This is a genomic window from Paracidovorax anthurii (assembly GCF_003269065.1).
GTDB classification, from domain to species: Bacteria; Pseudomonadota; Gammaproteobacteria; order Burkholderiales; family Burkholderiaceae_C; genus Paracidovorax; species Paracidovorax anthurii.
The window spans coordinates 18,527-69,652 of sequence record NZ_QLTA01000028.1 but is presented as its reverse complement, the minus strand read 5'-3'; the positions used below and the strand labels follow the sequence as shown (position 1 = coordinate 69,652).

36 protein-coding genes and 1 pseudogene are annotated in these 51,126 nt (G+C 72.0%); 18 read left to right on the top strand and 19 right to left on the bottom strand.

Annotated features, from left to right (window positions below; all coding sequences use genetic code 11):
- Positions 1 to 13 precede the first annotated feature (13 nt).
- Positions 14 to 806 (bottom strand): IS5 family transposase gene (locus tag AX018_RS14400; protein ID WP_170146265.1). Its coding sequence is split into 2 segments (ribosomal slippage): positions 14 to 548 and positions 547 to 806, totalling 795 coding nucleotides; the frame shifts between segments, so codons are not numbered across the junction.
- An 81-nt stretch (positions 807 to 887) separates the two neighbouring features.
- Between AX018_RS14400 and AX018_RS14395 the strand changes: the two genes are divergently transcribed.
- The 3 genes from AX018_RS14395 to AX018_RS14385 all read left to right on the top strand — a co-directional run bounded on the left by AX018_RS14395 (position 888) and on the right by AX018_RS14385 (position 4,891).
- Entirely contained in the window at positions 888 to 1,139 is a 252-nt protein-coding gene (locus AX018_RS14395) for a winged helix-turn-helix domain-containing protein (protein WP_245951559.1), read from the top strand.
- Entirely contained in the window at positions 1,136 to 2,485 is a 1,350-nt protein-coding gene (locus tag AX018_RS14390) for an ATP-binding protein (RefSeq protein ID WP_111878252.1), read from the top strand. The genes AX018_RS14395 and AX018_RS14390 overlap by 4 nt, the downstream gene beginning before the upstream one ends.
- A gap of 279 nt (positions 2,486 to 2,764) precedes the next feature.
- Positions 2,765 to 4,891 carry a TonB-dependent receptor domain-containing protein gene (locus AX018_RS14385; RefSeq protein WP_170146264.1) on the top strand — a complete coding sequence of 709 codons (2,127 nt, stop codon included), beginning with the start codon at positions 2,765 to 2,767 and terminating at the stop codon, positions 4,889 to 4,891.
- 104 nt (positions 4,892 to 4,995) lie between these two features.
- Here AX018_RS14385 and AX018_RS25450 read toward each other — a convergent pair.
- The 6 genes and pseudogenes from AX018_RS25450 to AX018_RS14355 all read right to left on the bottom strand — a co-directional run.
- Positions 4,996 to 5,170 (bottom strand): annotated as a pseudogene (locus AX018_RS25450) (IS5/IS1182 family transposase); the annotation flags it as partial.
- Positions 5,171 to 5,185: 15 nt separating this feature from the next.
- Positions 5,186 to 7,879, bottom strand: a complete 2,694-nt coding sequence (locus tag AX018_RS14375; RefSeq protein WP_111878246.1) for a bifunctional acetate--CoA ligase family protein/GNAT family N-acetyltransferase — start codon at positions 7,877 to 7,879, stop codon at positions 5,186 to 5,188.
- Between the two features lie 148 nt (positions 7,880 to 8,027).
- On the bottom strand, positions 8,028 to 9,617 hold the full coding sequence (locus tag AX018_RS14370) for a methyl-accepting chemotaxis protein (RefSeq protein ID WP_111878243.1): 1,590 nt from the start codon (positions 9,615 to 9,617) through the stop codon (positions 8,028 to 8,030).
- A 97-nt stretch (positions 9,618 to 9,714) separates the two neighbouring features.
- Positions 9,715 to 11,070, bottom strand: a complete 1,356-nt coding sequence (locus AX018_RS14365) for a 3-deoxy-D-manno-octulosonic acid transferase (RefSeq protein WP_111878241.1) — start codon at positions 11,068 to 11,070, stop codon at positions 9,715 to 9,717.
- Positions 11,067 to 11,819, bottom strand: a complete 753-nt coding sequence (locus AX018_RS14360; RefSeq protein ID WP_111878238.1) for a carbon-nitrogen hydrolase family protein — start codon at positions 11,817 to 11,819, stop codon at positions 11,067 to 11,069. Before AX018_RS14360 ends, AX018_RS14365 begins: the two co-directional genes overlap by 4 nt.
- 10 nt (positions 11,820 to 11,829) lie before the next feature.
- Positions 11,830 to 13,218 (bottom strand): phosphomannomutase/phosphoglucomutase, encoded by a 1,389-nt coding sequence (locus AX018_RS14355; RefSeq protein WP_111878235.1) that lies wholly within the window; start codon positions 13,216 to 13,218, stop codon positions 11,830 to 11,832.
- A gap of 284 nt (positions 13,219 to 13,502) precedes the next feature.
- Here AX018_RS14355 and AX018_RS14350 point away from each other — a divergent pair, with 284 nt between their 5' ends.
- The 4 genes from AX018_RS14350 to AX018_RS14335 all read left to right on the top strand — a co-directional run bounded on the left by AX018_RS14350 (position 13,503) and on the right by AX018_RS14335 (position 20,757).
- A complete protein-coding gene (locus AX018_RS14350) occupies positions 13,503 to 15,146 on the top strand; it encodes a DNA-3-methyladenine glycosylase 2 family protein (RefSeq protein WP_111878233.1) in 1,644 nt (547 codons plus the stop codon).
- A gap of 10 nt (positions 15,147 to 15,156) precedes the next feature.
- Positions 15,157 to 15,801, top strand: a complete 645-nt coding sequence (locus tag AX018_RS14345; RefSeq protein WP_245951558.1) for a methylated-DNA--[protein]-cysteine S-methyltransferase — start codon at positions 15,157 to 15,159, stop codon at positions 15,799 to 15,801.
- A gap of 5 nt (positions 15,802 to 15,806) precedes the next feature.
- Positions 15,807 to 16,715: a DMT family transporter gene (locus AX018_RS14340; protein WP_111878276.1), complete on the top strand. Its 909-nt coding sequence runs from the start codon at positions 15,807 to 15,809 to the stop codon at positions 16,713 to 16,715.
- A gap of 202 nt (positions 16,716 to 16,917) precedes the next feature.
- Entirely contained in the window at positions 16,918 to 20,757 is a 3,840-nt protein-coding gene (locus AX018_RS14335) for a sensor domain-containing protein (protein ID WP_111878230.1), read from the top strand.
- Positions 20,758 to 20,896: 139 nt separating this feature from the next.
- On the opposite strand, the gene AX018_RS14330 is transcribed toward AX018_RS14335, so the two are convergent.
- From AX018_RS14330 to AX018_RS14320, 3 genes are all read right to left on the bottom strand, one after another.
- Positions 20,897 to 22,840, bottom strand: coding sequence for a propionate--CoA ligase (locus AX018_RS14330; protein WP_281269556.1), 1,944 nt, complete (start codon positions 22,838 to 22,840; stop codon positions 20,897 to 20,899).
- 70 nt (positions 22,841 to 22,910) lie between these two features.
- A complete protein-coding gene (locus AX018_RS14325) occupies positions 22,911 to 23,519 on the bottom strand; it encodes an isochorismatase family protein (protein ID WP_111878225.1) in 609 nt (202 codons plus the stop codon).
- Between the two features lie 95 nt (positions 23,520 to 23,614).
- Entirely contained in the window at positions 23,615 to 24,739 is a 1,125-nt protein-coding gene (locus AX018_RS14320; RefSeq protein ID WP_111878274.1) for a PQQ-dependent sugar dehydrogenase, read from the bottom strand.
- A 283-nt stretch (positions 24,740 to 25,022) separates the two neighbouring features.
- Here AX018_RS14320 and AX018_RS14315 point away from each other — a divergent pair, with 283 nt between their 5' ends.
- Positions 25,023 to 25,604: a C40 family peptidase gene (locus AX018_RS14315; protein ID WP_111878222.1), complete on the top strand. Its 582-nt coding sequence runs from the start codon at positions 25,023 to 25,025 to the stop codon at positions 25,602 to 25,604.
- A gap of 39 nt (positions 25,605 to 25,643) precedes the next feature.
- Here AX018_RS14315 and AX018_RS14310 read toward each other — a convergent pair whose 3' ends face one another.
- A complete protein-coding gene (locus AX018_RS14310; protein WP_111878220.1) occupies positions 25,644 to 26,018 on the bottom strand; it encodes a hypothetical protein in 375 nt (124 codons plus the stop codon).
- A gap of 254 nt (positions 26,019 to 26,272) precedes the next feature.
- On the opposite strand from AX018_RS14310, the gene AX018_RS14305 reads away from it, so the two are divergent.
- The 8 genes from AX018_RS14305 to AX018_RS14270 all read left to right on the top strand — a co-directional run bounded on the left by AX018_RS14305 (position 26,273) and on the right by AX018_RS14270 (position 34,112).
- Positions 26,273 to 26,527 carry a GlsB/YeaQ/YmgE family stress response membrane protein gene (locus AX018_RS14305; protein ID WP_111878217.1) on the top strand — a complete coding sequence of 85 codons (255 nt, stop codon included), beginning with the start codon at positions 26,273 to 26,275 and terminating at the stop codon, positions 26,525 to 26,527.
- A 44-nt stretch (positions 26,528 to 26,571) separates the two neighbouring features.
- Positions 26,572 to 27,066 carry a hypothetical protein gene (locus tag AX018_RS14300; protein WP_111878214.1) on the top strand — a complete coding sequence of 165 codons (495 nt, stop codon included), beginning with the start codon at positions 26,572 to 26,574 and terminating at the stop codon, positions 27,064 to 27,066.
- Between the two features lie 99 nt (positions 27,067 to 27,165).
- Positions 27,166 to 30,033: a DEAD/DEAH box helicase gene (locus AX018_RS14295; RefSeq protein ID WP_111878212.1), complete on the top strand. Its 2,868-nt coding sequence runs from the start codon at positions 27,166 to 27,168 to the stop codon at positions 30,031 to 30,033.
- A gap of 7 nt (positions 30,034 to 30,040) precedes the next feature.
- Positions 30,041 to 30,541: an EVE domain-containing protein gene (locus AX018_RS14290; RefSeq protein ID WP_111878209.1), complete on the top strand. Its 501-nt coding sequence runs from the start codon at positions 30,041 to 30,043 to the stop codon at positions 30,539 to 30,541.
- 180 nt (positions 30,542 to 30,721) lie between these two features.
- Positions 30,722 to 31,504, top strand: coding sequence for a COG4705 family protein (locus tag AX018_RS14285; protein ID WP_111878206.1), 783 nt, complete (start codon positions 30,722 to 30,724; stop codon positions 31,502 to 31,504).
- 41 nt (positions 31,505 to 31,545) lie between these two features.
- Positions 31,546 to 31,998, top strand: a complete 453-nt coding sequence (locus AX018_RS14280) for a hypothetical protein (protein ID WP_111878203.1) — start codon at positions 31,546 to 31,548, stop codon at positions 31,996 to 31,998.
- Between the two features lie 87 nt (positions 31,999 to 32,085).
- On the top strand, positions 32,086 to 32,751 hold the full coding sequence (locus AX018_RS14275) for a response regulator transcription factor (RefSeq protein WP_111878201.1): 666 nt from the start codon (positions 32,086 to 32,088) through the stop codon (positions 32,749 to 32,751).
- Positions 32,727 to 34,112 carry an ATP-binding protein gene (locus AX018_RS14270; RefSeq protein ID WP_111878199.1) on the top strand — a complete coding sequence of 462 codons (1,386 nt, stop codon included), beginning with the start codon at positions 32,727 to 32,729 and terminating at the stop codon, positions 34,110 to 34,112. The genes AX018_RS14275 and AX018_RS14270 overlap by 25 nt, the downstream gene beginning before the upstream one ends.
- Before the next feature lie 129 nt (positions 34,113 to 34,241).
- Here AX018_RS14270 and ligA read toward each other — a convergent pair whose 3' ends face one another.
- The 3 genes from ligA to smc all read right to left on the bottom strand — a co-directional run bounded on the left by ligA (position 34,242) and on the right by smc (position 41,141).
- On the bottom strand, positions 34,242 to 36,401 hold the full coding sequence (gene ligA / locus AX018_RS14265; protein ID WP_111878196.1) for an NAD-dependent DNA ligase LigA: 2,160 nt from the start codon (positions 36,399 to 36,401) through the stop codon (positions 34,242 to 34,244).
- Between the two features lie 65 nt (positions 36,402 to 36,466).
- Positions 36,467 to 37,573 carry a cell division protein FtsZ gene (locus AX018_RS14260; RefSeq protein WP_111878194.1) on the bottom strand — a complete coding sequence of 369 codons (1,107 nt, stop codon included), beginning with the start codon at positions 37,571 to 37,573 and terminating at the stop codon, positions 36,467 to 36,469.
- A gap of 40 nt (positions 37,574 to 37,613) precedes the next feature.
- Positions 37,614 to 41,141, bottom strand: a complete 3,528-nt coding sequence (gene smc / locus AX018_RS14255; protein WP_111878191.1) for a chromosome segregation protein SMC — start codon at positions 41,139 to 41,141, stop codon at positions 37,614 to 37,616.
- Positions 41,142 to 41,467: 326 nt separating this feature from the next.
- Here smc and xopAP point away from each other — a divergent pair, with 326 nt between their 5' ends.
- The gene (gene xopAP / locus AX018_RS14250; RefSeq protein ID WP_111878189.1) at positions 41,468 to 42,772 is read left to right on the top strand and encodes a XopAP family type III secretion system effector; all 1,305 of its coding nucleotides are present in this window, start codon (positions 41,468 to 41,470) and stop codon (positions 42,770 to 42,772) included.
- A gap of 11 nt (positions 42,773 to 42,783) precedes the next feature.
- On the opposite strand, the gene AX018_RS14245 is transcribed toward xopAP, so the two are convergent.
- From AX018_RS14245 to AX018_RS14235, 3 genes are all read right to left on the bottom strand, one after another.
- A complete protein-coding gene (locus AX018_RS14245) occupies positions 42,784 to 43,119 on the bottom strand; it encodes a YnfA family protein (protein ID WP_111878186.1) in 336 nt (111 codons plus the stop codon).
- Positions 43,120 to 43,171: 52 nt separating this feature from the next.
- Positions 43,172 to 46,318, bottom strand: coding sequence for a bifunctional diguanylate cyclase/phosphodiesterase (locus tag AX018_RS14240; RefSeq protein WP_111878183.1), 3,147 nt, complete (start codon positions 46,316 to 46,318; stop codon positions 43,172 to 43,174).
- Positions 46,319 to 46,557: 239 nt separating this feature from the next.
- Positions 46,558 to 47,838 carry an arsenic transporter gene (locus tag AX018_RS14235; RefSeq protein ID WP_111878180.1) on the bottom strand — a complete coding sequence of 427 codons (1,281 nt, stop codon included), beginning with the start codon at positions 47,836 to 47,838 and terminating at the stop codon, positions 46,558 to 46,560.
- Positions 47,839 to 48,034: 196 nt separating this feature from the next.
- Between AX018_RS14235 and AX018_RS14230 the strand changes: the two genes are divergently transcribed.
- Positions 48,035 to 49,879: an ABC transporter ATP-binding protein gene (locus AX018_RS14230; RefSeq protein ID WP_111878271.1), complete on the top strand. Its 1,845-nt coding sequence runs from the start codon at positions 48,035 to 48,037 to the stop codon at positions 49,877 to 49,879.
- A gap of 84 nt (positions 49,880 to 49,963) precedes the next feature.
- Here AX018_RS14230 and AX018_RS14225 read toward each other — a convergent pair whose 3' ends face one another.
- Together AX018_RS14225 and AX018_RS14220 are read right to left on the bottom strand one after the other, a co-directional pair.
- Positions 49,964 to 50,530, bottom strand: a complete 567-nt coding sequence (locus tag AX018_RS14225; protein WP_111878177.1) for a sugar O-acetyltransferase — start codon at positions 50,528 to 50,530, stop codon at positions 49,964 to 49,966.
- Between the two features lie 215 nt (positions 50,531 to 50,745).
- Positions 50,746 to 51,126: hypothetical protein (locus AX018_RS14220; RefSeq protein WP_245951557.1), on the bottom strand; the 381-nt coding region annotated here is incomplete at its 5' end.

The following is a 51,126-nucleotide window of genomic DNA, read 5'->3' as shown; positions in this document are numbered from 1 at the left end:
TCTAAGAGCCTGTTCAAAGTCTTTTGAGTAGTAGCGCCAAGAACGCCAAGTGGATGAGCTGCAAACTGGTGTTCAGCAGCTTCTCGCAGTTCTTCCACAGCCGCCTGTTCTTCTCCAACCATGCAAAGCTGCGCTCCACCACCCAGCGCTGGGGCATCACCTTGAATGTGTGCAGTTCACTGCGCTTGGCGATCTGTACTGTGACGTGCCCTCCCAGGATGTCCTTGACCCCCATTGCGAACGGATTGCCTACGTATCCGCTGTCACATAGCAGCGCTTTCACCCTGCCCAGGGCAGGTTTGCAGCGCTGCAGTGCTTGCAGCGCTCCTTTGCGGTCCGTCACCTCTGCCGTAGTTACCGCGATCGCGTGCGGCAGTCCTTGGGTGTCCACCGCAATGTGGCGTTTGATGCCCGAGACCTTCTTGCCCGCGTCATAGCCCTTGAACCCTGCCGTGTCCGTGTTCTTCACGCTCTGCGCGTCCACGATCAAGAACGCGCTGCAGGCGTTGCGCCCCAGTCTCTCGCGGGCCGCGCCAACCTGATTTTTTTAAGGACTGCTCCAGCAGGCTGCCGCCTTCACGCGGCTCACTCCAGATCGCAAAGTACGCATGCACCGTTCGCCACTTGGGGAAATCCTCGGGCAGTATGCGCCACTGGCAGCCGCTTCTGAGCAGGTATAGCACTGCACAGAACACCTCGTACAGTTCCACTCGCCGTGGCGCTGTCCTCCTGCGCGCGCTCTCCAGGAGTGGCTTGATGGTCTCGAATTGTTTGCGACTGATGTCGCTCGGATAGCTTTTTCTCACGCCCTGAGCTTCTCACATCCTCGGGGAGACTTTGAACAGGCTCTGAGAAAGCGCGAACTCAGCGACCCCACGCGCAGCCCCGTGCCCCTGACCACAGCGGAGTTCCACCTGCTGCGGGCGCTGCTCGAGAACGCCAACCGGGTGCTGAGCCGCAACCAGCTCATGGACCTCACGCGGCGCGAGGGCGACTTCGTCTTCGACCGCAGCATCGACACGCAGATCAGCCGCCTGCGCAAGAAACTCGAATTTGATCCGCGCCGTCCGCAGATGCTCAAGACCGTGCGGGGCGATGGCTACCTTCTGACCGCGAGGACCGTGGCCGGCACGGCATGAAGTTTCTGCCGCGCACCCTCGCCGGACAGTTGCTGGCGCTGCTGCTGCTCGCGCTGGTGGTCGCCCACGTGGTGGCGGTGCTTTTGCTGGCCTGGCTTCGCAGTGATGGTGATGAGGTTCACCCGCTGTGGGCGCAGTCGAACAAGACCCGTGTGGTCTCGGTCTACCGTACCGTCGTGAGTCACCCGGCGGCGGCCGAAGGTCTGCTCGAGCACATCAACCAGCCCGAATCCCGGTTCCGTATCCGCGCCGCGTCGGCTGACGATGCCACCGCCCCTTCGCCGCAGGAGGATGCGTTGGCCCAGGGGCTGCGGCAACGGCTGGGCCTGCCGGCCGACGTGCCGATCAAGGTCGGCCTGCGCCCACGGGCGCCCGCCGACGCCGATCTGGCCCTGCCCGACGAGGACGAACACGACAGGGTGCTGCACATCGACGTGCGCCTTCCTGACGGCCGGTGGCTGACCAGCAGCCATGTGCCCACCCTGCTGCTGAGCCACTGGCGCCGCGTGCTGAGTTTCTCGGTGCCGGTGGGCGTGCTGCCCATCGTCGTCATCGCGATCTTCTTCGGCCGCCGGATCATGCGCCCGCTGCGCACGCTCACCGAGGCGGCCAAGCGCATCAGCCGTGGCGAGCGCTCCGCCCATCTGCCGCTGGCGGGGCCGGAAGGCGTGCGCGAGATCATCGAGGCCTTCAACGAGATGCAGGACCGCCTGCTCGGCGTGGTGAACGATCGCACGCGCATGGTCGCAGCCATCGGCCACGACCTGCGCACACCGCTCACGTCGCTGCGTATCCGCGCCGAACTGGTGGACGACGACGAACTGCGGCACGCCATGGTCGCCACGCTCAACGAGATGAACACCATGGTCGAGGAAATCCTCCACTTCGCGCAGGACGACGCCATGCGCGAAACCACGCAGCATGTCGAGATGGGTTTGCTGGTGAGCGAGGTGATCGAGCAGCAGCGGGTGCTTGGCCGCGACGTGGCCTGGTCGCCGCCGCAGGCCCTGCCGTACCGCTGCCGGCCAGCCCACCTGAAACGCGCGCTGGCCAACCTGATCGACAACTCCGCGCGTTACGGGCGCGTGCAGGTGCAGATGGCCTTGTCGGCCAACCGGGTGCTGCGCATCGAGGTGAACGACGAAGGCCCCGGCATTCCGCCCGACCAGATCGAGCAGGCCTTCCAGCCCTTCAGCCGGCTGGAAATGGCTCGCAGCGGGGAGACCGGCGGCTTCGGCCTCGGGCTGGCCATCGCACGGTCCTGCGTTCGTGCGCATGGCGGCGAGCTGCGGCTGCACAACCGCCCGGAAGGCGGCCTGCGGGCCGTGGTCGAGCTGCCGGCCTGATCCCGCAATGGCCAGCGCCGGCCAGTCGTTCTTAACGAAACATGGCAGCCCGGCCCGGTTTGCCATGAACGGTCATCGACGGACAAACGGTAGCCAAACGTATTGCGAATGATTCCGTTTGCCAGCCGGGCTCTCCGGCGAGCAAGCCCGCGTGTCCGCCCCTTGGTGCGGCGGCCACTGTGCGGGCCCACTGCGTTCCCGGACCCTGAAGCAGCCGAGCCGGCCGCCGCAGGTCGAAGCGTGGGCCCGCCGTCCGATTCGCTTTCTTTCTCCGTTTCCATGTCCCATTCCAGCGCTTCGTTCAAATTGCTCCCTCTGGCCGCCGCGGTCAGCCTGGCCCTGCCCCTCGGGGGCGCCTGGGCCCAGGGCACGGCACTCGGCACGGTGACCGTCACCGCATCCGCCACCGAAACGGCCGTCAAAGACGCGCCGGCCAGCCTCAGCATCCTGACGGAAGAAGACATCCAACGCGTGCCCGCCGCAGACCTGAACGAAGTGCTGCGCCGCGTGCCCGGGCTGACCCAGGCGACTACGCCGGATGGCGGCACAAGCATCCAGATCCGCGGACTGCCGCAGCAGTACACGCTGATCCTCGTGGACGGCGTGCGCGTCGGCAGCTCCAGCGAGACGTTCGATCGCTACACCCGCAACGAACTCAACTGGATCCCGCCCGAGTCCATCGAGCGGATCGAAGTCGTGCGCGGCCCCATGTCCTCGCTGTACGGCTCGGACGCGATGGGCGGCGTGATCAACATCATCACCAAGAAGACCGGCGCCCGATGGGGCGGCCAGGTCACCGCCGGTGCCGAGGTGAATCCGGAATCCATCCGCGGCAACGACTACACCGGTGGCTTTACCATCGGCGGCCCGCTGGCCGAAGGCCTGAAGCTGCGCATCAATGGCCAGCAGACCTATCGCCAGGCCGACAGCGGCCTGGCCGATGGCACCACAGCCTTCCGCTGGGGCGGCGGCCGCGAAGGGGCCAAACTGCAATCGCTGGGCGGCAGGCTCGACTGGGACCTGAACGCCAGCCACAAGCTTTCGCTGGACCTGCAGCAGTCCGAATGGCGGACGCTGAGCGGGCCCACCCCTTCCACCAGCAACCCCGGTGGCTTTGCCGCCGCTTCCTCCACCCGCGGCCCGGCGAAGATGGAGCGTGAAAGCTTCGCGCTCGCGCACGCCGGCAAGTACAGCTTCGGCACGTCCAGGCTGTCGGTTTCGCAGAGCCGCTACGCCAACCGCACGACTGCGCCCGTGACCCAGAACGGCCAGTTCGTGTACGTGCCGGGCACGACTACGGCGCGGACCTACACCACCGAGGCGGTGTCCAAGGACCTGGTGGTCGATGGCAGCGTGTCCATGCCGCTGAAATTCGGTTTCGACCAGTTGCTCACGGTCGGCGCCCAGTGGCAGCGTTCCGAATTGGACAACCCCAACTCCGTCGGCTCCGTGGCGAACGCGTCGGGCGTCGTGGGACTGACGTACAAGGAAGCCCGATCACAAGCGCTGTTCTTTGAAGACCAGATCTTCCTGCTCGACAACCTGAGCCTGACGCTGGGGCTGCGGGCGGACGATCATGAAGATTACGGCTCCCACCTCAGCCCGCGGGCCTACGTGGTTTACCACCCCACGTCCGCCTGGACGGTGCGCGGTGGCTATTCCGAAGGCTTCCGCGCACCGACGCTGCGCCAATCGAACCCGAACTTCGTGAGCCAGTCGCAAGGTGCGGGCTGCACGCTGGCCGGCTACCAGGGCGGAGGCTGCGCCACCCGGGGCAATGCAGACCTGAAGCCCGAGACCTCGGAGAACGTGGAACTGGGCGTCGCCTGGGAGCACAACGACTGGCAGGCCGGCCTGACCTTCTTCAACACCGACTTCACCAACAAGATCGACGCACGGGGCATCGGCTACCTGAACGGCGGCTCGACCTTCTGGGCACAGTACGTCAACGTCGATTCAGCGGTCACGCGCGGCTTCGAAGCCAACCTGCGCGTGCCGGTTTCCAGGACCATCACCTGGAACAACAGCCTCACGCACATGCTCAAGGCCGAGAACAAGACCACCGGCGCACCGCTGTCGGCTGTTTCGAAGTGGAGTGGCTCTTCGGTGGTGGACTGGCAGGTGAATCAGGCCCTGGGCGTCACCTTCGGCGCGGAACTCATCGGCAAGCAGATGGGCTTGGCCTGGCGCATTGCCAACAACGCCACGGGGTTCGGTGAGCAGCGCATCCAGAACAGCTATGTGCTTTATGAAATCGGTGCCAACTACCGCGTGAACCAGAACCTGCGGTTGAACGTCGGCGTCAAGAACCTGTTCGACCGCAACACCAATGGCGCGCGCGACGGCGGCAACAACTTCTACATGCCCGGCCGCCGCTTCTTCGCGACGCTGACGGCGGGCTTCTGAGTTGCAAGCCGAAGCGCGTCGCAACATGCTTTGCAGCCGGATATGACCTGACCCAACCGCTTCAGTTTGGCAGTGGTGGTCGCGTCAGAAAGGGTATGGGGCGAATGCGCTCGCCCCATGCTCCAGCTACGGTCTGGTTTGCCCAGCCGCTTGCTGCTTTCGATACCCCGCCTGGCAATCCTGCTTGAGATGCCGTGACTGCGCAGGTGCGCTCGTCTCGAACATCATGGAGTCGTGCCGGTTTGCGCCGCTGACCAGCACCCCCCGTGTTTCGACCAGTCGTGTCGGCCACTCTTAAAGCTGGTGCGCCACCAGCTTGAAGTCCGGATCGTCCGGATAGGCGCGCACGGTGAACCCCAGGCGCCGCATGAGCTTGAGCATGCTCGGGTTGTTGGTCAGCACCAGTCCCTGGATCTCGGTGAGGCCCTGGTCGCGCGCCGCTTCCATGATGCTGAGCATGAGGCGCGAGCCCAGGCCCCGGCCGTTGAAGTCGTCGGCCACCACGAGCGCGAATTCGCAACTCGTCTGGTCGGGGTTGGTGACGTAGCGCGACACGCCCACGATGCGCTCGGTGCCGTGGATCTCGCCGTCCTCGCCGGCGCTGCGCTCGCGGTGCACGGCCACCAGGGCCATCTCGCGGTCGTAGTCGATGAGGGTGAAGCGGGCGAGCATCGGCGCCGGCAGCTCCGCGATCTGCGAGATGTAGCGGAAGTACCGGCTCTCGGGCGACAGATCCTTGACCAGCCGCTGCAGCATCTGCGCGTCGTCGGGCCGCACGGGCCGCACCAGGAACTCGCCGCCGCCGCGCATGGGCCAGGTCTGCTCGTAGCGCGCCGGGTACGGCAGGATGGCCAGGTGCCCGTAGCCGTCGCTGCGCCCGCTGCCGCCCTGGGCGGTGTCGCGCACCACGATGCGCGCGTCCACGGCCACCACGCCGCCGGCATCCACGATGAGGGGGTTGATGTCCATCTCGCGCAGTTGCGGCAGCGCGCAGACCATCTCGGAGACGCGCAGCAGGGTCTGCTCCAGGGCCTCGCGGTCCACCGCGTGCGCGCCGCGCCATTCGCCCAGCGTCTCGGCCACGCGCGAGCGCTCGATGAGGCGGCGGGCCAGGAACTGGTTGAGCGGGGGCAGCTCCATGGCCCGGTCGTCGATGAGCTCGATCATCGTGCCGCCCGCGCCGAAGGTGATGACCGGGCCGAACGGATCGTCGGTCACCAGGCCGATGCAGATCTCGCGGCCGCGCCGCGCGCGCGCCATCTTCTGGACCGTGACGCCGTTGATGCGCGCGCCGGGCTGCAGGCGCGCCACGCGCTGCACCATGTCGGTGTAGGCGTCGCGCGCGGCGGTGCCGGTGTGGATGTCCAGCGCCACGCCGCCCACGTCGGACTTGTGCGAGACGTCGGGCGAGTCGATCTTGAGGGCCACCGGAAAGCCGAGCTGCGTGGCGATCATCATCGCCTCGTGCGCGCTGCGCGCGAGCAGGGTCTTGGTGACGGGCACCTGGAAGGCCGCGAGCAGCGTCTTCGACTCCATCTCGGTGAGCACGTGGCGGCGCTCGGCCAGCACGCTTTCGATGAGCAGGCGCGCGCCCTCGATGTCGGGCTTGGAGAGGGCCGAGAGCGGCGGCGGGGTCTGCTGCAGCAGTTGCTGGTTCTGGTAGAACGAGGCGATGTTGCCGAAGGCGCCCACGGCGGCCTCGGGGGTGCGGAAGCTCGGGATGCCCGCGGCGCGCAGCACCTCGCGCGCGGGCCCCACGGTGGTGTCCCCCATCCAGCAGGCCAGCAGCGGCTTGCCCATGAGGCGCCTCGATTCGGCCACCGCCGTGGCCACGGCCGTGCCGTCGGCGCCCGGCTTGGGGGAGTGGATGGCCAGCACGCCGTCGATCTGCCGGTCCTTCTCGGCCGCCTCGATGGCCGCGCGGTAGTGTTCGGGCCCGGCTTCCTCCGAGAGGTCGATGAGGTCGGCCAGCGAGGCGAGCGGCGGCAGCTGCGGCGCGAGCGCGCGCACCGATTCGGGCGAGAGGCGGCCCATTTCCAGCAGGATCTCGTTCACCCAGTCGGCCGCGAGCACGCCCGGGCCGCCGCCGTTGGTGATGAGCGCGAGGCGCCGGCCCACCGGCCGGTAGCGCGAGGCCAGGCATTTGGCGGCCGAGAACAGCTCGACGAAGGAGCGCACGCGGACCGCGCCGGCGCGGCGCAGGGCCGCGTCGAACACGTCGTCGCTGCCCACGATGGTGCCGCTGTGGGTCTGCGCCGCCTCGTTGCCGGCGGGCTTGCGGCCGGCCTTGAGCACCACCACCGGCTTGGCGTTGGCGGCCGAGCGCAGCGCGCTCATGAAGCGCCGCGCGCTGCCGATGCCTTCCATGTAGACCACGATGCTCTGCGTGCGCGAATCGTTGGCGAGGAAGTCGAGCACCTGGGCGATGTCCACGTCGGTGTTCGGCCCGAGCGAGACCACGGTGGAAAAGCCGACGGCGTTCTTGTGCGCCCAGTCGAGGATGGAAGCGGTGAGCGCCCCCGACTGGCACACGAGGGCCAGCGAGCCCTCGCGCGCCAGCGGCCCCGCCGCGCTGGCATTGAGCCCCAGGTGCGGGCGCTGCAGGCCCAGCGAGTTGGGCCCCAGCAGGTGCATGCCCTCGCGCCGCGCGATTTTCTTGAGCTGCGCGGCATCGTCGGCGCCCACCCCCTGGGAGAGCACCAGGGCGGCGCGGCAGCCGATGCGGCCCGCGACCTCCAGCGCCGCGCAGGTGTCCTGCGGCGGCAGCGCGATCACCGCGAGATCGGCGCGCGTCTGCGCCAGGTCGGCCAGCGTGCCGCTGGTGTGGATGTCCAGGAACTGCAGCGTGCCGGCGAAGCGCTGCGCCCGCAGCGCCTCGTGCAAGGCCCGGGCACTGGGCATGAGGGTGTCCGGCGCGTCCGCGCGGCCGGCCAGCACGGCGACGGAGCCAGGCGCGAACAACGGGGTGAGGTAGTGCTTTTCGATCATGTGTCGGACCGTGCGCGCTCGTGGCCCGCAGGTGCTGCCATTGTGCGGCATGGGTGCGGCATGGCCGGCGGCGCGCCCCGCCGCGTGCTTGAGGCAGGTCATCCCCGCCCCTGCCCCGCTGCCGGCGCCGGCAGCGGGGCGGGCCCGGTCAGGCCGGTGCGCCCAGGCGCAGGCCGAGCCCGCCGATCTCCCGCTCGCGCGGCAGCCGGAACACCGAGACGGCGTCCACCAATTGCTGCGCCTGCGCCTTGAGGCTCGATGCCGCCGCCGCGCTTTCCTCCACCAGCGCGGCGTTCTGCTGGGTGGTCTGGTCCATCTGCGCCACGGCCTCTCCGACCTGCGACACCCCGTCGCTCTGCTCCCGCGTGGCGATGCTGATTTCGGAGACGATGGAGGCCAGCTTCTGGATGCGCTCGATGGCCGACTGGACGGCGGCGCCGGCCTGCTCCGCCTGGGTCGATCCGTCCTGCACCCGCTGGGCGCTGGTGGCGATCAGCTCCTTGATGTCCTTGGCGGCCGAGGCAGAGCGCTGCGCGAGGCTGCGCACCTCGCTGGCGACCACCGCGAAGCCCCGGCCCTGCTCGCCGGCCCGGGCGGCTTCCACCGCCGCGTTCAGCGCCAGGATGTTGGTCTGGAAGGCGATTCCGTCGATCAGCCCGATGATGTCGGAGATCCGCCCGGAGGCCTCGTCGATGGAGCGCATGGTGCCGACCATCGTTCCGACCGCGTCGCCGCTGCGCGCCGCCGCCGAGGCCGCGTCCTGCGCGAGCGTGCTGGCCTGCTGGGCGTTGTCGGAGTTCTGGCGGACCGTGGAGCCGAGCTGCTCCATGGATGCGGCGGTCTGCTCCAGCGCGGATGCCTGCTCTTCCGTGCGCGAGGAGAGGTCGATGTTGCCCTGCTCGATCTCGGCGCTGGCCGTGGCGACGCTCTCGGCGTTGGCGCGGACGCCGCCGACGACCTGCGACAGGCTGTCGCGCATGCCCGAGAGCGCCTGCATGAGCTGCGCGGCCTCGTCGCGGCCCCGGGGGACGATCGGCATGGTCAGGTCGCCCGCGGCAACGCCCTGCGCCACGGTCACCGCCTCGCGGATCGGCTGTGTGATCAGCCGCGTGATCCACCATGCCGCCGCGATGGCGATGGCCGTGGTCGCCGCGAGGAGTCCGAACAGCGTCAGAATGGCCCGGTCGTAGGTGGCGCGCACGTTCCGCTGCGCTTCGTCCGCGGATTGGCGGTTGAAGTCGGCGCTCGCGCCAAGCGCCCCGACCAGGGCCTCGAAGCTTTGGTCGGAGTCAGCGAAGAACAGGCGCGTGAGTTCTGCCCGGGCATCCGCCGGCTGCGCCAGCATGCGGGCCTGGATCCGGGTGTAGTTCTCGCGAACGGAGCGGTATTGATCGAACAGGCGCTGCTCTTCGCCCGGCGTGATGAGCGGGACGTACGCCGCCTCGGATTGCTGGAGCAGTTCCATGCGTTGCGCCAGTTCCGCGCGGCGCTTCGGGCTCGCCTCGCTCGCCTCCGGCAGGAACAGCTCGCTCTCGCTGCGGCGCACGCGGTTGGCGGCCACGCGGATGTCGCCGATGGCCTGCACGCTGGGCAGCCAGTTGGTCGCCAGGTCTTCGGAGCCGGCCTGGATGGCGCGCATCTGGCTCCATGCGGCGAAACCCATGGCCAGGGTCAAGGCGGTCGTGATGGCAAAGGCCAGCGCCAGTTTGAGGCCGATGCGAAGGTGGGAGAGATTCATGGCTGCCTCCGGAAGGGAATGGATACATCCCATTACGCGACGGCGAACCTGAATGGAAACTGACTCGGCAATTGGGTTTTGCTATGCCCTCGGAAAGTCAGGCGGCGCGGGTATGCAGCAGTTGCGCCACGGCCTGCGCCGTCGCGTGCGCGGCCCCCCGGTGCGCCGCGGAGAAGGCCAGAGCGCGCTCCTGCAGCGCGGATTGCCGGGGCGCATCCAGCGCCAGCGCCTCGGCCGTGGCGATGGCCTGCGGCATGCCGTCCACGCGCAGGGCGGCGCCGGCCGCGGCCGCGTTGTCCGCCGCCTCGGCGAAATTGAAGGTGTGCGGCCCCATCACCACGGGGCAGCCGCAGGCCGCCGCCTCGATGAGGTTCTGCCCCCCCAGCGGCTCGAAGCTGCCGCCGAGCAGCGCCACGTGGGCCAGGCCGTAGTACAGCGGCATCTCGCCCATCGAATCGCCCAGCCACACGTCGGCGGGCTCGGGCGCCCCGCCCCACTGGCTGCGGCACGACACCGTGAGGCCCGCGGCCTCCAGCTGGGCGCGCACCTCGGCGAAGCGCTGCGGATGCCGGGGCACGATCAGCCACTGCACGGGCCGGGTCGGTGCGGCCGGACTATTCGCTATGTTTTTAATAGCAACATCCGAAGCCTTTGCAACGACATGGAGCGGATTCGATGCCAAGGAGGCCCACCACAGGGCTTCCTCGCCCTCGCGGCTGCTGGCCAGGAGCGCCACGGGGCGCGGGCTGGCGTCGCGCCATGCGCGGCCCTGGGCGTGCAGCGCCGCGTCGGGCACCACGTCGAACTTGAGGTTGCCGAACACGCCGTCCACGCGCGCGCCGGCCGCGCGCAGGCGCGCGGCGTCGTCCGCCGTCTGTGCCCAGACGGCGGCGAGCGCGCCATAGGCCGGGCGCGAGAGCCATGCCAGCCGGCGCGCGCCCGCCAGCGAGCGGGCGTTGAGCCGCGCGTTGGCCAGCGCCAGCGGCACGCCGTGCGCGCGGCAACCGGCGATCAGGTTGGGCCAGATCTCCGTTTCCATGAGGATGCCGACGGCCGGCCGGAAGTGCCGCAGGAAGCGGCGCACGGCCCCGGGCGTGTCCCAGGGCTGCCACGCCTGCAGGTCGCCGGGCCGCAGCAGCTTGCGGCCTTCGGCGCGGCCGGTGGCCGTTCCGTGGGTGAGCAGCAGGCGCATGCCGGGCAGCCGCGGGCGCAGCGCGTCCAGCAGGATGGCGGCGGCGCGGGTCTCGCCCAGCGACACGGCGTGCACCCAGACCAGGGGGCCGGCGCCCGGGGCCTGCGGCTCCGGCGTGCCCGGGGTGTCGTAATGGCCGAAGCGCTCCTCGACGGCCTGCGCATAGCCCGGCTCGGCCACGGCGCGGCGGCGCAGCTTGCGGCGCAGCAGCGGCCGGGCGCAGGCCATCAGCGCCGAGTAGAGGGCGCGGGCGGCGCTCATGGCGCGGCGACGGGCTCGGCCCGGGCGCTCCAGCCCGAGGCGTCGCGGTGCGCGATCACCAGCCAGTCGCCGGTGCCCGGCGCCTCGGCCAGCAGCGCGCCGCCCGGGGCCCGGAACGAGCTGCGGCCGGCGCTGCGGTAGCCGCCCGTGGGCGCGCCATGGTTGGCGAGCAGCACGGCCATGCGGCAGCGCTCGGCATGCCCCTGGGCGTGGGCCGAGTCCTGCGCGTAGCCGCCTTCGGAGATCACCACGCCGGCCGCATAGACGGCCGCGCCGGAGCGGGCCGCCGCATCGGCATGGGTGCCGTGCGAGATATCGGCGCACACGGCCAGCGCCGTGGGCACGCCCGCGAACTCCGCGAGGTGGACGTCTTCCGTGCCGGCCCCGGCATGCACCTCTTCGCCCGGGTGCAGGTGGCGCTTGCAGTAGAGGGCGGCGCGGCCGTCCGGGTGGAACGTGAACGCGCCGATGCCGGGGCGCGCCCCGCCCTCGCGCCGGGCCGGCGCGCCCACCACCAGGGCCATGCCGTGGCGGCGCGCGGCATCGCGCAGGGGGGCGAACACGGCGTCGCCGGCGCCCGCGGCCTGGCGGGCCAGGCCGGGCAGGTCGTAGCCGGTGAGCGAGAGCTCGGGAAAGACCAGCACCTGCACGCCGGCCGCGGCGGCGGCCTCGGCGAAGCGCAGGTGGGTCTGGAGATTGGCGGCCACGTCGCCGGGCAGCGAGGTGGTCTGGGCGGCGGCGATGCGCATGGCCGGGCGGTCAGTGCGGGGCGGCCCCGGGCGCGGCGCCGGGCTTGACGCGCTGCAGCAGCGCCAGCATGGCGGCCTCGATGCGCGCCAGCGCTTCGGGCGTGTGGCCCTCGAAGCGCAGCACCAGCACGGGCGTGGTGTTGCTCGCGCGGATCAGGCCGAAGCCGTCGGGCCAGTCCACGCGCAGCCCGTCGATGGTACTGATGCGCGCGGGCTCGGCGAAGGCGGCCGGCGCCAGCGCCTGCAGCTCGGCCGTGAGGCGGTGGGGCTCGCCCTCCTCGCAGGCCACGTTCAGCTCCGGCGTGGAGTGGCTGGCGGGCAGGCCGTTGAGCACCGCGCCGGGGTCGTCGTGGCGGCTCAGGATCTCCAGCAGGCGGCAGCCCGCGTAGGTGCCGTCGTCGAAGCCGAACCAGCGCTCCTTGAAGAAGATGTGGCCGCTCATCTCGCCGCCCAGGGGCGAGTCGAGCTCCTTCATGCGGGCCTTGATGAGCGAGTGGCCGGTCTTGTACATCACGGCCTGCCCGCCGGCGGCCTCGATGGCGGGCGCGAGGCGCTGGGTGCACTTCACGTCGAAGAGGATGGGCGCGCCGGGCACGCGCGAGAGCACGTCGCTCGCGAAAAGCATCATCTGCCGGTCGGGGAAGATGTTCTGGCCATCTTTGGTGACGATGCCCAGCCGGTCGCCGTCGCCATCGAAGGCCAGGCCCAGCTCCGCGTCGCTGCCCTCCAGCGCGCGGATCAGGTCGCGCAGGTTCTCGGGCTTGCTGGGGTCGGGGTGGTGGTTCGGGAAGTTGCCGTCCACCTCGGAGAAGAGTTCGATCACCTCGCAGCCCAGCGCGCGGAAGATGCCCGGGGCCGAGGCGCCCGCGATGCCGTTGCCGCAGTCCACCACCACCTTGATGGGGCGCGCGAGCTTCACGTCGGAGACGATGCGCTGCACGTAGGCGGGCAGCACGTCCACCGTCCGCACCGCGCCGCCGGCCTGCGCCTGCCAGCTCCCGTCCTCCATGGTGCGGCGCAGGGCCTGGATCTCGTCGCCGTGGATGGCGCGGCCGGCCAGCACCATCTTGAAGCCGTTGTAGTCCTTGGGGTTGTGGCTGCCGGTGACCTGGATGCCGCTGCGGCACAGGGTATGGGCCGCGAAATAGAGCATGGGCGTGGTGACGGCGCCCACGTCGATCACATCGATGCCCGCATCGACCAGCCCGTCGATCAGCGCGCTGGCGAGCGCCGGGCCCGAGAGGCGCCCGTCGCGGCCCACCGCCACCGTGGTCTCGCCCTCGCGGCGGGCGGCCGTGCCGAAGGCCCGGCCCAGGGCGCGGGCGACGTCTTCGGTCAGGGTGCTCGGCACGATGCCGCGGATGTCGTAGGCCTTGAAGATGGCGGAATGAAGCTGCACGGGGACAATTCCTTTGCTGGGGATGTGTTCGTCGTTGCGTCGGGGAGACGCGCGCCCTGGCGGGCTGCGGGCCGGCGGGGCGGGTTCCGGGGCCCGCGGTACGGGCGCTCCGGCCGGGCCGGCGGCGGATTCGCGGGGATTGTAGGCGGCGCCCGGGGGCCCGCAGGGCCGGCCGGGCGTAGGCGGATGCCGCGTTCTGGCCGGGGCCGCGAAGGCCCCTCCACGCTCCGGGCAGAGGTCCGAAAACGGCCAGCGCCCCGGGGTGTGAAGCCTATGATGCCCCCATGCACGCACACCGCACACCCCCAGTAGCGACGGCCCCGCAGGGCACCGGCGGCACGGCGCAGGACGAGGCGCGCTACCTCGCGCTGGCCGCGCGGGACGCCCGTTTCGACGGCCGCTTCTTCACCGGGGTGACCTCCACCGGCATCTACTGCCGGCCCGTGTGCGCCGTGCGCACGCCGCGCCGCGAGAACTGCCGCTTCTTCGCCCTGGCCGCGCAGGCCGAGAGCGCGGGTTTCCGCCCCTGCCTGCGCTGCCGGCCCGAGCTGGCGCCGCGCCTGCTGCCCGCCTGGTCGGTGCAGGACGCGCAGGGCATCCTGGTGCGCGAGGCGCTGCGGCTGCTGGATGCCGAGGGCGCGGGGGATGGCGGCGAGGCCATGGAGGGTCGGGAAGGCCCGGATCTGGCGCCCATGCAGCGCCTGGCCGCGCGGCTGGGCGTGAGCGACCGGCACCTGCGCCGGGTATTCGAGTCGGCGCTGGGCATCTCCCCGCTGCGATACCTGCAGACGCGGCGGCTGCTGTCCGCCAAGCAGTTGCTCACCGATACCGACCTGCCGGTCACCCAGGTGGCGCTGGCCAGCGGCTTCGGCAGCGTGCGGCGCTTCAACGCCGCATTCGCGCAGCACTACGGGCTCAACCCCACGGGCCTGCGCCGCTCGGGCGGGGGTGCCGAGGACGCGGGCGCGGTGCGGCTGGCCTTCCGGCCGCCGCTGGACGTGGCGGCGCTGCTGGGCTTCTTCGCGCAGCGGCAGATCCATGGCATGGAGGCGCTGGGGCCGGATGCGGAGCTGCGCCGCACCGTGCGGCTGCGCGCCCCCCAGGGCGGCGAGCATGCCGGCTGGATCGCCGCGCGCTTCGACACGGCGCCTTCGCCGGCCGGCCGGGAGCGGTCGCAGGTGCTGCTGCGCGTGTCCGGCAGCCTGCTGCCCGTGCTGCCCTGCGTGATCGCGCGGGTGCGCGGCCTGTTCGACCTGGACGCCGACCCGGCGGCCATCAACGCGGTGCTGCACGTCGACTTCCCCGAAGGCGACGGGCTGCGCGTGCCGGGCGCCTGGGACGGCTTCGAGCTGGCGGTGCGCGCCGTGCTGGGCCAGCAGGTCACGGTGGCGGCGGCGCGCACACTGGCCCAGCGGCTGGTGGAGCGCTTCGGCGAGCCCATCGACACCCCCTGGCCGGCGCTGCGGCGGCTCTTTCCCACCCCCGATGCGCTCGCAGGGGCCGAGGGCGATGCGCTGGGCCGGCTCGGCATCGTGCGCCAGCGGCAGGCCGCCATCGTGGCGCTGGCCCGGGCGGTGGCGGAGGGGCGCCTCGCGCTGCACGCCGCCGCCGACGTCGAGGCCACGGTGGCCGCCCTGCGGGCGCTGCCGGGCATCGGGGACTGGACCGCCCAGTACATCGCCATGCGCGCGCTGCGCTGGCCCGACGCCTTTCCGGCGGGCGACGTGGCGCTGCACAAGGCGCTGGGCGTGCAGGGCGCGCCCCGCCCGGCCCGCGCCGCCGAGGAGGCCTCGCAGGCCTGGCGGCCCTGGCGCGGCTACGCAGTGGTGCGCGCCTGGGCCCGCAGCGGCCAGGTGGCGCCCAGGACTCCTGAAACCATAGCAAACCAGGTAGAAAACACGCCGACATGCGGCGGAAAAGACTTCTGAAAGGCCCCCCATGCCCTCTTTCGACCCCTCCCGGCGCATCGTGCAGATGCGCATTGCCACGCGCCTGGGCGACGTGCGCCTGGCCGCCTCGCCCACCGGCCTGGCCGGCCTCTGGTTCGACGGCCAGCGCCACCAGCCCGCCGAATGGCTCGACGGCCCGCGCGCCTGGCCCCGGGACGCGGACCACCCCGTGCTGCACGCCGCCGCGCGGCAACTGGCCGAGTACCTGGACGGTGGCCGCGACCGCTTCGACCTGCCGCTCGACCTCGCCGGCGGCACGCCGTTCCAGCAAGCCGTTTGGCACGCCCTCGCCACCATCCCGCACGGCGCCACCACCAGCTATTCGGCGCTGGCGCGCGGGCTGGGGCGGCCCCTGGCGGTGCGCGCCGTGGGCGCGGCCGTGGGGCGCAATCCGGTGAGCGTGATCGTGCCCTGCCACCGCGTGCTGGGCGCGGGCGGGGCGCTGACGGGCTATGCGGGCGGGCTGCCGCGCAAGGCGGCGCTGCTGCGCCTCGAAGGCGCCCTGCCCCCGGGCCTGCGTGGCGTGCCGCAGTGGCCGGGCGACGTCGATGGCGATGGCGATGGCGATGGCGATGGCGATGGCGGCGGCATCAGCGCCGTGGAACCCGCGCGGGCCGCCGGGGTGGCCGCGTGAGCGCGGTGCCGGCCGGCGCCGGAGCCCCGCCCGGGCGCGCCTGGCTGGGCGAATTCGTCCTGCTGGCGGCCCTCTGGGGCTCGTCGTTCCTCTTCATGCGGCTGGGCGCGTCGGAGTTCGGCCCGCTGGCCACGGCGGGCCTGCGCGTCGGGCTGGCCACCCTCTTCCTGTGGCCCATCCTGCTGCGGCAGGGGCACTGGCCCGCGCTGCGCCAGCACTGGCGGCCGATCCTGCTGGCGGGGGTGATCAACTCGGCCATCCCCTTCGCGCTCTTCGCCTGGGCGGTGCTGCACATCACCACGGGCCTGTCGTCCATCCTGAATGCCACTTTGCCGTTGTTCGGCGCGCTGGTGGCGTGGCTCTGGCTGGGTGACCGCATCGGTCCCCTGCGCTGGGTGGGGCTGGCATTGGGATTCACGGGCGTGGCGCTGCTGGCGTGGCGGGTGCCCACCACCATCGGACTCCAGTCCAGCCATGCGGGCTGGGCGGTGGCGGCCTGCCTGCTGGCCTCCATCTGCTACGCCATAGGGGCAAGCTATGCGCGTCGCCATCTCGCGGGCCTGCCGCCACTGGCGACGGCTACGGGCAGCCAGCTCGGCGCCACGCTGGCACTGGCGCCGCTGGCGCTGTGGCAGTGGCCGGCCCACCCGCCCGGGCTGCGGGCCTGGTCGGCCGTGGTGGCCATCGCGGTGCTCTGCACGGGCATCGCCTACATCCTGTACTTCCGGCTCATCGCCCACGCCGGGCCCAGCCGGGCGCTGGCGGTCACCTTCCTCGCGCCGGTGTTCGCGGTGGTCTACGGCGTGGTGTTCCTGGGTGAATCCGTCACGGCCTGGATGGTGGGCTGCGGGCTCGTCATCGTCTGCGGGACCATGCTGTCCACGGGGTTGGTCGCCCCGCGGGGCCGGCGCTGACGCCCGGGGCGAGGAACCACCGCGGCCCGGGGGCCGGGCGCCGGCCGGCGCCGCCGCGCGGCAGGGTCGGGAACGTGCGCGCATCCTCCGCGGGGGCCTGAACCCGTTCTACACTCTGCCGCCATGCCCGCCCCCGCCGCTCCCGCCATCCGATGCGCCTTCGCCGGGAGCCGGGCCCCCCGGACCGCCCCTGCCCCCTTTCATGCCGACTGACCCCGGCTTTCCGTATCTCGTGCAACTCGCGCTGGTCGCGGTGCTGGCCGCGTTGCCGGCGCGCTGGCTCGCGCCTTCCGGGGCGCGGCCCCGGGGGTTCGCGCCCCTGAGCGGTCTCGCGGCGGGGCTGGCCTCGTGCGCGGCCCTCGTGGCCGACCCCCTGGCGGATTCCGCGCCCACCGCCGCCGTGGCCCTGTGTTTCGGCCCGCTGGCCGGCGCAGTGAGCGGGCTGGTCGCCGCCATCGGCAGCGCCGCGCGGTATCCAGCCTCCGGCTGGGACGCGGCGGGCATGCTGGCCTGCGCCTGGGCCCTGGGCATGTCCTGGGGCCGGTTGCGGCGCGGCCGCCGCCCGGCCGGCCCGTGGCTGGCCGTGGCGGGGCTGGCCCTGACACTGCCCCTGACCCTGGCCGCCTGGACGGGAGAGCTCCCCTGGCGCGATCTGGCGGGCGTGCTGGTGCTGTGCGGCGGCGCGCAGCTGGTGCTGGCCCGCGCGCGGGCGGCGCAGGCCCTGCGCCGGCGCGAAGCCGACCTGCAGGCCACGCTGGACGCGACGGGCGGCGGCCGCTGGGAATGGAACGTGCCCGAGCGCCGCCCGGCCTTCCGCGGCCGCTTCTACGAGACCTTCGGGCTGGCCGGCTGCGAGGGCGACGCGGCCGCGCCGGACGGCGCCCCGCCGGCCACCTCGGCCATGCAGCGCTGGGCCGAGTGCCGCCATCCCGAGGACGCCGAGCGCATCGCGGCGCACATGCAGCGCGCCATGGAAGGCCACGAGGACACCTTCGCCGCCGAATACCGCATGCGCGACATCCACGGCCGCTGGCGCTGGGTGATCTCGCGCGGGCAGGTGGCCGAGCGCGACGCGCAGGGCCGCGCCGTGCGGCTGGTGGGCGTGCACCTGGATGCCACCGCCCTGCACGAGGTGCGGGACGCCGTGCGCCTGGCCGAGGAACAGCGCTCCACCGTCTACCAGATGCTGCCCGACGCGGCGGCGATCACCCGCGCCGAGGACGGCCGCTACCTGGACGTGAACCCCGCCTTCACCGAACTCTTCGGCATCGCGCGGTGCGAGGCCATCGGCCGCACCTCGGTGGAGCTGGGCATCTGGCCCGATCCGCAGGAGCGCGAGCGCATGCTGGAGCGGCTGCGGCAGGAGGGGCAGATCGAGAAGCTGCCCATGCGGGCGGCGCGCGGCACGCAGCGCATTCCGGGACTGTTCTCGGCGCGCAGCGTGCGGATGGGGGGCGAGGACTGCCTGATCTCGGTGTTCCAGGACACCTCGGAGGCGCAGCGCACGCACGACCGCCTCATGGCGGCCCACGGCCTGCTGCTGCAGGCCGGGCGCATGGCGCGGCTCGGGGTCTGGGAGCACGTGCGCGGCGAGGGGCTGGTGTACTGGTCGGACGTGTGCTTCGACATCCACGGCGTGCCGCGCGGCGCGCCCCTGCCCCGGCCCGAGGAATACATGCGCAACCACGTGGCGGAGCCCTTCCGCGCGGCCCTGTGGGAGCATTTCCGCGCGGGGCAGGAGCTGGGCACCGACTGGAGCATGGAGGTGCAGATCCTGCGCGCCGACGATGGCCGCGCCGTGTGGGTGCGCGTGCATGCCGAGCCCGTGACGGAGGGCGGCGTGGTCACCGGCATGCGCGGCGTGATGCAGGACATCGACGAGTCGCGCCGCGCCGCCGAGCGGCTGAACCAGTCCGAGGACCGCTTCACGCGCATCTTCGAGCTGATGCCCTACCCCGTGGTGCTGTCGCGGCGCGACGATGGCGCCTACATCGCCGTCAACACCGCCTGGGAGGCGCTGCTGGGCATCCCGCGCGAGGAAGCGCTGGGCCGCACGGCCGTGGAGCTGGGCATCTTCACGCACGAGGCGCGCGCGCGGCTGATCGGCTCGGTGCAGGACGACGAAGCGGCCCGCCAGAACCAGGAACTGGCGCTGCAGACCCGCGGCAACGGGGTGCGCACGGTGCTGCAGTCCATGCACGCGGCCGACCTCGACGGCGTTCCGGTGTGGCTGCTCTCGGCGCACGACATCACCGAGCGCAAGCACGACGAGGACCGGATCCGCGAGCGCGAGGAACTGCTCTCGCTCACCCTCTCGGCCGCCTCGCTCGGGCTCTGGGACTGGGACCTGCAGACCGGGCAGCTCTCGGGCGATACGCGCTGGCGCGAGCTGCAGGGCCTGCCGCCGCCGGCCGGCGGGCCGTCCCCGCGCGTGCACTGGACGAGCGGCATGGCCCCGGCCGACATCGACAGCGTTTCCGCCGAGCTGGAGCGCCACCTGGCCCACCCGGGCACGCACTTCGACGCCACGTGGCACGTGGCGGCCTCCGCCTCGGCCACCCCGACCGCCTCGCCGCCCGCCGCGGGGAGCGCGCCCACCGGCCGCTGGGTGCGCAACCTCGGCAAGATCGTGGACCACGACGACCGGGGGCGGCCCGCGCGCATGCTGGGCGTGGCCATCGACGTGACCAGCCAGCGGGTGCAGGAAGACCTGCTGCACCAGCTCGCGCACTTCGACGCGCTCACGGGCCTGCCCAACCGCGTGCAGCTCGCGCGGCGGCTGGAGCAGGCCATGGCCCAGGCCGGCGCGCGCGAGCGGCTGCTGGGCGTGGCCTACCTCGACCTGGACGGCTTCAAGCCCGTCAACGACCGGCTGGGCCACAGCGCCGGCGACCGCCTGCTGGTGATCGTGGCCGGCCGCCTCACGCGCGCGCTGCGGCCCATCGACTGCGTGGCGCGGCTGGGCGGCGACGAGTTCGTGATCCTGCTGCCCGACCTGCGCACCCGCAGCGAGGTCGAGCTCCTGCTGGCGCGGCTCATGGAAAGCCTCTCGGCGCCCTACACGCTCGGCACCGAGCGCGTGGCGGTCACCGCCAGCGTGGGCTACACCCTCTACCCCGAGGACGGCGCCGATGCCGACACCCTGCTGCGCCACGCCGACCACGCCATGTACGGCGCCAAGCAGGGCGGGCGCAACCGCGTGCAGGCCTTCGACGCCGCGCAGGAGCGCGACCGCGAGGCGCGGCGCGAGCAGGCCGAGCGCATGCGGGAGGCGCTGGCGCAGGGCGAATTCATGCTGTACCTGCAGCCCAAGGTGGACATGCGCGCCGGCACCGTGGTGGGCGCGGAGGCCCTCGCGCGCTGGAACCACCCCGAGCGCGGCGTGCTGGCCCCGGGCGCGTTCCTGCCGCTCATCGAGAGCGCGGAGCTGGAGATCGCCTTCGGCGAATGGGTGGTGGACACCGCGCTCGAACTCATCGCCACGCTGCGCAAGGGCGGGCTGGAACTGCCCGTGAGCGTGAACATCTCCGCGCGCCACCTGCAGCAGGAGGGCTTCGCCGGCTGGCTGGCCGGGCGCATGGCCCAGCGCCCCGGCATTCCCGCGCGGCTGCTGGACATGGAGATCACCGAGAGCGCCGCGCTCTACGACATCGACCACGTGGCGCCGCAGCTCTGGCAGCTGCGCGAACTGGGCGTGACCGTCTCGCTCGACGACTTCGGCACGGGCTACTCCTCGCTCTCGTACCTGCGGCGCCTGCCCATGGACACCCTCAAGCTCGACCAGAGCTTCGTGCACGGCATGATGAACGACCGGGGCGACTTCGCCATCGTGCAGGGCGTGATCGGCCTCGCGCGCTCGTTCGGCTACTCGATCGTGGCCGAGGGCGTGGAGACCGAGGCGCAGGGCCTGACGCTGCTGCGCCTGGGCTGCGCGCTGGCGCAGGGCTACTGCGTCTCGCGCCCGATGCCGGCGCGGGACTTTCCCGGCTGGGCCGCGGGGTGGCGGGCCCCCGATGCCTGGCGCCGCGCCGCGGCCGCCTGACACACCCGCGCAGCCCCCGGGGGCACGAAAACGGGTCGGATCGCCACCATGTCGTTGTATCGACTGGATAGTCTGCTATCAAAAATGAAGCAACCACCCTCCCGGCACCCGGCGCACCCGGCGCACCGGGGGCGCCGGGTCAGCCCAGCAGATCCCGCACCTGCTGCAGCGCCGTGGGGTCTTCCATCGTGGTGAGGTCGCCCGGGTCGCGGCGCTCGGCCACGGCCTGCAGGGCGCGGCGCAGCAGCTTGCCGCTGCGCGTCTTGGGCAGCAGCGACACGAAATGCACCCGCGCCGGCCGCGCCACGGCGCCCAGCCGCTGATCGACGAGCTGCATCACCTCGCCTTCGAGCCGGCGGCGCGCCGCATCGTCCTCCACGGCGGCCGGATCGCGCGCCACCGCGAAGGCCAGCGCCACCTGCCCCTTGAGCGCGTCGGCCACGCCCACCACCGCCACCTCGGCCACCTGCGGGTGCGCGGCGATGCTCTCCTCGATCTCGCGCGTGCCCAGGCGGTGGCCGGCCACGTTGATCACGTCGTCGGTGCGGCCGAGGATGAAGTAGTAGCCGTCCTCGTCGCGGATGCCCCAGTCGAAGGTGCTGTAGACGAGGCGGCCGGGGATGCTCTTCCAGTAGGTCTGCACGAAGCGCTCGTCGTCCTGCCACACGGTCTGCATGCAGCCGGGCGGCAGCGGCCCCTCGATGGCCAGCACGCCCTTCTGGTTCGGGGCGGTGAGCTCCTCGCCGGTGGCCTGGTCCAGCAGCTTCACGTCGTAGCCGTACATCGCCTTGCCGGGGCTGCCCGGCCGCGCGGCCTGCGGCTCCACGCCGTTGGCCAGCGTCAGGATGGGCCAGCCCGTCTCGGTCTGCCAGTAGTTGTCCACGATGGGCACGCCCAGCGCCTCGCCGATCCACTGCGCCGTGGGCGCGTCGAGCGGCTCGCCCGCGAGCCACAGCGCCTTCAGGCTGGAGAGGTCGTGGCGCCGCAGCCAGGACGGGTCCTGCTTCCTGAGCACGCGCACCGCCGTGGGCGCGGAGAACATGTGCGTCACGCGGTGCCGCTCCACGATGCGCCACCACACGCCCGCGTCGGGGCGGATCGGCAGGCCCTCGTACATCACGGTCGCCATGCCGGCGATCAGCGGGCCATAGACGATGTAGCTGTGGCCCACCACCCAGCCGATGTCGCTGGTGGAGAAGAAGACCCCGCCCGCTTCGGCGCCGAAGATGTGCCGCATGCTGGCCGCCAGCGCCACGGCGTAGCCGCCCGTGTCGCGCTGCACGCCCTTGGGCTTGCCGGTGGTGCCGCTGGTGTAGAGCGTGTAGCTCGGGTGCGTGGCGTCCACCCATTCGCAGGGCACGCGGGCCTGCAGGTGGCGCTCGCGCAGTGCGGCCCAGTCGTGGTCGCGGCCCGGCTGCAGCGCCATGGGCGCGAGGCCCCTGTTCACCAGCAGCACCGCGCGCGGCGCATGGCGCGCCAGGCGCAGCGCCTCGTCCACCAGCGGCTTGTAGGGCACGACCTTGCCGCCGCGCGATCCGGCATCGGCGCTCACGATGGTCACGGGCTGGGCATCGTCGATGCGCGAGGCCAGCGCCCCCGCCGCGAAGCCGCCGAACACCACCGAATGCAGCGCGCCGATGCGCGCGCAGGCCAGCATCGCGAAGGCGGCCTCGGCCACCATGGGCATGTAGATCAACACGCGGTCGCCGCGCCGCACGCCCAGCGCCACCAGCACGGCGGCCATGCGCTGCACCTCGGCGTGCAGCTCGGCGAAGGTATAGACGCGCTCGGTGTCCGTCTCGGACGAGATGGCGATCAGCGCCGGTTGCCCGGCCCGCTGCGCGAGGTGCCGGTCCACCGCGTTGTGGCACAGGTTGGTCGTGCCGCCCGCGAACCAGCGCGCGAACGGCGGGTTGCTGAAATCGCAGACCTCGACGGGCGGCGCGTGCCAGTCGATGAGGCGGGCCTGCTCGGCCCAGAAGGCATCGCGATCATCGAGCGAGCGGCGGTGGAAGTCGGCGTAGCGGGGCATGGGGTGTCTCCGGTGCGGCCGCGCTTCCGGATGGGCGCGGCGCTTTTTTATGGTGCAGAACCCCCCATTCTTCAGCCCGCGCTTGCGGGAACCTGACGGATGCCCCCAGGTGGCGGTGTCGCTATTTGACCAGCGCCAGCAGCTCCTTGAACACCGGGTGCTCGGCCGTGCGCGTCCACTCGAACACCACCATCTCGGTCGTGACCAGCTCCGCGCCCGCGCCGGCCAGGCGGTCGAAGGCGGCATCGCGGTTGCGCTCGGTGCGCGAGCCGCAGGCGTCGGTCACCACCCACACCTCGAACTCGTCCTCGATCAGGTTCAGCGCGGTCTGCAGCAGGCACACGTGCGCCTCGCAGCCGGCCAGCACGATCGCCGGCCGCTCGGGCGCGGCCGGCTGGGCGGGCTTTTGCAGGTGGCGCGGCAGGCTGCGGGCGTTGCCGCCCTGCGCGGGCTTGGGGGCCGGGCGCAGCCACTCGCCCAGGCCCTCCTCGGCCCCGCTGAAATGCATCTTGGCGAGCGTGCGGCGGCAGGCCGCGCGCAGCGCCGCGTCGTTGGGCCCCAGGCGCGAGGGGTTCTGCTCGGTGCCCCACACGGGCACGTCCAGCAGGCGCGCGGCCTCGGCGAGGCGCCGCGCGTTGGCCAGCACGGCCGCGCCGTCGGCGATGGCCGGCATCAGCCGCTCCTGGTAGTCCACGAGAACGAGTTGGGATTCTTCGGCGTCGAGCAGCATGGGATGGGGCAAAAGGCAAAGGGAACGAAGGGGCCGGGGCGGCGGCGCGCAGCCTGCCTCGCCCCCGCGGGAAAGCGGCGATTGTCGCAGCGGTGTCAGGGCACCAGCCGCAGCAGCTGGCCCTGCGGGCTGTCGGTCAGCAGATAGAGCCAGCCGTCCGGCCCCTGGCGCACGTCGCGCACGCGCTGCTGGAGGCTGGAGAGCAGGGTTTCGTCGCGCACCACGCGGCCGTCCTTCAGCTCCAGCCGGTGCAGCCGCATGAACTTCAGCGATCCGACGAACAGGCTGCCCTTCCAGGCCGCGCCGTAGCGGTCGCTGGTGAGGAAGGCCATGCCCGAGGGCGCGATGGACGGCACCCAGTAATGCAGCGGCGGCTCCATGCCGGCCTTGTGCGTGAGGCCTTCGCCGATCTTGCCGCCGCCGTAGTTCTCGCCGTAGGTGACCACCGGCCAGCCGTAGTTGCGGCCGGGCTGGGGCAGGTTGATCTCGTCGCCGCCCTGCGGGCCATGCTCGTGGATCCAGAGCCGCCCGTCCGGGGCGATGGCCGCGCCCTGCGGGTTGCGGTGGCCCCAGCTCCAGATCTCGGGCAGCGCGCCCGCGCGGCCGATGAGCGGATTGCCCGGGGCGGGTGTGCCGTCGGCCAGCACGTGCACCACCTTGCCGTGGTGGTTGTCGAGCTTCTGGGCGTCGTCCTTGCGCTCATAGCGCTCGCCCAGCGTGAGGAACAGCGAGCCATCGCCCGCCTGGGCGATGCGGCAGCCGAAGTGCAGGCTGCTGGCCACCTTGGGTCGCTGGCGGAAAATCACCCGCACGTCGGACAGGGCCGCCTCGCCCGGCGCCAGCACCGCGCTGGCCAGGGCCGTGCTGTTGGCGCCCGATTCGGCCCCCGTTCCGGGCTCGGAGAAGCAGAAGAAGATGCGCCGGTTCTGCTCGAAGCGCGCATCGGTCACCACGTCGAGCAGCCCCCCCTGCCCGCCCGCCGCGATGGGTGGCAGCCCCGGCAGCGGCGCGCCCAGCCGGCCATTGGCCTCGATCACGCGCATGCGGCCGGGGCGCTCGGTCACCAGGAAGCGCCCGCCCGGCAGGAACGCCACCGCCCAGGGGTTGGACAGGCCCTGGGCCACCGTCGCGGCCGAGAGCGGCTGGCGCGACTCCACCGGCGCCACGGGCTTGCCGGCGGCGCCGGCGTCCTGCGCCTGGGCCCCTGCCACGGCGAACAGGCCCGGCGCCAGGGCCGCCAGGGCGGCGATCGCTTTCTGGCATCCGGAAAATCGGTTTTTTCTCTGCATCGTCATGGGACTCCTGGAGGAATGGTCGAGAAGAGGATGGACGTGGCCGTACCCTGGCGTGCGCCCCTCGTGGCACCGGGGCCGCTGGCGATTTCCAGGGCGCGCCAGCGCAGCATGCCACGGCATCCGGTCATAGCCAAAAACCATTGGACATGACCATTTGCAATATTTCTTGCAATTGAAGGGTCAGGATCGCGTGTTACCCTCGCGCCCCATGCCACGTTGGATCTGCCTCTTGTTACTGGCCTGCGCCACCGCCCACGCCGCCCCGAACAACAATGCGTCCACTGCGTCTTCCGACGACCTCGATCGTTTCCTCATCGACCGCAGCGTTCTCACCCAGCTCCAGGAAGTCCGCCACAGCGTGCAGGACCGCACGGGTGAGTTGATCTCCACCGCCATGGGTTTTCTCGGCGTGCCGTACCGCCGGGGCGGCAGCAATGCCGATACGGGCTTCGACTGCAGCGGCTTCATCCGCGCGATCTACGGCCAGACCATCGGCCTCGTGCTCCCCCGCCGCGCCAACGAACAGGCCGCCGCCACGGAAAAGATCGACAAGAAGGACCTGCAGCCCGGCGATCTGGTGTTCTTCAACACCATGCGCCGCGCCTACAGCCACGTGGGCCTTTACCTTGGCGAAGGCAAGTTCATCCATGCCCCGCGCAGCGGCGCCGAAGTGCGCGTGGAAGACATGAGCGCCTCGTACTGGCAGCGCCGCTTCAATGGCGCGCGCCGCGTGCTTCCCGAGGAAGACGAAGGCGGCATCGGCCTCAAGCCTCCAGCCCCCTCGCCCTGAACCCCGCCTTCTGCGCCCGGGCCAGCCGGCGCCATGGCCTCATGGCCGGATGACGGTGGTCGTTTCCTTGGTCCGGATGGGGTCCCCGGTCACGTTCACCGGCCTCGCACCGGGGTTGCGCCGCATGGCCTGCGCCTCGGCCATGTCCTCCTTGTAGCGCTTGCGCGCCTCGGCATCGCAAGCCTTGCGGGCCAAGGCCTCGCCGGCGCGGCATTCCTGCAGGGCCACCTTCAGCCCGCCTCCCGCTTCGCGGATGGCGCTCTGGTAGCGCTGCTCGGGGGTGCTGTCGGGCCGGGCGCCGCGCGCCAGCGATGCTTCGTCGCCCTGGGCCATCGCCACGGGGGCCGCCACGGCGGACAGCACGGCCAGGGCGGCAGACAGCAGGGGGGCGCGCAAGGGCGATCGGTCGGTCATCGGCGGATCCTTTCTGTGGAAGCGAATGGAGGCAACGATAGGCCCGCCCCGCCGTCCGCGGCGCCGGAATCCGGCCCATGGGCATGTCGGAGCCTTCCCACAGGCAGCAGAGGCTCCCGGGGCGCCTTCCCGCGCAGGGCGCCTTGTCCGACACGGGCGCGGCGCTGGCGGCGGTTAGATTGGGGCCAGCGCACGGCGGCCCCGCAAACCACGGCCGCCGCCCTTCTCTTGCCCTCGGAAGAAAGTCCTTCGCCATGTTCTCCCTCCTCGGAACCCTGCTCGTCGGCCTGGTCGTGGGCTTGATCGCCCGTGCCCTCAAGCCCGGAGACGACAAGCTCGGCTGGATCATGACCTCGCTGCTCGGCGTGGCCGGTGCCTTCGTCGCCACGTACGTCGGCGTGGCGATGGGCTGGTACCAGCAGGGCGAGGCGGCGGGGTGGATCGCCTCGGTGGTCGGCTCCATCGTGCTGCTCATGGTCTACGGCCTGGTCAAGGGCAAGTCCGCATGAGGCCAGGGGCACGGGGCGCGGCCCCGGCTCCCGATGCGCGCGCCATGGCACGGGGCGATCCCGCGCTGGAGGCCGCCGTGGAGCGCAGCCGCAAGCTGCTGCACCGGCGTGCGCTCATGGCCGCCGCTGCGGGCGTGGTGCCCGTGCCAGGGCTCGACTGGGCCGTGGACGCGGCGCTGCTCACGCGGCTGATCCCGCAGATCAATGCCGAATTCGGCCTCACGCCCCAGCAGCTCGACCGGCTCGTGCCGCACCAGCGCGAGCAGGTGCAGCGGGCCGTGACCATGGTCGGCTCCGCGCTCATCGGCCGCTTCATCACGCGCGAGCTGGTCATGCGCGCGCTGCGCGCCATCGGCGTGCGCCTCACCGCGCAGCAGGCCGCCAAGTTCGTGCCGCTGGCGGGCCAGGCGGTCTCCGCCGCCCTGGGCTATGCCACGCTGCGCTACCTGGGCGAGTTGCACCTGCGCGACTGCGTGCAGGTGGCCAAGGCCTCGGGCCTGCTGCTGCCCGCGCCCCCACCGAATACCGAGTCGCCTTGATGCTATAGAAAATATAGCTACTCACCTAGCAGATACGGCGACATGGTGGCCCCTCGGCTCTGGAACGGAGCCCGACCGCCCTGGCGGCACAATGCGGGCATGCCCCGCCCGAGCCGCACCCCCGCCAGCCCGCCGGCCACCACGCCGCGTGAAGGCGCCGTGGCCGCCTGGGTGGAGGCGCTGCGCCGCCATGCCGATCCTGCCGCGCTCGCCCACCTGCCCCCGCTCACCGGCCCCGAGGCCGCCCAGGCCATGGCCCGGCTGCGCGGCCCGGAGCCGCAGGCACCCGGGCCAACCCCTGCCGCTGCCAGCGCCAGCACCACCGCCGATGCGGCGGCGGACGAGGCCGCCGCCTTCCAGCCCCGCCTGACGCTGCGCAGCCTCGGCCGGGGCGACGGCCTGCTGGGCATGCGCCCGCACGGGCCCATCGGGCCGCGCGGGGGCACCGTCACGCTGGCGCAGGTGGACTGGGTGTACCGGCTGGGCGACGGCACCGTGTGGGAGACCCCGGCCCCCACCAGCATCCTCAACACCCGGGCGCCCGAGCGGCAGGCCCTGGACGGCCCGGCGGGGCGTTGGCTGCGCCGCGACCCGCGCGCCGAGGCCGATGCCATCGACGCGATCCGCGACGCGGGCCTGGTGCCCGTGCCCGCCGAGCGCCTGCAGTGGCGCGCGCCCGGCGATGGCGTGGGCCTGATCGGCAGCGCGCTCGGCGCCAGCGCCGCGCCGCCCGCAGCCGGCGCCCCCCTCGCCGGGCCGCTCTGGACGCTGCCCCAGGAAGCCGCGTTCGGCGACTTCCGGGCCGATACCGTGCCCCGCCTGCAGGCGCTCGGCTGGAGCGTGGTGGTGGTGCCCGGCTTCGCCCACGACAGCGCGCCGGTCCAGGGCTGGCACTTCACCCTGGCCCCGGATGGGGCGCTCCCGGGGCGCCGGCGCCCCGTGCAGAAGCTGCGCCTGCCCGAGCGCGAGGGCGCGTGGCTGCTGAGCCTGGGCGTGGAGATCGGCGGCGAGACGCTGGACCTGGCCCCGCTGCTGGCCGACCTGCTGCGGCGCGATCCGCGCTGGCTGGACGCGCAGGCGCTCGCCGCCATCGACGACCACGCCACCATCGGCCTGCGCGCGCCGGGCGGCCGCCGCATCGACGCGCCCGCAGCGCCGCTCAAGGCCATCGTGGGCGCCATGGTGGACCTGCTCACCGACCCCGCCCTGCACCAGCGCCAGCCCGGCGACCCGCTGCGGCTGGGGGCCTGGGAGGCCCGCCGCCTGGAGGCCCTGCGCGCGGCGCTGGACCAGGGCGACCGCGTGGCGCGCCAGCGGGCGCATACCGGGCATGACAACGCTTGGCAGCTGCAGGGCGACGCCGGCCTGGAGCGGCTGGCCGCGCGCCTGCGCGCGCTGGGCACGCCCCGGTCGGTAGTGCAGCCCGGGGGCCTCGCGATCACCCTGCGCCCCTACCAGCTCGACGGGCTGGCGTGGCTGCAGTACCTGCGCGCGCAGGGCCTGGGCGGCATCCTGGCCGACGACATGGGCCTGGGCAAGACCGCGCAGGCCCTGGCCCACGTGCTCGCCGAGAAGGAGGCCGGCCGCCTGTCGGCCCCCGCGCTGGTGGTGGTGCCCACCTCGCTGCTGTCCAACTGGCAGGCCGAGGCCGCGCGCATGGCGCCCGGCCTGCGCGTGCTGGTGCTGCAGGGCCCGGACCGCGCCCGGGGCTTCGCGCTCGCGGCCGGGCACGATCTGGCGCTGACCACCTACCCCCTGCTCTGGCGCGACGCCGACGCCCTGGCCGCCCGGCCCTGGCACCTGCTGATCCTGGACGAGGCCCAGATGGCCAAGAACGCCGGCAGCCGGAGCGCCCGCGCGCTGCGCCGCCTGCGGGCGAACCACCTGCTGTGCCTGACCGGCACGCCGCTGGAGAACCACCTGGGCGAGCTGTGGGCGCAGTTCGACTTCCTCATGCCGGGGTTCCTGGGCGACGCGCCCGGCTTCGCGCGGCGCTGGCGCAAGCCCATCGAGGAGAACGGCGAAACCCTGCGCGCCCACCTGCTCGCCCAGCGCGTGCGGCCCTTCATCCTGCGCCGCCGCAAGGAAGACGTGGCGCCCGAGCTGCCGCCGCGCACCACCCTCGTCCAGCGCGTCACGCTGGAAGGCCGCCAGCGCGAGCTGTACGAGGCCGTGCGCACCGGCGCCGACAAGCAGGTGCGGCGCGTGCTGGAGCGCCAGGGCTTCGAGGGCGGCCTCATCACCATCCTGGATGCGCTGCTGCGGCTGCGCCAGGTGTGCTGCGACCCGCGCCTGGTTCCGGGCGCACCGGTCCCGCCCGATATGGAAAGCGCCAAGCTCGACCGCCTGGCCGAGCTGCTGCCGCCCCTGGTCGAACAGGGGCGCCGCGTGCTGGTGTTCTCGCAGTTCACCGGCATGCTGGCGCTGGTGGCCGAACGGCTCGATGCGCTGGGCCTGCCGTACCTCGCCCTCACCGGGCAGACCCCGCCGCGCCAGCGGGGCGAGGTGGTGCGGCGCTTCCAGGACCCTGCCGACGCCGGGAGCGCGCCCATCCTGCTCGCGAGCCTGAAGGCCGGCGGCACGGGCCTCAATCTGACCGCCGCCGACACCGTGGTCCACCTCGATCCCTGGTGGAACCCCGCCGCCATGGAACAGGCCAGCGCCCGCGCCCACCGCATCGGGCAGGACAAGCCGGTGTTCATCCACCACCTGGTGGCCGAGGGCAGCATCGAGGAGCGCATGCTGGAGTTGCAGGCCCGCAAGCAGGCCCTGGCCGAGGGCGTGCTGGGGCACGATGCGGCCGGGGCCGCCAAGTTCGGCGAGGACGACCTGCGCGCCCTGCTGGCGCCGCTGGCCGAGCCGCGCGACAACCCGCTGGCGATCCCGGCCGAGGACGATCCGCGCTGGGGCGGCACGGGACGGCGGCGGACGGCGCGCGCGAGCGATGCCCCACCGCCGCAGGAATAATCCCGCCATGACCACGCCCACCCCCGATCCTGATCACCCTGCCCGCTACTGGCTCATGAAATCCGAGCCGCAGGAATGCTCCATCGACGACGCCCTGGCCGCCCCCGGCGCGACCGTGCCCTGGACCGGGGTGCGCAACTACCAGGCGCGCAACTTCATGCGCGACGCCATGCGGGTGGGCGACGGCGTGCTCTTCTACCACTCCAGTTGCCCCGAGCCCGGCATCGCCGGCATCGCGCGCGTGGCCTCGGGCACGCGGCCCGATCCCACGCAGTTCGATCCCGCATCGCCCTACCACGACCCGAAATCCCCGCCCGGCCAGCCGCGCTGGCTGCTGCTGGACGTGCAGGCGCTGCGCAAGACCCGGCTCGTCGGGCTGGCGGAACTGCGCGCGCACCCGGCCTTGGCCGGCATGCGCCTGCTGCAGCGCGGCAACCGCCTCTCCATCACTCCGGTGGACGAGCATGAGTGGCGGGAGATCACCTCGCTATTGAACCGGCAGCCTTGATGGCCAGCGGAATTTGCAGGGGTGGGAGATCGTGATCGCCGAGGACGAGGCGGATCGCGACGACGACCACGACAGGCAAGACTGATCGCGGCGGGACGGGGATGCCAGTGACCCTGTGTCTGGGCTAAGTTTGCCGGGCCAGACTGGCGGCCATCCCTTTCACATCGGCAGGAGAACGCCATGAACGCATTGCCCGCACGCCAGGTCAGCGGCTTGTTCAACAAGGTCCCGGAAGTCACATTGGCGTTCTGGATCATCAAGATCATGTCCACCACGGTGGGAGAGACGGGGGCCGACTTCCTGGCTGTCCAGGCGGGCTGGGGCCAGGGAATCACCAGTGCCGTGATGGCGGCACTGCTGACGGCTGCGTTGTTCACGCAGTTGCGCACCCGTTGCTACACCCCTTGGATTTACTGGCTGACCGTCGTGCTGGTCAGCGTGGTCGGAACGCAGATCACCGACTTGCTGACCGATCGCCTGGGCGTCAGCCTGTACGCCAGCACCTGCGTGTTCGCCGCGGCACTCGCCTCGATCTTCTTTGTCTGGCACCGGGTCGAACGCACCTTGTCCATTCATGACATCGTGACGCGCCGCCGGGAGCTGTTTTACTGGGCCACCATCCTGTGCACCTTCGCGCTGGGGACGGCGGCAGGTGATCTGGCGACGGAAGCCCTGGGCCTGGGCTTCACGCGGGGCGCGCTCGCCTTCGGAGCGTTGATCGGCGCGACCTATGCCGCCTGGCGCATGGGAGGCAACGCCGTGCTGACCTTCTGGATCGGCTACATCCTGACCCGCCCGTTCGGTGCCGCGCTGGGCGATCTGCTGACACAGGCCAACACCTACGGGGGCCTGGGCCTGGGGGCCATGTGGACCAGCGCATTGTTCCTCTCGGTGATCGCCATGCTGGTGGCGGCCGCGCAGTTCGGCATGAATGCCGGCCGATCCGCCCAGTCCGCCGAGTAATCCCCATCCCCCTCGTCCATATCCGTTTTCAAGGAGAAATCATGTCCACTCGCCGCTCTATTGCCCGTCCTGTTGCCGCCCTGTCGGCGGCCATGCTCCTGGCCCTGGCAGCCGGTTGTTCCAGGTCTGCAGACGCCGGTAGCGCGAACATGGCCCCCGCCAGATCGGTCCCGGCGGCCCCCGCTTCGCAGGACAAGGCCCCCTCCAGGCTGGGTGATCTTTCGGCGTTCCGAAGCATCGCCAGCGACGTGTCCGCCATCGTGAACCGAGGCGATCTGCCCGCAGCCAGGACCCGCATCAAGGATCTGGAGGTTTCTTGGGATTCGGCCGAGGCCGGCTTGAAACCGCGGGCAGCCAATGACTGGCATGTGCTGGACAAGGCCATCGACCAGGCCCTGGAAGCACTTCGCGCCAAAGTGCCGGTCCAGGCGGATTGCCAGGCCGCCATGGCCCACTTGCTGAAGACCTTCGACACGCTGCAAGGCAAGGCCTGACCAGCGACGGGTCTCATGGTGACGGCTATCCTGTTCTCCCGGCAGCGGGCCGCCGGGATGGCCCATTGAACGACGAGCGGAGGTGGAATGCGGGTGTTGCTGGTGGAAGACGATCCCATGATCGGCGACGCGATCCAGGGCGCATTGAAGGATGCATCCTATGCGGCGGATTGGGTGAAGAACGGGCAGACCGCGCTCACGATGCTGGGTTGTCAGCACTACGACCTGGTGCTGCTCGACCTGGGTCTCCCAGGCCAGGACGGGCTGGAGCTGCTGGCCGGCATCCGCGCCGCGGACAACCCGGTTCCCCTGCTCATCATCACGGCGCGCGACGGGCTCGATGACCGATTGCGCGGCCTGGACGGCGGCGCCGACGACTACGTGCTCAAACCCTTCGAGATGGCGGAGCTGCAGGCCCGCATGCGGGCCGTGCTGCGCCGCAAGGGGGGGCGTGCGGCTCCCACCCTCGGCAATGGCCTGGTGTCGCTCGATCCCGCCACGAAAGAGGCCTGCGTCCATGGCGGTTCGCCGGTGCAACTGTCGAATCGGGAGTTCGCCTTGCTGCAGGCTTTGCTGGTGCGACCAGGCGCCATCCTGTCGCGCAGCGAACTGGAGGACCGGATCTATGGCTGGGGAGAAGAAGTCGAAAGCAATGCCGTCGAGTATCTGATTTACGCGCTGCGGCGCAAGCTGGGCAGCGAGGTCATCAGGAACGTCAGGGGGGTGGGATGGATGGTTTCAAAAAGCGCCTGAACGCATCGGTCCAGCTCAAGCTGTCCGTCACCCTGTCGGCGGTGATTGTGGTCGTGGCTGTCGTGGCGGGCGTTTTCTCGTTCCTGTCGGCTTTCGATGAAGCGCATGAACTGCAGGACGATGTTTTGCGCCAGGTGGCACAACTCATGGATCGGCAGCACCTGTCGCCCGATCATTCAGAGCCTGATGCTCGTCCGGACGAGGGTGACGAGGAATCACGGGTGATCGTCCAGCGCCTGGGCGCGGGCAACCCCTCTGCGCCCGGAGTGGATGCCGGCGGCCCGCTGTCCCTGCCTGCGACACTGGCGGATGGCCTGCACACGCTGGAGGTTGCCGGCGAGACCTTCCGCGTGCTGCTCAAGACGACGTCCGCCGATGAACGCATCGCGGTGGCGCAGAAGTCCAGCCTGCGCAATGAAATTGCCCGCGAAAGCGCACTGCGTACCGTCATGCCTGTGCTGATCCTAGCGCCGGTCCTGCTGCTGATCGTTGCGGATCTGGTGCGCAAGATGTTCCGGCCGATTGCCGCGCTCTCCGAGGAAATCGACCGCCGCTCCGAGCAGGGACTGCATCCCATCGAAGATGCCCACCTTCCCACCGAGGTACGGCCGTTCGCCGTGGCGATCAATCACCTGCTCGCCCGCGTGAACCAGTCGATGGTGTCTCAACGCCGTTTCGTGGCGGATGCCGCGCACGAGCTGCGCTCGCCGTTGACCGCCCTGTCGCTGCAAGCGGAACGGCTGGCGGACGCGGACATGTCCGCCCCGGCGCGCGAACGGCTGATGGCCCTGCGCCAGGGAATCGAGCGCGGCAGAAGCCTGCTGGACCAGCTTCTGACCCTGGCCAGGGCGCAGTCGGTGGCCGAATCGCCGAAGTCGCCCATCTCCGTCCAGGGCATCTATCGCCGCGTGCTGGAAGACCTCATGCCCCTGGCCGTGGCCAAGGGCATCGACATCGGGGTCGAGGGCGCGCAAGACGCCCTGGTGTGGGTCGGTGAGCTGGACATGATCGCCGTCGTGAAGAACCTGGTCGACAACGCCATTCGCTACACGCCGGAGGGCGGGCGTGTCGATCTTTGGGTGCGCACGGCGCAGGGGCGTGCCATGCTGCGCATCCGGGATACCGGGCCCGGCATCCCCTTGGCCGAGCGGGGCCGGGTTTTCGACCCGTTCTATCGCACGCTGGGCAGCGAGCAGATGGGGGCGGGCCTGGGACTCTCCATCGTCCAGGCCATTGCCCATCGCACCGGCGCAGAAATCCTCATGGACTTCTCCGACCAGGAGAAACAATCCGGTCTGGAGGTCACCATGCTCTTCCCCGTGCCCCCTGTGGTGGTTGCCGCGCAGGAGCCGCCCCGGTAGGCCGCATCCGGCTTGGCATCCAGCAGCGTCTGCCCCAGGCATTCGCATCGCGTCTCGCGGGCCGAGTGGCCGCGCCGCCCGAACCATGGGGCGTTGCCCATCACCGGAAAGCGGCTGGCGCCGCGCGGCTCAGCCCCCCTGCAGCAGGGCCAGCAGGCCCTCTTCGTCCAGCACCGGGATGCCCAGCTCCTGCGCCTTCACCAGCTTGCTGCCGGCCTCCTCGCCGGCCACCACGTAGCTGGTCTTCTTGCTGACCGAGCCCGCCACCTTGGCGCCCGCCGCCTCCAGCCGCTCCTTGGCCTCCTCGCGGCCCAGCGTGGGCAGGGTGCCGGTGAGCACGATGGTCTTGCCGGCCAGCGGCAGCGTGGCGCGCTCGGCGGGCGGGCCCTCCTCCCAGGCCACGCCGCAGGCCCGCAGCTGCTCGACCACCTCGCGGTTGTGCGGCTGGTCGAAGAAGGTGCGGATGGCCTCGGCGACGATGGGGCCGACGTCGTTCACCTCCAGCAATTGCTCCACGCTGGCGTCCATGATGGGGTCGAGGCTGCCGAAGTGGCGCGCCAGGTCCTTGGCCGTGGCCTCGCCCACGTGGCGGATGCCCAGGCCGAAGAGGAAGCGCGGCAGCGTGGTGCGCTTGGATTTTTCCAGCGCGGCCAGCACGTTCTGCGCGGATTTCTCGGCCATGCGGTCGAGCGCCGCGAGCGCCACGAGGCCGAGCCGGTACAGGTCGGGCAGCGTGCGCACCACATTGCCCTCGACGAGCTGGTCCACGAGCTTGTCGCCCAGGCCCTCGATGTCCATGGCCCGGCGGTGGGCGAAGTGCAGGATGGCTTCCTTGCGCTGGGCGGCGCAGAACAGCCCGCCGGTGCAGCGGTGGTTGACCTCGCCCTTCTCGCGCACGACTTTGCTGTCGCAGATCGGGCACTGGCGCGGCATGCGGAAGTTGGGCACGTAGGGCGCGCGCGCCAGGGCGAGCGCGCTGGCGCGGGCCGTGCCGTCGGCCGCGGCGGCCTGGTCCACGAGCGCATCCGGGGCGGCGTCGCTCGTGGCGCGCACGCCCGGCGGCACGATGCCCACCACCTCGGGGATCACGTCGCCGGCGCGGCGCACGATGGCCTGGTCTCCCACGCGCACCTTCTTGCGGCGCAGCTCGAAGAGGTTGTGCAGCGTGGCGTTGGTGACGGTGACGCCGCCCACGAACACGGGCGCGAGCCGCGCCACCGGGGTGAGCTTGCCGGTGCGGCCCACCTGCACGTCGATGCCCTCCACGCGCGTGACCATCTCCTGCGCCGGGTACTTGTGCGCCACGGCCCAGCGCGGCTCGCGGGTGACGAAGCCCAGCTGGCGCTGCAGGTCGAGCCGGTTGACCTTGTACACCACGCCGTCGATGTCGTAGGGCAGCCGGTCGCGCGAGGCCCCCACCTCCTGGTGGAAGGCGATCAGCTCCGGCGCGCCGCGCGCCACCCGGACCTGGGCGGCCACGGGGAACCCCCAGCCCTTGAGGGCCTGGAGCATGTCGTAGTGCGTGGCGAAGTCCGGGCCGCCCTCGGCGGCGGGCGTGATGTCGCCCAGGCCGTAGGCGAAGAAGCTCAGCGGCCGGCGCGCGGCGATGCCGGAGTCGAGCTGGCGCACCGCGCCGGCCGCGGCGTTGCGCGGGTTGACGAAGGTCTTGCCGCCGGCCTCGCGCTGGCGCTCGTTGAGCCGGTCGAAATCGGCCCGGCGCATGTAGACCTCGCCCCGCACTTCGAGCACGGGCGGCACGCCCCCGGGCAGCGTGAGCGGGATCTGCCGGATGGTGCGGATGTTGTGGGTGACGTCCTCGCCCACCTCGCCGTCGCCGCGCGTGGCGGCCTGCACGAGGCGGCCGTGCTCGTAGCGCAGGCTCATCGCGAGGCCGTCGAACTTGGGCTCGGCCACGTATTCCACGGCCGGGTCGGCGAGCGCGAGCTTGAGTTCGCGGCGCACGCGGGCATCGAAGGTCTCCGCGCCGCTGCCCTCGGTGTCGGTCTCGGTGCGGATGCTCAGCATCGCCACCCGGTGGCGCACGGGCGTGAGCCCGTCCATCACCGCGCCGATCACGCGCTGGGTGGGGGAGTCGGGGGTGACGAGTTCCGGGTGCGCGGCCTCCAGGGCCTGCAGCGCCTGGAAGGCGCGGTCGTATTCCGCGTCGGGCACGGTGGGCGCGTCCAGCACGTAGTACTGGTGCGCCCACTGGTGGAGCTGCCGGCGCAGCGCCTCGATCTGGAGGGCATCCTCCGGGGGGGGCGAAAAAAGGTCCGGGGTCTCGGCCATGGCGGTCTTGGGGGTTCGGATCGTGGGAGCGCGGCCGATGCCGCAGCCGGCCGCCAGGGGAAGGGTCAGCTGAAAAGGCGCCGCGCGAGCACCGAGCCGGCCGACAGCTCACGGCTGTCGAGCTTGTCGTAGAGCAGCTCCAGGTCGGCCGCGATCGGGTCCATGGTCATGGCGGGCAGCGGCGTGCCGTTCTGGTCGCACAGCACGCCGTCCATGGCCTGGCCGAGCGCGGCCGCCAGCTCGCGCAGGCGCGCGAAAGGCTGCTCGGCGCGGTGGACCTGGGCCACGTCCAGGCTCAGGGTGATGTCGCGGATGGCCGACTGCTCCGGGTCGTCGGAGAGCGCGGCCTGGGTGTCGTAGGACAGCGTGAGCACGGGCGGCAGGCCCGCGCCGGCCGCCGGCAGCACGAGGCGGCCGGGCATGGCGCCGGCCGTGAAGCCCAGGCGCAGCGCGTTCTGCTGCACGTAGCCCGGGCTCCAGGCCGCGTGGCGCGCGCGCAGCACGAAGGCCAGCTGCGCGTCGTGGTCGCTGGCGAACTGGTCCAGCTCGCGCGCGCGGGCCACCTCGTGCAGCATGTCGGGGAAGTCGGGCGTGGCGTTGACGCCGTCCGCGAAGCCCTGCGCCTTGAGCACGAACTCCGAGAACTCGATCTCGTTGAGCGCGCCCACCCGGTTGGCGAGCTGCACGCCGGCCTGGAAGTGGGTGTAGCGCTGGCCCGGCGCGGGCATCTCCCACTGCTGGGCGGCCTCGTTGAAGCCTTCGATGGCGAAGGGCTTGCTGCCCGCGCGGCGCGTGGGCGGCAGCGCCGCCAGGGCCGCGTCGCCGGAGACGATCTGCTCGGGCACGATGGGCGCGATCGCGTCGATCAGCGGGTCGAGCCCGCCACGGCGCTCGGCGGGCGGCACGGGCATCTGCAGCGAATCCTGCCAGTCCACGGCGTGGCTGTCCTGCGGGCCCGCCTCCGGGGCGCCGGCGGCGGGGGCCTGCGCGGCGCCGGGCGGCGCATCGAAGCCGGGCTCCTGGCGCAGCAGCGAATCGCCCGGGCCCTCGGGGCCCTCCTGCGGGCTGGCCCGCTTGGGCGCGTTGCGGTGCGTGACCCAGGCGTTGTAGAGGACGACGACGGCCAGGACCGCGCCGCCCGCGATGATGAGGCCGAGCTGGAAATTACTCATGGTGTGACAAGTGCCTGTGAATCATGCGCCGCTCCATCCATCATGCATCGGCCATCGAGAGCGCGGACTCCATGTCCACCGCGACGATGCGCGAGACGCCCTGCTCCTGCATGGTGACGCCGATGAGCTGCTCGGCCATTTCCATGGCGATCTTGTTGTGGCTGATGAAGAGGAACTGCGTGCTCTGGCTCATGGCCGCGACGAGTTTGGCATAGCGCTCGGTGTTGGCGTCGTCCAGCGGCGCGTCCACCTCGTCGAGCAGGCAGAACGGCGCGGGATTGAGCTGGAAGATGGCGAACACGAGCGCGATGGCGGTGAGCGCCTTCTCGCCGCCCGAGAGCAGGTGGATGGTCTGGTTCTTCTTGCCGGGCGGCTGGGCCATGACCTGCACGCCGGAGTCGAGGATTTCGTCGCCGGTCATGATGAGGCGCGCCTGGCCGCCGCCGAACAGCTCGGGGAACATGCGGCCGAAATGCCCGTTCACGGTCTCGAAGGTGCCCGAGAGCAGCGTGCGCGTCTCGGCGTCGATCTTGCGGATCGCGTCCTCCAGCGTGGTCATGGCCTGCGTCAGGTCTTCGGTCTGGGCGTCGAGGAAGGTCTTGCGCTCGCGCGCGAGCTGGAGTTCGTCGAGCGCCGCGAGGTTCACCGCGCCCAGGGCTGCGATCTCGCGGTGCAGCCGGTCGATCTCGGCCTGCAGGCCCGCCGCGCGCACCCCGCCCTGCTCGATGGAGCGCGCGATCGCTTCCAGGTCGGCCTGCGCGTCGGTCAGCAGGCTGGCGTACTGCTCCAGGCCCAGGCGCGCGGCCTGCTCCTTGAGCTGGAAGTCGGTGATGCGCTGGCGCAGCGGGTCGAGCGCGCGTTCGAGCTGCAGCCGCCGCTCGTCGCTGGCGCGCAGCCTGGCCGTGAGGTCGTCGTATTCGCTGCGCCGGGCGGCGAGCGCCTTCTCGCGCTCCATCTTCAGGTCCAGCGCCTGCTGCAGCCCGCCCTGGGCCGCGGCGGAGGAGAGCCGCCCCATCTCGTCCTGCGCGCGCTGCTGCTCGTCGGCCAGCGAGGTGACCTGGGCGCGCGCGGTGTCGATGGCGCGGCCCAGCTCGGCGCGCCGCGCCTCCAGGCTGCGGCGGGAGAAGGTGGCCTCCTGGGCCTGCCGCTCCAGGCTGCGCTGCTGCTCGCGGCATTCGGCCAGCCGGCGTTCGGCCTCGATCACGCGGTCGCCCATCTGCGCGTGGCGCTCCTGGCTGTCGGCGAGCTGCATGTCCAGCTCCTCGAAGCGGGCCTCGGCGGTCGCGCCGCGCTCCTCCAGGTCGCCCAGCTGGGCTTCGACCTCGGCCAGATCGGCGCCGATCTGCTCGCCGCGCGCGCGGGCCTGCTCGGCCAGCTGGCCGAGGCGCAGGCTCTCGACCTGCAGCTCGTGGCGGCGCCCCTGGGCCTCGCCGGCCTCGCGCCGCGCGGCCACGAGGCGCTGGGAGGCGTCGGCATAGGCGGCCTCGGCGCGCACCAGGGCCGTGCGCGATTCCTCGTGGATGAGGGTCTGGGCGCGCAGCTCTTTTTCGAGGTGCTCGATCTCCTGCGCGCGCGCCAGCAGGCCGGACTGCTCGGAGTCCTGCGCGTAGAAGCTCACGCCGTGCGCGCCCACGGCATGGCCGCCGGGCACGTAGATGGCCTCGCCCGGGCGCAGCTGCGCGCGGCGGTCGAGGGCCTCGTCGAGCGTGGCCGCCGTCTGGCAGCCGTGCAGCCAGTCGGCCAGCACCGCCCGCAGGCCGGCCTCGGGCACGCGCAGCAGGTCCGCGAGGCGCGGGGCGCCCTGCGCGCCCGGCTCGGGCGCGGCGGCGGCGGGCGCGCTGTAGAACGCCAGCCGGGCCGGGGGCGCGTCCTGCGCGCCCGCGCCGAGGAAGCCGCGCACGGTGTCGAGCCGGCCCACCTCCAGCGCGCCCAGGCGCTCGCGCAGCGCCGCCTCCAGCGCGTTCTCCCAGCCGGGCTCGATGTGCAGGCGGCTCCAGAGGCCCTGCAGCCCGTCCAGCCCGTGGCGGGCGAGCCAGGGCGCGAGCTTGCCGTCGATCTTGACCTTCTCCTGCAGGGCCTTGAGGGCATCGAGCCGCGCGGACAGGTCCGCCTGCCGGGCGCCCTCGGCGTTCACCGCCTGCTGGCGGGCGCGGCGCTCTTCGTCGAGCTGGGGCACGCTGTCCTGCAGCTCGGCCAGCCGGGCCTCGGCCATCTCGGCGGCTTCCTCGGCGGCGGCGAGCTGCTCGCGCAGGTTGGCGAGCCGGGCCTCGTCGGGCGCGGCCAGCGCGTTGCGGTCGGCGCGCAGGCGCTCGTGGCGGGCCTCGAACTGGCGGCGCTGCTCCTGCACGCTGCGCTGCTCGGCGGCCAGCACCTGGATCTGCTGCTGCACCTGCACCACGGAGGCGCGCTGGGCCTCGGCGCGCTGCTGGGCCTGCCGCAGGGCTTCTTCCAGGTCGGGCAATTGCAGGGACTGCTCCTCGACCTGGGCGGCCAGCAGTTCGGCGCGCTCCTCGGCGTCCACGCCGGCGCCGGCGAGGTTCTCCATCTCGGCCTCGGCGTCGTCCTTGCGGGCGGACCACTGCACGATCTGCTCGGCGAGCTGGGCCAGGCGCTGCTCCACGCGCTGGCGGCCCTCGACCACGTAGCGGATCTCGGCCTCCAGCTTGCCGACCTCGGCCGTGGCCTCGTAGAGGCGGCCCTGGGCCTGGTTGACCTGGTCGCCGGCCGCGTAGTGCGCCTGGCGGATGGTTTCGAGGTCGGCCTCCACGTGGCGCAGGTCGGCCATGCGCGATTCGAGGTCGTTCACGGCCTGCAGGCCCTCGGTGCGCACGCGGGCCTGCTCGGCCTCGGCATCGGCGCGCTTGAGGAACCAGAGCTGGTGCTGGCGCAGGGTGGCGTCGGCCTGCAGGGCGTTGTAGCGGGCGGCCACCTCGGCCTGCTTTTCCAGACGTTCGAGGTTGGCGTTCAGCTCGCGCAGGATGTCTTCCACGCGGGTGAGGTTCTCGCGGGTGTCGGCGAGGCGGTTCTCGGTCTCGCGGCGGCGCTCCTTGTACTTGGAGACGCCGGCGGCCTCCTCCAGGAACAGGCGCAGCTCTTCCGGGCGCGACTCGATGATGCGGCTGATGGTGCCCTGGCCGATGATGGCGTAGGCGCGCGGGCCCAGGCCGGTGCCCAGGAACACGTCCTGCACGTCGCGGCGGCGCACGGGCTGGTTGTTGATGAAGTAGCTGCTGTTGCCCTCGCGCGTGAGCACGCGCTTGACGGCGATCTCGCCGTACTGGTTCCACTGGCCGCCGGCGCGGTGGTCGGCGTTGTCGAAGACCAGCTCCACGCTGGAGCGGCTGGCGGGCTTGCGGTGCGTGGTGCCGTTGAAGATCACGTCCTGCATCGACTCGCCGCGCAGCTCGCTGGCCTTGGACTCGCCCAGCACCCAGCGTACGGCGTCCATGATGTTGGACTTGCCGCAGCCGTTGGGGCCCACCACGCCCACGAGCTGGCCCGGCAGCATGAAGTGCGTGGGTTCGGCGAACGACTTGAAGCCGGCGAGTTTGATGGAGTTGAGACGCACGGGTCGGGCGGCAGGCGTGGGAGCGGGCGTGGCGGAGGGCGGCGGGGCCCGTGCCCGGAACCGGCCGGGCGGCATGGGCCCCAGGCCGGGCGGGCAGCGCCGGATGATACCGTGGCCCACCCCCCTCCCGGCGGGAAAAGGCGCACCGCGCGGGGCTTCGCGGCGCGCGGCCGCCCTTCGCCTGGGCCCTGCGCGCAGGCGGCGCGCCGCGGTGCAATCCCGCCAGGTGCCCTTCTCCCCCGCCCGCCCCGTGGGTGCGCCAGACCCGCGACAGCCATCGCGGCGCGGCGAGAGGGGCGGTTCCAGCCCCCCTCGACCCTTCCGACATGGCCCCATCCCCGCTCGCATCCACCCAGCCGTCTGCCCGCATCGGTCCATCCGGCCCCCTGGCTTCCCCGGCCCGGGAGGCGCCCGCTGCGGGCCCGCGCAGCGCCCTGCTGGTCCCCGGCGTTCCCCTGCCCGCCCGCGCGGGGGGCGGCGCCGCAAGCGCGCTGCGGCTGGGAGCCGGGCGTGCCCGGGCCCCGGTTCCGGTCGTGCGCGCCGGCGCGCGGGGCCTGCCGCCCATCGATCCGGCACGGGTGGACCTCGGCCGCGCGCTGGTCCACGTGGATCTGCCGGCCCGGCCTGCCGGCGCGGCGCGTCTCCAGCGGGGAGCCCCGGCCCCGCAGTCGCTGGACCGCATGCGCCGGGAAGTGCTCGAATGCATGCGCGCGTGCGCCGGCCACGCCTACACGGTGGACCCCCGGGAGATTCCCGCCGTGGGCGGGCTGGCGTTCGACGAGGCATGGTCCACGCCCTCGCTCCGGTGCTGGCGGGGCGGGCATCCCGAGGCCACGGCCCTGGTGCTGGCGTTCTCGGGCACCCGCATGGACGACCGCAAGGACCTGCTCTGCGATCTCAGCAGCCAATGGTCCCTGCCCCACGCCAATCCCCTCGGGCAGGACCTGCCCTCGCTGGGCACGGTGGGCATGGGCTGGCAGGAGCGCTGGCGCTCCGAGGCCCGGACCCTGCGGGCGGACGGGTTCCTCCTGGCCGCGCTGCTGTCCGCGCAGGCGGCCGAGGCCCGCGATGCCGGCCGCCTGCTGTCGGTGTCCGTGGTGGGGCACAGCCTGGGCGCGGTGGTGGCCACGCTCGCCGGGGCCGACATCGCCAGCTTCCTGCGCCGGCACGGGGCCGCCGGGCAGGTGAGCGCCTATGCCTTCAATCCGCCGAGGCTGGGGCCGGCCGGCATCGGGGACCGCTACCGGGAGGCCCTGGAATCCGGGGAGGCGCCGGAGATGCGCTTCGCGCTGCGCCAGCTCGCGCGCCAGGGCGACCCCATCCAGTCGATGCCGTTCAACATGCACCACCCCGGCTGGGCCGCACGCGCCGGCACGACGACCACGGACCGCGCCCCGCCCGCTGACGCGGATGCGGAACGGGGTGCCCACCTCGCGACCTACACCGATCGGCTCTCCAGCCCCTGGAACCCCGCGGAGAACCACGAACTCCCGCCCTGGGAGTCCTCGATCCTCGGGGACATATCCGAGCGCGAGCTGCGCAGCCTGTTTACGGGAAGCCCGGCGCGGAAAAATGAAGGCCGGAATGCCTTCACGTCATTGTCGATGTTGAATGGACTGCTATCAAAATAGCAGCAAACACCTCACGCGCCGGCGCGCGGCGCGAAGGCGATGATGGCCATCCCCGCCAGCGTGACGGCCCCGCCCGCGATGTCCCAGCCGGTGGGGCGGATGCCGTCCACGGCCCAGAGCCAGCCCAGGGCCACCACCACGTACACCCCGCCGTACGCGGCATACACGCGGCCGGCCGCTGCCGGGTGCAGGGTCAGCAGCCAGGCGAAGAGCGCGAGGCTGAGCGCGCCCGGCAGCAGCAGCCACGCACCGTGGCCCTGGCGCAGCCACAGCCACGGCAGGTAGCAGCCGACGATCTCGGCCAGGGCGGTCACGGCGTAGAGCGCGAGGGTCTTGATTTCCGGCATGGGGGCGGGTGTGCTTTCTTCTCGGTTTTCCATGGCGCCGCGCGCCAGCCGGTCATGAGCCGCCCGCGGTGACAGGCGACTCCGAGGGGGGCACCTGCGGCGCGAGCGTCAGGACCAGCTGCTCGAAGGCATCGGCGGCGATGGGCCGGCTCAGCAGGTAGCCCTGCCACGCGTTGCAGCGGTTGCGCTCCAGGAACACCCGCTGCGCCTCGGTTTCCACGCCCTCGGCGATCACGCGCAGGCCCAGGCTCGTGCCCAGCGCGACGATGGTGCGGGCGATGGAGGCGTCGTTGGGGTCGGTCAACACGTCGCGCACGAAGCTCTGGTCGATCTTGAGTTCGTCCAGCGGCAGGCGCTTGAGGTAGGCGAGCGACGAGTACCCCGTGCCGAAGTCGTCCAGCGAGAATCCGACGCCATAGGCGCGCAGCTGCTGCATCTTGGCGATGGTGTCCTCCAGGTCCTGCAGCAGCATGCTCTCGGTCATCTCCAGCTTGAGCTGGCGGCCCTCTGCGCCGCTGCTGGCCAGCGCCGCGAGCACCTGCCCCACGAAGCCACCCTGGTGGAACTGCCGGGCGCTGACATTGACCGACAGCCCGATCTGCGAGAGCGCCGGCTGCTTCGCCCACTGCGCGAGCCGCTCGCAGGCGGCGCGCAGCACCCACTCGCCCAGGGGCAGGATGAGGCCGGTTTCCTCGGCCAGCGGCACGAAGTCCGCGGGCGACACGAAGCCGCGCACGGGATGGCGCCAGCGCAGCAGCGCCTCCGCGCCGGTGATGCGGCCGTGGTCCACCTGCGGCTGGTAGAACAGCTCGAACTCGCCGCGCGCGAGGCCCTCGCGCAGGTCCGATTCGAGCGCCGCGCGCGCCGCCACCGAGGCCTGCATCTGCGGGTCGTAGAACTGCAGCGCGTTGCGCCCGCCGGCCTTGGCCTGGTACATCGCGAGGTCGGAGCGCTGCAGCAGCTCGTCCACCGTTTCGCGCTGGCCCTGGAACACCGTCACGCCCATGCTGACCGTGGTGTGGCGCGGCTCGCCTTCGATCAGGAAGGGCTGGCGCATGGCGGCCAGGATCTTCTGGCCCAGCTCCTCGGCCCGCGCGGCCGCGCCCTGCGGGCTCTGCCCCAGGTCTTCCAGCACCACCACGAACTCGTCGCCGCCGTGGCGCGCCACCGTGTCCTCGGGCTGCACGCAGCCGCGCAGCCGCTGCGCCACCTGGCGCAGCAGCAGGTCGCCGCGCTCGTGGCCCTGGGTCTCGTTGAGCGTCTTGAAGTTGTCCAGGTCCAGCATCAGCACCGCGCCGCAGCGGCCGCGCCGCTTGCTGGCGGCCACCGTCTGCTGCAGGCGGTCCACCAGCAGCCGGCGGTTGGGCAGCTGCGTGAGCGGGTCGTAGTAGGCCAGGTAGTGGATCTCTTCCTCGGCGGCCTTGTGCTGGCTCAGGTCCACCAGCGTGATGAGGCATTCCCCCTCCAGCAGCACGCCGGCCATGTCCACGGTGCGGACCACGCCGTCGCGGCAGGTGAGGGTGTGCTCGCGCGGGGGGATGGTGCCGTCGCCGGCGCGGGCCGACTGGCAGGCCGCCTGCCATTCGGCGATGGCCTGCACGCGCTCGGATTCGGCCGGCAGCGCGAGGCGCCAGAAGTCGGCCACCGTGGGCGTGTCCTGCGGGCCGTAGCCGCAGATCTGCTCGAAGCGCTCGTTGCGAAAGCTCAGGGTGCCATCCGGCCGCACGAGGCAAACGCCCACCGGCAGGCGGTAGAGGATGTGCCGCAGGCGCGCCTCGCTGCCCTGCTGCGCCTCTTCCATGCGCTTGCGCGCGGTGATGTCCTGCACCACGGCGATGTGGTGGCCGGACGGCACGCCCGGGCCGCGCATCTGCGACACGGCGAGGTCGGCCCACACGGTGGCGCCGCTCTTGTGGCGGTAGCGCTTCTCCAGCCGGAACTCGGGGATCTCGCCCGCGACCAGGCGGTCGATCAGCACCTGGCTCCGCGCCATGTCGTCTTCCACGGTGACGTCTCTCACGGTGAGCCGTTCGATCTCGTGCGGCGCATGGCCCAGCAGCTCGCAGAACCGGGTGTTGGCCCGCACGAAGCGCCCGGTGGCCCCATCGACCTGCGCCACGCCCACGGCGGCCTGGTCGAATAGCGCGCGGAACCGCTCCTCGCCCGCGTTCGCGGCGGCCATCCCCCGGGCATTCCGGCGGCGCCATGCCAGGGCCAGCAACGCCAGCAGCCCCGTCGCAAGCGCGCCGGCCAGGCCCGTCATCAGCGGCAGGCACTGTTCGGCGGGCGAGAGGAACGAGGCCTCGGGCACGAACGCGAGCCGCCAGCGGCGGTCGTACACCACCAGATCGCGCTCGTAGCGCCGGGCGCCCGGGCTGGCCTGTGACGCGGGAAATTCCAGCAAGGTGCGCTCTTCGGCGGGCGAGACCCCGCGCACCGAGCCGAGGTCCATCACCCCGAGCGCGAGGCCCGCCAGGTGGCCCTCGTCCCGCAGGGCGCGGATGAGGTCGGGGAAGCGGATGGAGGCCGCCACCGAGCCGATGTAGCGGCGCCCCGCGTCGGCGCCGTCGATGAACACCGGCACGCGCAGGCTGAAGCCGGACTGCGGCGTCTGCGCATACGGCGCCGAGGCCAGGATGTTGCCGCTGTCGCGGCTGTAGCGCACCGACTCCATGGTGGCCTCCAGGGCCCCCATGTCCAGCCCCATCAGTTCCTCGTTGCCCGAGCGGGGCCAGATGTAGTCGGCCACGTAGTAGTCGGGCCGGTCCCCGCGCGGGCGGATCGTGAACCGGGGGAACCCCTCGGGCTGCAGCGAGGTGTCGGCGCGCACGCGCTCCTCGAAGGCGGCCTTCTCGGCATGGGTCACGTAACGGGTGAAAGCGAGGTTGGCGATGCCCGCGTACTGCTGGCCCAGCCGCAGCTCGCGCAGCGCGTTCTCGAACTCGGCGCGGCCCAGCCGGGGATTGGCCAGGAACAGGCCCCGCAGCCCGGTCAGCAGGCCCGCGTAGCTGCCGATGCGCGTCTCCAGCGCCGCCGTGGCCGATGCGGCCTCGCGCGTGAAGCGTTCGTGCGCGATGCGGTCCACCGAGGCCTTCTGCCAGTGCCAGAGGTACCCGCTGGCGGCCAGCCCCACCGCAGCCATGGCCACGCCCGGCCACCAGAGCCATGAAGGCGAGCGCGGGACGGAGAGGGAAGGCATGGGAGGAGACCGGCGGCGGCCGGGCAAGCAAAGCGGTGGAGGATAGCGGTAACCAGCGCCGGTTTCGGGTCAGGAAACGCAAATGTGGAATTTTGTAACAATCACAAAAGCATCATCGATAGCCTTTGCCTGCGGCCACTGCAGCCTTTCGGGCCGGCGGCCCTGGCGCCTGCGGCCGCGCAGGCCCTGCCCCACCCTGGAAACCGCTATCCGTGGACCCTGGAGAACGTGTTTACGCTCTACGGGCGCGCCACCAGCATCGACATGCCCTGCAGCGTGGCCAGGGCCGCCAGCAGCGCCGGCGGCATCACCCAGGCGCCGTGGCGGATGAACTGCCAGGCGCTCACCTCCAGGCCCTCGCGGCGCAGGGCCGACAGCCACAGCAGCGTGGCCAGCGAGCCCGTGATGGAGAGGTTCGGCCCCAGGTCGATCCCGATGAGCGCAGCGGCCCGCAGCGGCTCCGCCGCCTGGGCGGCATCGAGCGCCGCGCCGGCCAGCAGCCCGGCGGGCAGGTTGTTGACCAGATTGGCGCCGAAGCCCAGCACCGCCCCCAGGCCGGGCGCAACCGCGAGCGGCGCCGCCGCGGCCGCCTGGCCCAGCAGCCGCGCCAGCTGGCCGACCACGCCGGTGGCCTCCAGGGCCTGCACGAACACGAACAGCCCCGCCACCAGCGGCAGCACGCCCCAGGACACGGACCGCAGCACCGGCAGCACGGCATGGCCGCAGCCGGCGCGCAGCAGCACCAGCGTGAACAGCGCGGCGCCCAGCGTGGGCGCGCCCAGCGGCACGCGCCACCAGGCGCAGGCCACGAGGATGGCGGCCGACACCGCCAGCCCCGCCGCCGCGAGGCGCCCCCCGGCGCCCAGCGGCCGCGCGGGCACCTCTACCGCCACCGGCCGCGCGATCTCGCGGCGCACCCGCCAGCGCAGCACGGCATAGGTCATGCCGATGGCCGCCACCGACGGCAGGCCGAAGAGCGCCAGCCAGTGCGGCAGCGAGGGCATCTGGCCGCCGCCCCAGAGCACGAGGTTGGCCGGGTTGGAGATCGGCAGCACGAAGCTGGCCGCGTTCGCGACGAACGCGCAGATCAGCAGATAGGGCAGCGGCGAGGCCCCCACCGCGCGCGCCACGGCGAACACCGCCGGCGTGAGGACCACGGCGGTGGCGTCGTTGGAGAGCGTGGCGGTGACCAGCGTGCCCACGCCGAACACCCAGGCGAAGAGCCGCGTGCCGGAACCCCGCGCGCGGCGCGCCGCCTGCACCGCGAGCCAGTCGAACACGCCCTCGCGCCGGGCCATCTCCGACAGCAGCATCATCCCCGCGAGGAACAGGTAGACGTCGTGCCCGCGCAGCACCCCCTTCCAGGCCTCGCCCCAGGGCAGCAGCCCGAAGCCCGCCAGCACCAGCGCGCCGGCCACGGCCCAGACGGCCTCGGGCACCCGCCCCGGCCGCACGATGACCGCCGCCATCGCGGCGGCGATCACGCCCCATGTCCACCACGGATGGGCCAGTGTGAGCATTGCGGGGGGTCCTTTCGTCGCGGGGGGATGAGTAAGAAACGGGCGCGGGGGCCCGGCAGGCCGCGCCGATTCTAGGGAGGCGTGCCATCGGCCGCGGATTTCGCCCGTCCCCGCCCGGGGGAGCAAAGGCCCCTCGCCCCCTCCTGACACGCCGCCGGCCTACCATTGCGGGTTGACCCCCGGAGTGAGCCCGCCCGTGTTCCAGTTCTTCGAAAAACGCATTCCCCCCTATCCCGCCATCGAGCCCGTCCTGCCGCCCACGGGCTTCCTGGCCTTCGTCTGGGCCTGCACGCGCGGCCTGCGCGGCCACGTGCTGGCCATGGCCGGGCTCTCGGCCGCCATCGCCGTGTACGAGGCCCTGCTCTTTTCCGTGCTCGGGCACGTGGTGGACTGGCTCACGCAGGTCTCGCCCACGGCGCTCTGGGCCGAGCGGCGCGGCACGCTGGCGCTGATCCTCGCGATGATGGCCGGCAGCGTCGTGATCGTGCTGCTGCAGACCAGCGTCAAGCACCAGGTGCTGGCCATCAACTTCCCGCTGCGGCTGCGCTGGAACTTCCACCGCCTGATGCTGGGGCAGAGCATGGCCTTCTACGCGGACGAATTCGCCGGCCGCATCACCACCAAGGTCATGCAGACCGCGCTCGCCGTGCGCGACATGCTCTTCACCACCACCGACGTGGTGATCGGCATGGGCGTGTATCTCGTCACCATCCTGGTGCTCGCGGCGGGGTTCGACGCCCGGCTGCTGCTGCCTTTCCTGGCCTGGGCGCTGTGCTACGCGGCCACCTGCTGGTACTTCGTGCCCCGCCTGGGCAAGGTGAGCAAGGCGCAGGCCGACGCGCGCGCCGTGATGACCGGGCGCATCACCGACGCCTACACCAACATCGCCACCGTCAAGCTGTTCTCGCACACGCGGCGCGAGGCCGAGTTCGCCCGCGCGGCCATGGATGCCTTCAAGCTCACGGGCTATGCGCAGATGCGGCTCGTCAGCGCCTTCGAGATCGTGAACCACGTCCTCGTCGTGGCGATGATCCTCGGCGCCTGCGGCATGGCGCTGTGGCTGTGGTCGCTGGGCCAGGTGGGCGCGGGCGCGGTGGCCGCCGTCACCGCCATGGCGCTGCGCGTCTCGGGCCACGCGCACTGGGTGATGTGGGAGGTGACCACGCTGTTCGAGAGCGTGGGCACCATCCAGGACGGCATCAACACCCTCACCCGGCCCCGCGCCGTGGTGGACGCCCCCGACGCCCGGCCCCTCGCCGTGGCGCAGGGCGAGGTGCGCTTCGAGGGCGTGACCTTCGGCTACCAGCCCGGCAGGCCGGTGATCGACGACCTGCACCTGACGATCCGCCCGGGCGAGCGCATCGGCCTCATCGGCCGCTCGGGCGCGGGCAAGTCCACGCTGGTCAACCTGCTGCTGCGCTTCCACGACGTGCAGTCGGGCCGGGTGCTGATCAGCGGGCAGGACATCGCCCACGTCACGCAGGACAGCCTGCGCCAGGCCATCGGCATGGTCACGCAGGACACCTCGCTGCTGCACCGCTCCATGCGCGACAACATCCTCTACGGCCGCCCCGACGCCACCGAGGCCGAGATGCGCGCGGCCGCCGAGCGCGCGGAGGCCTCGGACTTCATCGACCAGCTCACCGACCTGCAGGGCCGCAGCGGCTACGAGGCCCAGGTGGGCGAGCGCGGCGTGAAGCTCTCGGGCGGCCAGCGCCAGCGCGTGGCCATCGCCCGCGTGATGCTCAAGGACGCCCCCATCCTGCTGCTGGACGAGGCCACGAGCGCGCTCGACTCCGAGGTGGAGGCCGCCATCCAGCAGAGCCTGGACACGCTCATGCGCGGCAAGACCGTGATCGCCATCGCGCACCGGCTCTCCACCATCGCCGCCATGGACCGGCTCATCGTGCTCGATGCCGGCCGCATCGTGGAGGAAGGCACCCACGCGCAGTTGCTGGCGCAGGGCGGTGTGTACGCGCGGCTCTGGGCCCACCAGAGCGGCGGCTTCCTGGGCGAGACGGAGGACAGCGGCACGGAGTGAGCGCCTTCCAGGTGCCGGAGGCCGGATGTCGCCGGTTTTACTGGATAGTTTGCTATGCTTTGAATAGCAATCGTACCGGCGCGCTCATTGCCCCGGGCGCAGCACGCGGGCCGGATTGCCCGCCACCGTGGCGCCGGCCGGCACATCACGCGTGACCACGCTGCCCGCTCCGATCAGCGCGCCGTCGCCCACCGCCACCCCGGGCAGCACGATGGCCCCGCCGCCGATCCACACGTCGCGCCCGATGCGCACCGGCCGGCCGAACTCCACGCCCGTGGCGCGCTGCGCCGCATCGCGCGGGTGGTCGGCCGCAAGGATCTGCACGCCCGGGCCGATCTGCGTGCCCTCGCCGATGCGCACCTCCACCACGTCCAGGATCACGCAGTTGAAGTTGAGGAACACGCCGGTGCCCAGGTGGATGTTGAAGCCGTAGTCGCAGTGGAACGGGGGCCGCACCACCGCGCCCCCGCCCACCGAGCCCAACCCTTCGGCCAGCAGGCGGTGGCGGGCGGCCGCGCCCAGCGCCGCATGCGCCATGCCGTCGTTGTAGCGGGCCAGCCAGCGGCGCGCGGCGTCCATGCCGGCCTGCAGTTCAGGGTCTGCGACATGGTAGGGCTCACCGGCCAGCATCTTCTGTTTTTCGGTTTTCATCCGGGCGATGATGGAGCGCCGCCCCGGCCCCGTCTGTCGGCCAGGGGCCCCAAAACCCGCCGCATGGGTATTTCAGGAAGGTTTTGGGCTCCATGTCGCCATATCTGCTGCATTGTTTGCTCTACTTTTAATAGCAAACAGCAACTCACGCGCCGCGCAAGCGCGGGTCCTGGCCGGCGGGCCTCGGCGGCAGCCTGCCCGAGCCCGCACGGGTGTCAGTTCACCAGGTCCGCGACCGATTTGGCCAGCTTCGCGATCCACTTCGCGACGCTTTCGTAGCTCTTCGTCAGGAAGTCGTTGATCGCCGCCATCATCTGGGAACGCATGGTGGCTTCGGTCAACGCGTTCTGGTTGGCCATCTGCTGTTCCTGGGTCTTGATCGCATCCTGCGTGGCAGCGTCGGCCTGCGTGGCAGCTTCGGCCTGATGGGGGCCCTGGCCGTTGTCGAGCTTCTTCTCGTCATCGCCCGGTTTGGCCTTGGAATCCGTTGCGATATCGGTCGGAGACTTCGGGCCTGACTCGTCAGCGGGCACCTTGCTGTCGGACTCGGCATGCACCTCGGCCTTCTTCTCGGGCACTGCCGTGGGTTCGGTCTG

Bases quoted from the DNA above. Each gene is read 5' to 3' on its own strand.
- AX018_RS14390 (WP_111878252.1), top strand. From the start codon at position 1,136: ATGAAGTTTCTGCCGCGCACCCTCGCCGGACAGTTGCTGGCGCTGCTG.
- AX018_RS14385 (WP_170146264.1), top strand. From the start codon at position 2,765: ATGTCCCATTCCAGCGCTTCGTTCAAATTGCTCCCTCTGGCCGCCGCG.
- AX018_RS14375 (WP_111878246.1), bottom strand. From the start codon at position 7,879: ATGATCGAAAAGCACTACCTCACCCCGTTGTTCGCGCCTGGCTCCGTC.
- AX018_RS14370 (WP_111878243.1), bottom strand. From the start codon at position 9,617: ATGAATCTCTCCCACCTTCGCATCGGCCTCAAACTGGCGCTGGCCTTT.
- AX018_RS14365 (WP_111878241.1), bottom strand. From the start codon at position 11,070: ATGAGCGCCGCCCGCGCCCTCTACTCGGCGCTGATGGCCTGCGCCCGG.
- AX018_RS14360 (WP_111878238.1), bottom strand. From the start codon at position 11,819: ATGCGCATCGCCGCCGCCCAGACCACCTCGCTGCCCGGCGACGTGGCC.
- AX018_RS14350 (WP_111878233.1), top strand. From the start codon at position 13,503: ATGCACGCACACCGCACACCCCCAGTAGCGACGGCCCCGCAGGGCACC.
- AX018_RS14345 (WP_245951558.1), top strand. From the start codon at position 15,157: ATGCCCTCTTTCGACCCCTCCCGGCGCATCGTGCAGATGCGCATTGCC.
- AX018_RS14335 (WP_111878230.1), top strand. From the start codon at position 16,918: ATGCCGACTGACCCCGGCTTTCCGTATCTCGTGCAACTCGCGCTGGTC.
- AX018_RS14325 (WP_111878225.1), bottom strand. From the start codon at position 23,519: ATGCTGCTCGACGCCGAAGAATCCCAACTCGTTCTCGTGGACTACCAG.
- AX018_RS14315 (WP_111878222.1), top strand. From the start codon at position 25,023: ATGCCACGTTGGATCTGCCTCTTGTTACTGGCCTGCGCCACCGCCCAC.
- AX018_RS14310 (WP_111878220.1), bottom strand. From the start codon at position 26,018: ATGACCGACCGATCGCCCTTGCGCGCCCCCCTGCTGTCTGCCGCCCTG.
- AX018_RS14305 (WP_111878217.1), top strand. From the start codon at position 26,273: ATGTTCTCCCTCCTCGGAACCCTGCTCGTCGGCCTGGTCGTGGGCTTG.
- AX018_RS14300 (WP_111878214.1), top strand. From the start codon at position 26,572: ATGGCACGGGGCGATCCCGCGCTGGAGGCCGCCGTGGAGCGCAGCCGC.
- AX018_RS14295 (WP_111878212.1), top strand. From the start codon at position 27,166: ATGCCCCGCCCGAGCCGCACCCCCGCCAGCCCGCCGGCCACCACGCCG.
- AX018_RS14290 (WP_111878209.1), top strand. From the start codon at position 30,041: ATGACCACGCCCACCCCCGATCCTGATCACCCTGCCCGCTACTGGCTC.
- AX018_RS14285 (WP_111878206.1), top strand. From the start codon at position 30,722: ATGAACGCATTGCCCGCACGCCAGGTCAGCGGCTTGTTCAACAAGGTC.
- AX018_RS14280 (WP_111878203.1), top strand. From the start codon at position 31,546: ATGTCCACTCGCCGCTCTATTGCCCGTCCTGTTGCCGCCCTGTCGGCG.
- AX018_RS14275 (WP_111878201.1), top strand. From the start codon at position 32,086: ATGCGGGTGTTGCTGGTGGAAGACGATCCCATGATCGGCGACGCGATC.
- AX018_RS14270 (WP_111878199.1), top strand. From the start codon at position 32,727: ATGGATGGTTTCAAAAAGCGCCTGAACGCATCGGTCCAGCTCAAGCTG.
- ligA (WP_111878196.1), bottom strand. From the start codon at position 36,401: ATGGCCGAGACCCCGGACCTTTTTTCGCCCCCCCCGGAGGATGCCCTC.
- AX018_RS14260 (WP_111878194.1), bottom strand. From the start codon at position 37,573: ATGAGTAATTTCCAGCTCGGCCTCATCATCGCGGGCGGCGCGGTCCTG.
- xopAP (WP_111878189.1), top strand. From the start codon at position 41,468: ATGGCCCCATCCCCGCTCGCATCCACCCAGCCGTCTGCCCGCATCGGT.
- AX018_RS14245 (WP_111878186.1), bottom strand. From the start codon at position 43,119: ATGCCGGAAATCAAGACCCTCGCGCTCTACGCCGTGACCGCCCTGGCC.
- AX018_RS14240 (WP_111878183.1), bottom strand. From the start codon at position 46,318: ATGCCTTCCCTCTCCGTCCCGCGCTCGCCTTCATGGCTCTGGTGGCCG.
- AX018_RS14235 (WP_111878180.1), bottom strand. From the start codon at position 47,838: ATGCTCACACTGGCCCATCCGTGGTGGACATGGGGCGTGATCGCCGCC.
- AX018_RS14225 (WP_111878177.1), bottom strand. From the start codon at position 50,530: ATGAAAACCGAAAAACAGAAGATGCTGGCCGGTGAGCCCTACCATGTC.